Origin of the sequence: Acinetobacter thutiue, from assembly GCF_030385805.1 — a bacterium.
Classification (GTDB): domain Bacteria; phylum Pseudomonadota; class Gammaproteobacteria; order Pseudomonadales; family Moraxellaceae; genus Acinetobacter; species Acinetobacter corruptisaponis.
Genome location: NZ_JAUDZE010000001.1, coordinates 982,891 through 1,040,561, shown reverse-complemented (window position 1 = coordinate 1,040,561; position 57,671 = coordinate 982,891). Strand labels below are relative to the sequence as shown.

Here is a 57,671-nt window from a genome sequence, read left to right as displayed (position 1 = left end):
GCATAACGATCCAACTGCTCCTGATTGGGATTGACATAATCCTGATTTTTAACCGTTAGGCGTTGTTCAGCGTAGGTATAGGGTTTTATATCAATCTGTATGGGATTGGCATTGGTGGTTAAGGTGAATGTGCCTAATGGTGCAGACAGTGGAATCCCAAATACAGCATAACGTTGTCCCTGTTCTTGCGTAATCAGTACGGGATTTTGTTCATAAAAAACCTGGGTAGTATTTGCTGTTAATGGAATAACGGCAATTCCACCCGCCCGTCGTGAATCTTGGGGGAGTTGGGCGAAACAGTGGATAGGAATGAGGCAAGATACCACAAGGCAGATTTTTTTTAGATACATGGTCGTCATATTGAATATTGATTGAAACAAAAAGCTAAGCTAAAGCGTTCTATACAAAAGTACAATAAGGGTTCTGTGCAAATTGGAAAAGACTGAAAATTTATACAAAACATACTTGAAATATATTATTTATAGACCCATATTATTACTGAGTTTTATCCATATTTTATTTTATAAGATTTTGAAAAATATATAAATTTTATTTGAAATTCTAAAAAGTGTTCCCATCTTAGTGATAAGTTAAAAATTTGTTGTGAGGAATAACAAGAATGCGCTTTGAAAAATTTACAAACCGCCTACAGCAAGCACTCTCAGATGCACAGTCATTGGCAATGGGCAAGGACCATACCGCAATTGCAGGGATTCATATCCTCATGACATTGCTGGAAGAACCTGCTAACCAGAGCCTGTTGCAGCAAGCAGGGGCAGTTTTACCCACCTTAATGCAAAAACTGAATCAGGCACTAAATGATGCCGCAACGATTAGTAATCCGACGGGTGATGTTAATTTAAATCCAGAAGCGGTACGCATTTTAAATTTAGCAGATAGTTATGCACAAAAAGCAGGGGATGAGTTTTTATCCACTGATTGGGTGCTATTGGCATTGGCTGAACAGGGCGAAACCAAAAAAATTATCGAAAGCTCAGGCGCAACTGCACAGAAATTACGTGCAGTCATTGAAAAAATTAGAGGAACAGAAAAAGTGACCACCAATAACCATGAAGATCAACGTGACTCACTCAATAAATATACCATCGATTTAACCGAGCGTGCCTTGGCAGGCAAGCTAGACCCTGTGATTGGGCGTGATGATGAAATCCGCCGTACCATTCAGGTGTTGTCACGCCGTACCAAAAACAATCCTGTGCTAATTGGTGAACCTGGGGTGGGTAAAACCGCGATTGTAGAGGGCTTGGCTCAGCGTATCGTCAATGGTGAGGTTCCTGAAAGCCTGAAAAATAAACGTGTGCTTTCACTGGACTTGGGTTCGTTGCTGGCAGGTGCAAAATATCGTGGTGAGTTTGAGGAGCGCTTAAAAGCAGTGCTGAAAGACCTTGCTAAACACGAGGGCGAAATCATCCTGTTTATTGATGAGTTGCACACATTGGTTGGTGCGGGTAAGGGCGACGGTGCAATGGATGCTGGCAATATGTTGAAACCTGCCTTGGCACGTGGTGAACTGCGCTGTGTTGGTGCAACCACTTTGGATGAGTACCGCCAGTATATTGAGAAAGATGCTGCGCTTGAGCGTCGTTTCCAGAAAGTGTTGGTGGATGAGCCAAGTGTGGAAGACACCATTGCGATCTTACGTGGTTTAAAAGAGAAATATGCGACCCATCACGGCGTACAGATTTTAGATTCTGCGATTATTGCAGCGGCCAAGATGTCGCATCGTTACATCACTGATCGTCAACTGCCAGATAAGGCCATTGACCTGATTGATGAGGCGGCTTCACGGATTAAAATGGAGATCGACTCTAAGCCAGAAGCACTGGATAAGCTTGATCGCCGTCTAATCCAGTTGAAAATGCAGTTGGAAGCGGTGAGAAAAGATGAAGATGCAGGCAGCAAGGCTGAAGTCAATCATCTTGAGCAGCAAATTGCTGAAAAGCAGAAAGAGTACAATGATCTGGAAGAAATCTGGAAAGCTGAAAAAACACTGGTTGAGGGTGATAAAAAAGCCCAGATCGAATTGGATCAGGCACGGGTTGCTTTGGAAAAAGCCAAACGTGAGGGAGATTTGGCGGAAGCGGCACGCCTGCAATATGGCGTGATTCCAGAGTTACAGAAACGTCTGGAACAGGCGGAAATTGCCGAGGAAAATGAGGAGCCCAAACTCATTCGTACCAAAGTGACTGAGAATGAGATTGCTGAGGTGGTCAGTGCGGCAACAGGTATTCCTGTAACGAAAATGTTGCAGGGCGAACGTGAAAAACTTCTCCAGATGGAAGAATTCTTGCACAACCGTGTGGTTGGTCAGGATGAAGCGGTGGTGGCGGTTTCCAATGCGGTGCGTCGTTCACGTGCAGGCTTGTCCGATCCAAACCGTCCAAGTGGGTCATTCCTGTTCCTTGGCCCGACAGGTGTGGGTAAAACCGAGCTGACCAAGGCATTGGCCAACTTCCTGTTTGACAGTGATGATGCCATGATTCGGATTGATATGTCTGAGTTTATGGAAAAACATTCGGTTAGCCGTTTGGTGGGCGCACCTCCAGGCTATGTGGGCTATGAAGAGGGTGGTGTTTTAACCGAAGCAGTACGCCGTAAACCATACAGTGTGGTGTTGTTTGACGAGGTGGAGAAAGCGCATCCAGATGTGTTCAATATCTTGCTACAGGTGTTGGATGATGGGCGCTTAACCGATTCACAAGGTCGCGTGGTGGACTTTAAAAATACGGTCATTGTGATGACATCCAACCTAGGTTCACAGGATGTACGTGAACTGGGTGAGGGTGCCACTGATGATGAGATGCGGACTGTGGTGATGAGTGCGGTTAGCCAGCATTTCCGTCCAGAGTTTATTAACCGTATTGATGAGTTGGTGATTTTCCATTCACTGCAAAAAGCCCAGATTCGTGGTATTGCGGATATTCAGCTAGATCGTTTACGTTCCCGTCTGAATGAGCGTGATATGGGCTTAACTGTAGATGATACGGCGTTTGATCTGTTGATTGAGGCTGGTTTTGATCCTGTGTATGGTGCACGTCCATTAAAACGCGCAATTCAGCAGCAGGTGGAAAACAGTCTGGCACAGAAGATTTTATCTGGTGAGTTTCAGCCAGGAGATAACATCCTGATTAAAGGTGAGGATGGTCATCTGGTGTTTGATAAACTTAAATTGAGTTAAGCAAAATTTTAGCAGATCGACAAAAAGATGGTGATGAGAATCACCATCTTTTTTTATATGGGTGCAACTGGTCAGATTTTTTAGGGAAAATTACCAATAACATTGCGACTTGATGAAAAACTTGATAGTTTCAGAGCAAATAAGAAAAAAATTCAGGATGAATTGCAATGGAAAATAAGCAACATCATTACACGGACCTCTGTGTAATTTTGTTTATGATCGCTTTATCTTCAATGGGGCATGCTGCACAACCATTGAGTGAGATAAATTTGGCATTACAAACAGGCGTGTTCAATAATGCATTGCCGAGCATCATTGTAAAAGCCCAGCAGGATGCATTAAAGCCAGAGGAAGAACGCTGGCGTGCTCAACGAATCCTGAGTGATTATTACCTGCGTGAAATCCGTATTAGCACGATCCTTGATGGCGTACTTTCTCCGCATGAAGAGCAGAAGAAAGTCATGGATGTGGATGCCAAGGAAAAGAAAGAGGCAACGATCAAGCCTCATGTACAGCCGCCAGATCGTTTAATGATTTATGATTTTGACTCGGATAATGTTCATGTGACTTATACGAGTGACGTAAAGGCAGAGCTCACTATTAAATAGCGAGATGCCTTATTTTCCAGGCACGATGAATTTTTTGATTACGTTTGAAATCCAGCCCAATGGTTTCAGAGGTAATTTCTTCAACATCATATAGGGCTTCAAGTTCCTCATCCAATTCGAAGCCTCTATAGTTATTTGAGAAATATAGAGTCCCTTCACTGTTTAGACGGTTCATTGCCCGTTTGAGCAGTGAAACATGATCACGCTGTACATCAAATGTTCCATAGAATTTCTTTGAGTTTGAGAATGTCGGTGGATCAATAAAGATCAGGTCATATTGCTCATGACCCTCTTTTAACCATTCAAAACAGTCACTGGCAAAGAACATATGCTGTTCATCAGCATGATCTACCGTTAAGCCATTCAGCACAAAGTTTTCTTTAGACCAACTTAGATAGGTGTTGGATAAGTCAACACTGGTGGTACTGGCTGCGCCACCCAATGCCGCATGTAAACTTGCTGTTGATGTATAGCTATACAGGTTCAGGAAGTGTTTACCACGCGCTTCCTTGGCGATTCGAAGGCGAATCTGGCGATGGTCTAAAAATAGGCCTGTATCTAGGTAATCCGTTAAATTGACCAAAATTTTGGCATTACCCTCTTGGACGATAAAACGTTTAGAGGCGGTGCTTTGTTTGGTGTATTGATTTGTACCTGTCTGTTTTGCACGGGTTTTAATAAATATGGCATCACGTTGTAAGCCAGTCACAGCACGGATTGCGGCAAGTGCAAGGTTAAAACGTTTTTTGGCTTTTTCAGGATCAATGGTTTTAGGTGGTGCATATTCCTGTACATGCAGTCTATCCCCATATAAATCAACAGCAACGTTGAAGTCAGGCAAGTCGGCATCATACAAACGTAGACAGTAGATATTTTCCTTGACTGCCCATTTCTTCAAGGCCTGCATGTTCTTTTGCAAACGGTTGGTAAAGTCCTCAGCACCCTCGATTTTTTCAAACTGTTGAGGTTGCCATGTTGCCAAAAAGGGTTGGGTGACAGTTGCAGGTTTTATGGTGCCAAAACGCACGTAGATTGGTAATTTACCATTCATTAAACGTAAGGTTTGCGGGTCGTTAAATGCCAGTACATCTGCCTGCTCAACCTGTGCGGCAATGATAGCGGCACGCTGGTTTGGAAAATTCTTTTGCAATAAGGCCGATAAACCCAGATATAAAGAACGGTTTGATGCTTTATCTCCCAAACGTTCCCCATAAGGAGGATTGGTCACAATAAAGGCTTTCTTGCCCTCGGCATGAAAGTCATCCCAGTCCGCTAAGGTACGTTCTTCAATTTGGATCTGGTCAAGCAGTTTTTCAAAACCTGCGGCAATGATATTTTGGCGGGTGGCCTTGACCGCTTCCCAATCCGCATCGTAAGCATAAAATTTAGGTAAAGCCTGTTCCAAAGCTTTTTCATGGCGTTCTGCTGCTTCAGCCTTAAGTGATAACCAAAGATCACGGTCATGCCCATGCCAGCCATTAAAACCAAAACGTCTGATTAAACCTGGCGCACGATCCGTTAAAATCATGAGGGCTTCAATAATGAAAGTTCCTGAACCACACATTGGGTCAAGAATAATATCGGGTTGATATTGTGCTAATTGGGCTTTTTGTAGAATTGCCGCTGCCAGATTTTCTTTAATTGGCGCATCGGTCATAAAACGGCGATAGCCACGCTTATGCAGAGAATCACCAGATAAATCCAGACAGTAGGTGTGTTCAGTTTTACCTGCCAACACATAAAGTGTAATTTCAGGCTGCTTGATATCAATACTTGGACGTTTGCCCACCGCCTCCATAAAGGAATCCACCACACCATCTTTGACACGTAAAGTCGCAAATTGGCTATTGACCTTAATTTCACGTTCAACGTGCAGGCGAACTGCAAAGGTACTTTGTGGTGCAAAAATTAAAGACCAATCAAAACTGATTGCACCCTCATAAAGTTCTTCTGCTACATCACGGGCATCATGCGTAAATTCAAGTTCATGGGTATGAATCGGTAAAACCACTCGTGAAGCAAGACGTGACCACATACAGACGCGATACGCCTGTTCCAGTGTGCCTTTAAAAATTAAACGCCCTGCAAAACGTTGAATGTCCTGAATACCAAAGCTTTCCAGTTCTTGTTGTAATAAGGTTTCCAGTCCATCCGCACAGGTCACCCAATATTCTGTTAGACGTGGTTTAGCGTTCATTCAATGTTCCAAAGCGGTTTTAGCAATCGGCTATTTTAACTGATTTTGGAGGAGAAAAGAGGGTTTTCTTTTGAGCTTACTTACCAAGTTCTATAGACCAAATTTAAATCATGTTTCAAAGCGTATAGTAGGGTTCTTTTTACAAGCAATACGGCAATTAAAGCATCTTCTCCACATTGATCAAAATCATATTCTTGGCAATCTTGGTATTTCTGTACATCTTGCATCGCATTTTTTGCCCATGTAGCGAGTGTATCACCATATTCCTCCATATTTTTCTCATCCCACAATGTAATATCTGTACTTGGAGAAATGAGGGTTGCCCACATCTGTTGTGTTTCTTGGCTTAAAGCTTGAAAGAAACGATTAATTTCATTAATTAAATGTTGCTGCTCCTTGGACGTTAATAGAGTATCAGGATAATTGAAGCTATATTCTCTTTCTAAATCAATATCTTGTAAAAAATATAAATCCTGAAAGTCATTGAAATATGTAAATAATCTTTCTAAATCAGCACCAATTTTATCTTTCCAAGAAATAATCCTAAAGATTGTTTGAGATGCTGTGGGTGAGTTTTTTTCTTGTATTTCAAAAGCATGATAACGAAGCCAAGACATTCAAATTTCCTATTTTTCTATGGTTTAACTGTTTTATAAATCACGTATAAATTTTCATTGTGTGCATTTTGGAAAAACTTAATCACCAACTGTAAAGCACATAACAGCCCAAAGAAATTCTCAATACTAGAAAGACTATCCATACCTAAATCTGATTCTATATGATGTTGTACATAATCATCTGCTTCTTCAACCCAGCTTGGTAAAAATTCATCTGCATTCATATATTCAAGTAGAATTCCATTTTTATAAAGATGTTTTACATCCATCATTTTAAGGTAATTAAAAAACCGTTGAATTTCATTAATAATATGCGGTTGCTGATCTGGACTAAATACATTGGCTGTTGCATTGCATTGTTCCCAACTTAAATCATCTCGCCATTGTAAAAAATGTAAATCTTCAAAGCCTTTAAATTCAGCAAATAGATTTTCTAGAGCATAACCAAACACATCTGAACGGGACTCAAACCATAATTTAGGATTGATATCATCTAAAGTAAAGTGAGTTGCTGGCTCTGTATGCAGCATAAAAAAATGATAACGTTCCCAAGACATCGAATTTCCTTATTTTTTTTAAATTTTGGATAAGTTTAACCATATATAGCAATAAAAAATAACTTTTACCAATTTTGAATTGTTGGTACAGCTTTTGCATTTCTTCAGATGAATTATCAGTAAATACTTCTCCCAACGATGTGAGGACGTTATGAAAGAAAGCATGAATAATGAAGTGGTGGTCAATGCCGAGGCTTTTGCAATCGCAACCCAAATGTATGTACGTTTAAGACGCGTATCCAGTCGCGTGATTGACGTGATGTATCTGGTGCATAACAAGGAATATGCACAACATATTGTGGATATTGCCTTGGCAACACAGGATGCCGAGCTGGCCCATTATGTTGAGCGCTTGCGTCTGTTAATTGACCTATATCCTGAGCCCGCTCTCGCTTTGGTTGAAACTAAGGTGGAGGCTGAGAAAGAAAAGCCTGTTGAGGAAAATGACTACTATTCAATAGAGGTGACTGACGAGGAGATTTATCAGGCACAGGTTCACCATCACTATATTGGTGCGCTCCGCTAGCCGAATCTGTTGCAACTCTCTCATTTAATGCAACATAACGGTGAAAAGTTGTTCTGCGAAAATACAAGAATTGGGCTACACTATGCAGGTTTTGGTGATTCGACCCATAGGAATCCATTATGCATATTGCAGCCCTGCATCAACCGAGTCAGGTTCAACTGAATCAGCAAGGAAATTTAAAACACTTTTTAACCATTGAGGGCCTTTCAAGGGAAAGCCTGACCAAGATTTTAGATACAGCACAAAGCTTTTTAGATGACAATAATAACCTGATCAACCGTCCCTTATTAGAGGGTTTGACGGTGATGAACCTTTTCTTTGAAAACTCGACCCGTACCCGAACCACCTTTGAGGCTGCGGCGAAACGTTTATCTGCCAATGTCCTGAATATTGATATTGCACGCTCAAGTACTTCAAAAGGTGAAACGCTGCGGGATACGCTCTGGAATCTGGAGGCGATGGCGGCCGATATTTTTGTGGTACGTCATTCATCTTCAGGTGCCGCACATTTTATTGCCAAAGATATCTGCCCTAAGGTTGCCATTATTAATGCGGGTGATGGTCGCCATGCACATCCGACCCAAGCAATGCTGGATATGCTAACCATTCGCCGTGAAACCAAGAAACCATTTGAACAACTCAGTGTGGCCATTATCGGTGATATTAAACATTCACGGGTGGCACGTTCAGACGTTGCGGCATTACAAACGCTGGGCTGTAAGGATATTCGTGTGATTGCGCCCAATACCTTGCTGCCTGTGGGTTTTGATGAGTATGGTGATCATGTGCGTTTATTTAACCAGATGGATGCAGGCGTGACAGACTGTGATGTGATTATCGCCTTGCGTATCCAGAACGAGCGGATTGATTCACCTGCGTTAGCGTCACAGTCTGAATTTTATAAAATGTACGGACTTAACAAAGAGCGTCTGGCATTGGCAAAACCTGATTGTATCGTGATGCACCCAGGGCCGATGAACCGTGGTGTTGAAATTGATTCCAGCATTGCCGATGGTGACCAGTCCGTGATTCTCAAGCAGGTCACCAACGGGATCGCGGTTCGTATGGCTGTATTGGCACTTGCAATGCAAGGACAATTACAGGAACAGGGTTTAATTGATGCGATTGCACTGTAAGGGATAGCTCACATGAGTATTGTAAAAATTGAAAATGTCCGTGTGCTCGATCCAATTCAAAAAACTGATCTGGTTAAAACAGTTTTTATTGAAAACGGAAAATTGGTTGAAGCCGTTGATCAGGTGGATGAAAGCATTGATGGGCAGGGTAAATGGTTAATGCCAACTATGGTGGACTTGTGTGCGCGTTTGCGTGAACCAGGTCAGCAGCAGCATGGCACCTTGAAGTCGGAAGGCAAGGCAGCCCGTGCCAATGGGATTCTGCATGTGATTACCCCACCAGATTCAAAGCCAATTGTGCAGGACAATGGAGCCTTGATTCATGGTCTCATTGAAAAGGCACAACTTGATGGCGGTATCTATTTGCAGATCATTGGCGCACAGACCCAGGGTTTAAATGGGAAACAGCCAGCCAATATGGCGGGGTTAAAGAAAGGTGGCTGTACAGCCGTTTCCAATGCCAATGCTGCCTTTGAAAATGATGACGTGGTGATTCGTACCCTTGAGTATGCCGCTGGTTTGGGGCTGACGGTGGTGTTCTATGCGGAAGAACCGCAAATTGCCAAAGATGGTTGTGCGCATGAGGGCTTTATTGCCTCACGTCAGGGCCTGCCAATGATTCCTGCGATTGCAGAAACAGTGGCGATTGCCAAGTATCTACTGATGATTGAAGCGACAGGTGTTAAGGCCCATTTTGGCCTGTTGTCCTGCGGTGCGTCTGTGGAGTTGATCCGAGCTGCCAAGGCCAAAGGATTGCCTGTGACTGCCGATGTCGCCATGCATCAGTTACATTTAACTGAACAGCTAACAGATGGTTTTAATGCACTGGCGCATGTGCGTCCACCACTTCGTTCCGAACAGGACAAGGCGTTATTGCGTCAGGGTGTGAAAGAGGGCGTGATTGATGCGATCTGTACCCATCATGAACCATTAAGCAGTTCTGCGAAAATGGCACCTTTTGCCGAAACACAGTCTGGAATCACCGCTTTTGATACTTATGTGGCACTGGGTGTGCAACTGGTAAACGAGGGTGTATTTGAGCCACTGGAATGGGTGGAAAAAGTCACTTCGATTCCTGCACAGGTGGCGAATATGTCACAGCGCTGGCAACAGGAGGCAGGCTGGGTGCTGGTTGATCCATCATTGAAATGGGTGGTTTCCAAAGCGTCAATTCTTTCCCAGGGGAAAAACACCCCATTGATTGGACAGCAACTGACAGGTAAGGTGATTGGCATATTTGCCTGATAATTATCATAAAAGGCAGAATAAGTTGACTACACCTTATTCTGCTTTGTAAAATGTGATGTAAGTATTGTATTGAAAGTTTATAGAACAGATTAAAACTAAGAAAAATTCATTAAAGTAATAACAAATAGCTAAGGCTCGGCTAATACGATAAAGCGGTTGAATGGAAATTGGAGTAAAGAATATGTCTATAAATCCAATGGAGTTACTTAAACAGAAAGTTTCATCGGTCATCGTCAATGACCAAACTTGTCTGGTCAATGAAAAAAATGCCATCTTATCAAGATTCTACCCAATTCTCTTAAGTCGTTTTTTAGCAAATCCAGAACTGATTGATCAACTTAAGGAAAAGCTAAGGCCTTGTCTGTCTGATTTACTGGAAAATAATGATCAGGTGATCAATTCATTGCTCATACATCTTGCTGCTGGAAAACTTTCAGTTACAGAAGTAGAGACCACCTTAAATCGGGCAATTCCTAAAAGCCTGGCTGTGCTTTCAGCTGAGGTTGGCAATGAGGCCATCTATATTATTCATTATCTTAGGGAGCATAATGTGTCGATTCAGGCACTGTTGCCTGTTTGGAGTGCCGAGGTGCTTTTACCATTGGATCAGCTTGAATTAAACGAGCCTGAACAGCCAGAAGAACCCTTGCCAGAAATGCCACCTGAGCCTCATAGACATCATCGAATTTTCCCATTTTTTACCCTATTTTTTGCCAGTTTTTCACTCATCTGGTTATACCAGTTAGGTAAATAAGTTATTTGAATGGTCTTTAAGTAAGTATATGTTTTATAGTTAAAATTTCATAATAAGAAAATGATTGATAAGATGCGCTATGTGTATTTTTTAACATTTTATTTGTAAATTGTGATGTAAGTCTTGTATTTAAATTATGTAAAAATGATCAAAAAAAATATAAATGCTTAGAATGAAAAGCATCAGTTTGTGTGTAATAGAACAATTTGCCTAAGCAATCTGAATATTATAAATTTAATTTGTTGGAGTAAATAACAATGTCAATAAATCCAATCGAACTGTTAAAGCAAAAAGTCACACCTGTATTCCTGAATGACCAAGACGGTTTGACCAGCCAAAAAAATGCACTTTTATCCAGGTTCTATCCAATTTTTCTTTCCATTTTGATGGCAAAACCTGAACTGATCCAGAAACTAAAAGACTCCATCTCACCCTCATTAGCGGTTTTATTTGGTCAGGATGAGCAGCTTAAAGATACATTTTTGTCCAAGCTTACGGATGGACAGCTTTCCAATATAGAGGCTGAGCAGACATTGACACAGGCGATTCCTAAAAGCATGGCTGCTTTGACCAGCGAGGCTGGCAATGATACGCAGAGTATCCTGCATTATTTACAGCACCATGCTGATTCAATCCGTTCACTGTTGCCAGTCTGGGCCGTGGGGTTGCTTGCACCTTTAGGACTTATCTCCAGTAGTTCTGCCACAACATCGAATTTGGCAAATTCCCCTGTGAATGGTGCAGGCAAATCACGGGTTTGGTTGCCGATTGTGGCACTGATTATTCTGGCTTTATTGGTTGCGTGGCTATGGAAATCCTGCCAACAGCAACAGGTGGCTGTGCCTATAGACAATCGTTCTGATTCTTCAGCATCTGAAGTGGCTGCAAATGTAACTCCTGCAACATTCTCATTGCGTACTGATGATAAGGGTGATGTTTCTCAATGCCATGCAGGAATTGGAGATCAAGGATTGTTTGCAGCCATGCAGGCAAAAGTGAAAGAGGTTTTCTCTTCGGCTCAAGACTGTACACTTGATACTGCTACAAACTATGCAGCGTCATTTACCGATCAGGCTGGGCTTGCTGGTGTGCTGGGTTTATTGAAAGGTGTACCCAATGTATCTCTCGATTGGGTTGGGGATAAACTGACATTAAAGGGTGGCGATTCCGCTAAACTCAATGAATTGGCTGGGCAGATAAAAGCTCTTGTACCCAATACCGAAGTTGTGGTGGAAACTGAGGATAATACCGCTCAAACCGTAACCAATAGCCTGAACGCAGCCCAGGACGCTTTGGCAAATATTGATAGCAATCAGGTTGATATCAACGCAGTCATTAAGGCTTTAAATCTACAGATTATTAACTTCGCAACAGCTTCCCATCAAATTCCAGAGGAAAATAAAGCCATCTTGGATAAGGCTGCCACATTAATGAAAAATGTCAAAGATGCCAAACTTACAGTGGCTGGTTATACTGATTCAACTGGTAATGCTACTAGCAACAAGGCTTTATCACTGAAACGTGCCCAGGCTGTGGTGGATTATCTGGTCAGTCAGGGGGTGGATGCTGCTCAACTTAGCGCCGTAGGTCATGGTGCTGATCATCCAGTGGCAGATAATGCAACAGAAGAGGGACGTTTTAAAAACCGCCGTATTGAATTTTCAGTAACCTCGTAAGCTGTTATTTAAGCAATGCTTGAAAGGAGTTATGGCGACATAACTCCTTTTATTTTGACCATTTGCTTTAGCTATTTAATTATAAATAGGACTGTTTAAAGCAAAATAAAGAAAAAACTCGAAAATAGGCTTTTAAATTGAGTAGAATACGCCCGAAAAAAACAAGACAAGAGGGTGATTCAAAATGAACAGGTTTTTTATATTTACAACTTTGACAACGACAATGTTATTGGTGGGTTGTAATAAATTAAAGCCAACTGAGAAAGCCGAAGATGCCGCAACGGCTGCTTCCGAGTGGAGCTGTACCAATCAGGAAAATCTCAACCATATTCAGGCGGCGTTGAAAAAAGAATATTTAAAACAGATTGACCGTAGTTTAAGACAAAGTGACTACCAGTCTGACTATGACATTCTTGATAAAATCAACAAGGGACTCAAGTTTGAAATTACCAATGTGCGTACTTTAGAGGCTGAGAGTGGGGAAGCATCAAAAACCAAATTAAACTGCGAAAGCCAGTTGGTGATTTCTTTCCCGAAAGGCTTACAGAAACGTGCAGAAAATGCCTATCTTGAAGAGCAAAAATATCAGGGTGATGGGGAGTGTGAAGAGAGTTGTAAGCCATATACCCTGAATGATCATTTTTCCGATAGCGAATATCCACTAAGTCTTGAAGATGACCAATTAAAAGGCGAGTTCTTGTATGACCTCACCAAAACAGATAAAGATGGATTGGTCTTTAATATCCCAAGTCAGAACTCTGTGATTGAGGGTGTGGTCTTTATGGCAACAAGGGCGGTGCAGTATGTTGCTTATTTAAAGGAAAATCAGCGGATTGAAAAAGAAGGGGCAGCATATCAACAAGAGTATGATGCCAATGAGTCTGCTCAAACTGACTTGGCACAAAAAGCCATGAATGTACGTCAAAAAGAGTTGGATGCTGAAAAAGCCAAACAGGTTGAGCGTTTAAATCAAGCCTGGGATCAATTTACGCCTGAGCAAAAAGCACAGTTGCAGCAGGACCAGTCCGACTGGTTTGAAAAACGTGATGTGGACTGTAAGGTGCTGTCACAAAAGAGTGTCTATGATATTGCTGAAAAAGACATGGAAACCTATCAAAAACAGTCACGATACTGGAATGATGCAATGCGTCAGCAGAATCAGGATATGCAATATACGCAATGTTTTACCAAGCGTACTGTTGAGCGTGTGGTTTACTTGAATAATGTGTTTAATTAACAGGCCATTTTTAACTTTTAAACAGGTTGATTGAGATTTCTGCATAAAATCGAGCTATCCATAGCTCGATTTTATTTTTTGTATTTCATTTTGCTATGCTTGAGCAAATTTCCTGATAGAGAACTGCTATGAAAATCACCCTGATTGGTTCTGGACGTGTGGCAACCCATTTGGCGTTAGTATTACAGAGCCAGCACCAGATTGTGCAGGTCTTTAGCCCTAAGCTGGCCCATGCGCAAAAGTTGGCGCAGCAGCTTGATGCACAGGCGATCAACTGTCCGAGCCAGCTTGATCCACAGGTTGATCTGGTCATTGTTGCAGTGAGTGATCAGGCGATTTCCCAAGTCATTCATTCAATTACTGGATATTTACCACAAAATTTGATTGTTCATACCTCTGGCAGTACCAGTCTGGCAGTCATTGAGCATACACATCCGCGGGCAGGTGTATTTTATCCACTGCAAACCTTTAGCTTTGAGCGTGAAGTGAACTGGCTGGAAACGCCATTGTTTGTGGAAGCAACTCAGCAGCAAGATTTGGAACGTTTAACACAATTGGCAAATAGCCTGAGTAACCGAGTTTATCAATACAGTTCCAAGCAGCGTCAGACCCTGCATTTGGCGGCAGTGTTTGCATGTAATTTCACTAATTATTGTTATGACATGGCCCAGCAGATTGTTGAGGATGAACAGGTTGATTTTAGCCTGCTTTATCCCCTGATTCTGGAAACTGCGGACAAGGCCACAAAGCATAACCCCAAAACCATGCAAACTGGGCCTGCCATGCGGGGTGACCAGAATATTCTACAGATGCATGGTCAGTTGCTGGCTGGGGCAGATCTTAAAGATTTACAGGACATCTATGTATTGCTGAGTGAGGGGATTTTTAAACGTCACCAAATCAATGGATGAGTTGAGCTTTATGAATAAGCCTGTCATCTAGGCTGAAGCGTTCGGATATTCCAGAATGAATTAATGCAATCGAACATATTCAGCATAGTAAATGTTGCCTTTTCATGTTAAACCTAAACCGAACTTTAGATAAAAATAGCTCAGATGAGGACGGCCGCATGGACAATTCAGAGCAAACAAAGCATAAACAAGAGAATAATGGCTACGCCAGAATTGAACCTTATACCCAGCCTGCTGGGGGATGGGGGGCACTGTTAAGTGTTGCACGCAATCTCAAACGACAGGATATTCTCAAGAAAGGTTCAATCACCTTACTGAATATTAACCAGCCTACAGGTTTTGACTGTCCAGGTTGTGCATGGCCCGAAAAGAAAGACGCACATGCCTTTAACTTTTGTGAGAATGGCGCAAAAGCAGTGGCTTTTGAGGCAACCAGTAAAACCGTTACACCTGAATTTTTTGCACAGCATACGGTCAGTTGGTTGTCTGAACAGAGCGACTTCTATCTTGAAGATTTGGGGCGTTTAACCGACCCGATGCGTTATGATCCAGTCTCGGATAAATATGTCCCGATTTCATGGGATGACGCATTTCAACTGATTGCCAAACATTTGCAGGCTTTGGATCATCCAGATAAAGCCGCATTTTATACCTCTGGTCGTGCCAGTAATGAAGCGGCGTTTTTGTACCAGCTCTTTGTCCGTAGTTTTGGCACCAATAATTTTCCAGACTGTTCCAATATGTGCCACGAAACCACCAGTGTCGGGCTAACCGATTCGATTGGTTTGGGTAAAGGCACCGTCACGCTGGATGATTTTGATCTGGCGGATGCGATTTTTAGTTTTGGACATAATCCAGGCACCAACCATCCGCGTATGTTGGCAACTTTACGGGAAGTGTCAAAACGTGGTGGCAATATTATTGCCATTAATCCGATTAAGGAGCGTGGACTGGAACGTTTTCAGGACCCACAAGCCCCTCTGGAAATGATGACCAACGGCAGTACCCCAATCAGCCGTTATTATTTCCAGCCTAAAATTGGCGGTGATTACGCCTTATTGTTTGGTGTGCTGAAACACTTGTCCGAATGGGATAAAAAGGCACTTGCCAAAGGCAAACCAAGCGTTTTTGACCGTAATTTTATAGCCATGAACACCATTGGCTTTGATGAAATGCTGGCTGAGGTGGATCGAACGCCGTGGGATCACATTCATAAACACACAGGGCTTGCTGCTGAACAGTTGGAATCCATTGCCAAAATGTTCCTTGATTCGAATAAAGCCATTTTCTGTTGGGGCATGGGGATTACCCAACACCGTCATGGAACAGCCAATATTCATATGCTGGCTAATTTAATGTTGGCAAGGGGACATATTGGTCGTCCAGGTGCAGGATTATGTCCAGTGCGTGGGCACAGTAATGTACAGGGTGACCGTACTATGGGTATCAATGAAAATCCAAGTAAAAAACTGCTGGATAACATTGATCGGGTGTTTGGCATTCAATCACCCCGTAAACATGGTTATGGGGTCGTGGACACCATCAAGGCAATGTATGAGGGTGATGTCAAAGTCTTTATTGGTCTGGGTGGTAATTTTGCGGTTGCCACGCCTGACACCTTATATACACAGGAGGCGTTACGCCGTTGTGACCTGACGGTGCATATCACCACCAAGCTGAATCGAAGTCATTTGGTCTGCGGGCAGGATGCCCTGATGCTGCCTTGTTTGGGGCGTACCGAAGTGGATATGCAACTACATGGTGCGCAAGCCATTTCAGTTGAAGACTCAGTGAGTAATGTGCATCTCTCCGCAGGACGCAATCCACCCATTTCAGACAATATTCTCTCTGAACCTGATATTGTCGCCCGAATGGCAGAAGCGACCTTGCCTGACAGTCAAATTAAATGGCGCTGGTACATTGAAAGCTATGACCGTATCCGTGATTCGATCGCAGAAGTGTTTGATGAATTTCATGATTTTAATCAACGGGTTTATCAGCCAGGTGGTTTTCATCTGGAGCATCCTGCCAATCAGCATGTCTGGAATACACCAAGTGGCAAAGCTCAATTTTTGATTACGCCATTGGCGGAGGTTTATGAGGACAAGGAAAATCAATACGCGGCGGCTTATAGTGAACAGCAAGTCTACACCTTGATGACCACACGCTCACATGATCAGTACAACACCACGCTGTATGGTTTGGATGATCGTTATCGGGGGGTATTTGGACAGCGTCGAGTCTTGTTTATGAATCAGGCTGATATTGATGAAGCGGGTTTTGAGGCGGATCAATGGGTTGATATTGAGAGTGTATTCTCGGATGGAGTCAAGCGGATTGTGCATAGTTTCCGTATTGTGCCTTATAACATTCCACGCGGTAGTCTGGCGGCATATTATCCTGAAACCAATCCACTGGTGGCATTAAGTAGCCATGATAAATATGCCAAAATTCCAGCATCCAAAAGTGTTCCTGTCATCTTGCATGCGGGACAGGCACCTGAGCATTTTAATCTAGCGATTGCGGTTGATCCAGAACATGCCAATGACATTGTTCATCATACAAATTGATATTCAGGTAGAGGGCATACATGGCAGCAGTGCAGGGTGTGGGATATGAAACGATGCAGGTGCATCGTTTTCGTCGCAATGTATCGGAAAATGAGCTGGACTATATCGTTCAGGAATATCCAGTTGCACTGATCTATAACGGAATTTCCCATGCAGTGATGATGGCAACTCCCGCAGATATTGAAGTGTTTGCCAAGGGCTTTAGCCTTTCTGAGGGTATTCTGCATAGTTTAACTGAGCTTTATTCACTGGAAGTTCATCAGGATGAGTTGGGTGTTCAGGTTGAGATGACCATTTCATCACGGGCATTTATGACGTTAAAAGAACATCGTCGGATGATGGTGGGGCGAACGGGCTGTGGTCTATGTGGTATCGAAAGTCTTAAACAGCTTTATACGAACTTGCCTACCGTCAGTAGTGTTGTTTCCTCAACATGGCTGAACCAGATTCCCCATGCCATTGCCCAGTTAAAAGTCAGGCAAAAAATTACCGAATTGACGGGTGGCGCGCATGCCGCAGCCTGGGTGGTGAAAGGGCAGATCATTGCCCTGTTTGAAGATGTGGGACGGCATAATGCCCTGGATAAATTGCTGGGTTATCTGGCTGAGCAGAAACTCAATGTCGCGGACGGATTTGTGGTGATGACCAGCCGCGCCAGTTATGAACTGATCCGAAAATGTGCGCAATGCAATATTGCATTATTGGCAACGATTTCTGCACCAACCAGTATGGCAATTGAGATGGCAAAAAAGGTCAATCTCACTTTGGCAAGTTTCTGCCGTGGCGATGGTTTTGTTTTATATACTGAATAAATCTTAAACATTTGTTGTTGAGCTGATACCTAAAACAACATGATATGTGTAGGATAAGGTAACTGAACTCATCCATTCCGAAAAATTATGAATATATCTTTAAGACCACAACCTGTGATCAATAATCTTTCAGGTGAGAATGCCCTGTTTATTGTGTTGGGCATCAATACCAATCCTGATCATTCAGAAATTATTGACTTTCTTGCCAATTTCTCCGCTTTGGTGCGTAGCCTGACCAACCGTTTTTCGCAGGGGAACTTCAGTGCTTCTGTGGGGATTGGTTCGCACGCCTGGGACCTTTTATTTCCAGAAATGAATAAGCCTAAGGAGCTTGTGCCGTTTCAGGAACTCAAGGGACCTCGACATACAGCGGTTGCAACCGCAGGGGACCTGTTTTTTCATATCCGCGCCAACCAAATGGCGATTTGCTATGAACTGGCTTCCATTCTGCATGAGCAGTTAAAGGAACATACCTATCCAATCAGCGAGACCAAGGGCTTTAGATACTTTGATGGTCGTGCCATTCTTGGTTTTGTGGATGGTACGGAAAACCCTGAACATGAAATTGCCAAGGACATTGCCTATGTCGGACAGGAAGATGCCGAGTTTCTTGGTGGTAGCTATGTCTTTATCCAGAAATACCTGCATAACATGGAGATGTGGAAAAGCCTGACCACTGAAGAGCAGGAAAAAGTGATTGGTCGAAAGAAATATGATGATGTTGAACTGGGTGATGATGTGAAGCCCCAAAATGCGCATAATGTAGTGAGTAAGGCGCATGATGCAGAGGGCAACGAGTTAAAAATTCTAAGGGCCAATATGCCATTCTCCAATCCAACCGAGGGGGAATATGGCACGTTCTTTATTGGTTATTCGCGCTCATTCAACATTACCAAAACCATGCTGGAAAATATGTTTCTCGGCAAGGAAAATGGTCACATTGATCGTTTACTCGATTTTAGTACCGCCGTTTCAGGTAGCCTGTTCTTTGTACCTACCTTTGATTTTCTAGATGATTTGGCTGATTGAGTTCAGCCATTTTTACAATGCCAAGAGAATAAAAATATATCAATCATTTCATCCTATTATGGTGAAAAGATTCTTGCTAACGAAGCGTGTTCACTTCTTAATTCGCTTCAGTTTTTCTGGTTAAATCAAAATACACAGGTGCTTAATTCTATTAAGCACTCTATTGTTTTCTAAAATTCAAAAAATTCATTTTTTAACCCAATTTATTAGATTGGCATATTCATTGCTTCATTTATGTTATCTGGTCAGACCAGTCAGACAATGCAATAAATTGGAGCATGCATGGATATAGAGCAATTTAATCAATTGAACCTAGGTGAGGCAAATCTGGTTTTGCAGCCCTGTGTCCATATTCCCAGTTGGATTGCAAAACTTGTACAACATCGGCCTTATGCTGCAACCGATGAACTGTATCAAGCAGCTAACGCGCAGGCACAAACGTGGCAGTGGCATGAAATTGCAGAGGCTTTGGCGCAGCATCCCCGTATTGGTGAGAAAAAGGCGGCAGCGAATTTATCTCAAAAGGAACAGCAGTTTTCAAAACAGGAACAAGGACAAGTTGAGCCAGACACTGTGCTGCAACAGGCGCTATATCAGGGCAATCTGGAGTATGAGCACAAATTTGGACATATTTTCCTGATTCGTGCAGCAGGGCGCACAGGTATGGAAATTTTGGCTGAATTGCAACGCCGTTTAAAAAATACCATCGAACAAGAGCAACAGGAAGTGAAACAGCAACTGGCTGAAATTGCCCTGATTCGCTTAAAACAGGAGATTCAATAATGGCGGGTATCAGCACTCATATTTTAAATGCCTCACTGGGTCAACCAGCCCCAAATGTCTTGGTAAAACTATTTCAAAATACAGCTCACGAATCTGTTTTGCTGGATCAGCAATTGACTGATGCTGATGGGCGTATTCAGGCATTTAAAATTAACTCATTTATAGAGGGTAAATATCAGTTGGTTTTTGAGGTTGCTGATTATTTTCAGGCTTTAAATATCGAAAGCTTTTATCCAAGTGTGTGCATTGATTTTAAGGTGGCGGATGTTCAACAGCATTATCACGTCCCTTTATTAATCAGTCCTTTTTCCTACTCAACTTATCGTGGCAGTTAAACAGAAATTAACCGATGTGGAAATGATGAATTTAATTTGAGGAATATACCGATGCATCAAGACAACATACACAGTGAAAGCGATACAAGTGTATCAGCAGAACATCAATATTTAGGTATGCGTAAAAATGTGGTTTATGGTTTACAGCATGTATTGACCATGTATGGTGGAATTATCGCACCGCCCTTGATCATTGGGGCTGCGGCAGGTCTGGAAGCATCAGAAATTGGTTTGCTGGTTGCTGCGGCATTATTTATAGGGGGAATTGCAACGGTATTGCAAACTATAGGCTTTAAGCATTTTGGTGCAAAACTGCCTATTGTTCAGGGCGTATCATTTGCTGGTGTTGCCACAATCTTGGCGATTGTCAGTACAGGCGGTGGACTGGCTTCTGCATTTGGTGCAGTGATGGTGGCTTCTTTAATCGGTTTATTGCTTACCCCTTTCTTTGCCAAGATTATCCGATTTTTCCCGCCAGTGGTAACAGGCTGTGTGATTACCATGATTGGCATTTCACTGACACCTGTGGCTATTCGCTGGATTATGGGGGGGAATCCCAAAGCTGAAAACTGGGGTGATCCTGCCAATGTTGGACTGGCTGTGATGACTTTGGCAATTGTCATCATCTTTAGCATGTTGCGTAGTCAGGTGCTACGCCGTCTTGCGATTCTGATTGCGATTGTACTGGGAACCATACTTGCTTATTTTGCAGGTTTTGCCGATTTTTCCAAAGTTGCCACAGGGCCTGTTTTTGCCATGCCAAGCTTTTTTTACTTTGGTGCTCCTGTATTTGAGTTTTCTGCCATTCTTTCAATGGTCATTGTAACTTTGGTGATCATGACTGAAACCACGGCAGACATTATTGCGATTGGTGAAATTGTGGGAACGAAAGTGGATTCAAAACGGATTGGCGATGGTCTGCGTGCTGATATGTTATCCAGTGCTGTTGCACCAGTTTTTGGATCATTTATGCAAACCGCTTTTGCCCAAAATGTAGGCTTGGTGGCGATTACAGGTATTAAAAGCCGCTTTGTAGTAGCAACCGCAGGGGGAATTCTGGTTGTTTTAGGTTTATTGCCAGTTGTTGGGCGTTTGGTGGCTTCCATTCCAATGCCAGTTCTGGGTGGGGCAGGCATCGTGTTGTTTGGCACAGTCGCGGCGAGTGGGATTCGTACCTTGGCCAAAGTGGATTATAACGACCATAAAAATCTGATTATTGTGGCGACTTCACTTGCAATTGGCATGATTCCAATCGTCAATCAGGAGTTTTATGCACAGTTTCCAACCTGGGTAAAAACCTTATTGCATTCAGGGATCAGCTCTGCCTGTATCACAGCAATTTTACTGAATATCATCTTTAACCATTTACCGTTTAGTAAAAGGTCAACAGAGGTTGGCTCGCTTCCGTTAAATTCAGGGCATTAATCTCACAGGTTTATTGCTTCATTTTCTAACCGATTTACATTTTTTAAACATCACAATTAAAAGTCGCTTATTCATTTTTTGCATAGGCCTAGGAGAGTTTTTTGCCCTAAAAAAGCGAGAACAGGATTTCAAGGTCGTCAGCATTTGTTTCGCAATTGCCTAAGCTGATTTTTAAATGTCATCCAAGGGGAAATTTATGAAAAACTTTACACTGAAATCTGCAACCTTAATCATGGCGATGACCGCTGCAATGCAGGGGCAGGCAGCAGATACCAGTTTAAATGGGCTATTTAATCTACATCAGGATTGCCAAATTAAGGATAATTCTGTGCAGTTATTGGGGCAGGCTTTGAGCTGTGGCAGTGTGCATGGGGTGGTAAAGGCAACCTATTATTCCTTAAATAATGGTTATTTTGTTAATAACCTAAATCAGGATACGTTCACAGCAGGAGGTTATGTTAAATATGAGACAGCGCCTTTTTATGGGGTGCAGGCTGGAGTAGGGTATGACTTACAGCGTCGTCTGGATGATAAAGACCAAAAACCAGAAGTTCCTGAATTACAGAATGATCGTGATGGTTTAGCGGAAGCTTATGTGGCATGGAAAAATGATCTGGCGAGAGTAACGATTGGTAATCAGCGCCTGAATTTACCGTTTATGGGGGATTATGCTGATCGCCGTGTACTGATGTATTTGTACCAGGCAGCAGATGTCCAGATTGGAAATAATACCGATTTCCTGCGTCTGACCAAAGTGAATAAATATAAAAGCTATGGTGAAGACGAATTTACTAAAACCTCGCGTCAGAATGAGAAACTTGAAACAGATGGCGTGTGGTCTTTTGGAGCTGGGAAGAGTATAGCGCTGGCAGGTGACAAAAAATTAAAGGCGCAGCTTTGGTATCAGAATTATGATGACTATACGCGTCTCATTTACACTCAGGCTGATTTGGCATTTGCAAAACTCAATTATGCGCCTGAGCTTTCACTGCAATATATTTCGGGTAAAGATCAGGGCAAGGCGCTTGCTGGTGAGGTCAATAGCCAGATTTTTGGGGCTCAGGCTGCATTAAAAGTGTTACCGACTGCAACGATTAAAGTGGCATATAACTATATTAAACCTGATCATGGCAGTTATTTAAATGGTGCGCTTTTAACACCTTATGCCACTAAAACCTCATCAGGTGAAATCTTTGCTCAGCCATTTTTTACCAGTACCCAAGACCTTGGAGCTGGCAACGCCTTTATGGCTTCGTTAGAGGGTAAAGTATCTGATCAGGTGATTGCAGGCGCTCGATATTCATTTATGGATTTAAAGGAAGCGGAACATTTGGATAGTCGTAATCAGTCAGAATACATGATCTTTGGTATTTATAATTTTACAGGTGCATTCAAGGGGTTTAGCGTTAGTAATTTCTTTGGTATTCAAACATCTCCACGTTATGAAAAGGACTTCTTGCAGAACCGTCTTACATTAAGCTATAAGTTTTAATTCGCTTTTTAATGATGCATATTTTCAGGTGGAAATATGCATTTTTTAATTAATTTTAAAGATAAAATAATCAATATATTAACTTGCTTATTTAAAAAATCTACTTGAATAAATAGAGATAAAAAATCCCTCAAAATAAGAGGGAAAATGTTAAAAATCCAGAAAATTAATCCAGTGGATTGCCCACAATATTACTGATAATCCCTTGCATAATATGATTGCCTTGTTCCTGATAAAGAGATTGATACCATTCTTCAGTCACTTGTGGGTCTTTCATATGGGTAATATCACAACGTTTACGAGCACGTAAAACCATTTCTTTGGTGCGGTCATTGCGTTTATTTTGATAACGTTCCAGTGCATCTTCCAAACCAAAAGTATTGATCTGTAAGGCACGGGCAAGGTAAATCGCATCTTCCATTGCCTGACAGCCACCTTGTCCAATATCAGGCGTGGTGCTATGTGCTGCATCGCCTAATAGCACCACTCGACCTTTATAGAAATTCATAAACGGTTCAATGTCATGAATTTCAACACGATTGGTTCTTTGTTCATCGAGTACATCAATCAATTTTTGTACAGGCTCACACCAACCCTGAAAATACTGTTTTAATTTTGCTTTGTAATCATCACGTTGATTGGCTAGTCCTGCTTCTAATGGTACATCAAAGAAGAAATAAAAGCGGTTTTGTGCGACAGGCATCAGGGAAACCCGTTTTCCCTCACCGATATAAGTTGTCCATTGCTGTGCACGGGCAATGTCTTCATCAATTTCAACCAGACCATTCCAGTTGACATAGCCTGCATAGCGACGCTCCACCTGATAACCGAGTACAAATTTACGGGTAATGGAGTGTGTACCATCAGCACCAATCAGCACATCGGCTGTGACCTGAGTACCATCTTCAAAATGTAGAGTAACTTCCTCTTCTGTAGATTCGATTTCAACCATTTTCATGCCGAGTTTGATATTTTCCAAACCAAATTGCTGCATGAGTAGTTGTTGTAGATCAGCTCTGGCGACAGGGTAGGCACGTTGTCCCACTTCTTTATATAAAGGTGTCAGACTAAATTGGGTCATGGTTTGCTGATTGAGTCCATCAACATAGGCAAGGGATTCCATCTGTCCACCCAATGCCTGAATTTGATCAGTTAAGCCCAAATAGTTTAGGCATTTGACCCCATTTGACCACAACGAAATGGCAGCGCCCACAGGCAGGATTTCAGCCGCCTGTTCATAGATCGTAACTTGATGACCAAATTTTTTTAAAGCGATACCAGCAGTTAACCCGCCCATACCTGCACCTACAATCGCAATATTCATCATTTAGACCCTAAATATTTTTCAACAAATAAAAATTTCTATAGAGTATTAAGCGAGAATTGTGCCAATTTTTAGAAACTGGTTTTACTGGTCATACCAGTTATTTTGCTTTATTAAAAAGCAGAATGGGAAAGAGTGCTTTGATGTGGTTCATAGCGTGAGGTAAATTGGTGCATGATTTATTTCTGTTCATGCCGAGAAAAATACACACCTGCACGCTGCGCAGCTCCAATGATATGTGCCTGCATGGCTTTTTCCGCAGCAGCCCCATCTTGTTTAAATAAGGCATTTAAAATGGATTCATGTTCCTGAACAGTTTTAAAGGCGAGGTTAGGTTGCATAAAAGGAAGTATCTGGCTTTTTTTAATCCATTCAGTATGCATTCTAAGTGTTTGAATAATAGATTGATTATGGCTAAGGTCAATAATGCGTTGATGAAAGGCATAATCCGCTTCAGAGGCTACTTGCCAATTCTGTTCTTTAATCGCTGTGGAAAGGGTATCGTAATACTGTTGGAGCATGGTTTTATCATTTTCAGTCAAATACTCACAGGCTAATAGTGCACAAAAACTTTCCAGTACATAACGCAGTTGATAAAAATCCTTTAAAGAAACCCGATGTTCTCCCTCCCATTGTTCGGCTGCCTGACTATGCTGTGAAATCACATAGACGCCTTTACCTGCCTTAATTTCCAGTAAACCTAAAGCTGCAAGGCGAGTCAGTGCTTCACGTAAAGAAGCTCGGCTGATGCCGAGCTGAATCGCCAGATCACGTTGTGAGGGCAAGGCTGAACCCACTGCATAACTGCCTTGTTGAATACGTTGATGAATCACTTCCACAGCTTGCTCAGTCACCTGAGATGATTTTCCATTGAGCATTGCCTGTGGGTTCATGAGCCACATATCCTGAATTAAATGAAGCTTGATTTTACACAAAATTGCTCTTTTGGGAGTGATTGAAATTAAAAATGAGCAGATTTTTTATAACAGGTCAGACCAGTTGGACTGGATTTTGCATAAACTATAGAAATGAAATATTCAGGATTGACCAATGACAGTGCATATTGCCAAAACCATCCCTTTACCGAGTCATTTACAGGCATTGACCAATCTGGCAGATACCCGAATTGGTGCAGCGATTGTGTCATGTTCAGATGAGTTTTTTGCCAAAGCGGAAAGAATGCTGCAAAGCGAGCCAGCAAAATTTATCGAGGGCAAATATGATGATCATGGCAAATGGATGGATGGCTGGGAAAGTCGCCGCAAACGTGAAGCTGGCTATGACTGGTGTATCGTGCGTTTAGGTGTGACAGGCAATGTGACTGGTTTTGATATTGATACCTCATTTTTTACAGGCAATTATCCTGCTTCGGCATCCATTGAGGGCTGTTATGCCGCTGATGAAAATTTGGAAAATGCAGAATGGATTCAATTATTAGAAAATTCAGTGCTTTCTCCAGACAATCATCATTTTTTTGATTGTATGCCCCAGAAAATTACCCATATTCGCCTGAATATTTTTCCTGATGGCGGCATTGCTCGTTTAAGAGTCTATGGCAATGTGGTGTTGGAGCATGTCGATACCACGAAGCAGCTTGACCTGATTGGTCTAAAAAATGGTGGTCGTATCGTGGCATTTAGTGATGCACATTTTGGACATCCCAATAACTTGCTCAATCCTGATCGTGGTTTAAATATGGGCGATGGTTGGGAAACTAAACGTCGTCGTGCACCTGGCTTTGACTGGTGCATTATTGCCTTAGGACAAACAGGTCAGGTGGAAAAAATAGAAGTGGATACTGCTTATTTTAAGGGCAATTATCCTGCGTTTTGTTCGATTCAGGCGGCTTATGTGGAAAATGCTACCGATGCACAATTGATTCCGCAAAGTATGTTTTGGTCGTTTTTATTGGAACAGCAACCTTTGAGTATGGATAACGTGCATGAATATATCGCTGAAATTCTTAAGCATCAAAAAGTCAATTATATTCGGGTCAATATGATTCCTGATGGGGGAATTAGTCGGATTCGGTTATGGGGAAAAATTGCTGAATAGTCATTTTATAATTAAGCACAGCCTCAAAAGCTATCGAGATAAATATATGATTTGTGTATAGGCTTTTGCCTTACTTTTCAGGGATGAAAAGTAACAAAAATCCTTTGTTTGGCTGATGGTACATCCTGAGCAATTTCGAAGCAACGCTTTGAAAGCAGCGCAAGGCAGCCAAACGGGCGGCATCCATGCCGCCTTTCACGATAGTAAAAGGTTGTTTAGATTTAGATAGGTGAATGTTCGAAATCATTATTTATAATTTAAAATGTGAAAATAGATTATGTATGAAAAAAATATCCAGATTCAGCCATTAACGCAGGAAAGTTTTGCGCCTTTTGGTGATATCATCGAAAAAGAAAATCGGGATTTTTTTCCGATTAATAATGGATTGACTGAGCGTTATCATGCGCTGTCTTTGGCACAGGTGTCAGGGGAAGATGTGGCAGTGGGGATGAGTATTTTTCATAATCTTGCTGCAACTGAGCTGCCATTTCACATTGAAATGCTGGAGCGGCATCCATACGGTTCACAGTCATTTATTCCTTTGCAACAACAGAAATTTGTGATTGTGGTGGCATTGCCATTGGATCATACACAGCCTGATGAACAACAGATTTTTGCTTTTTTATCCAATGGTCAGCAAGGCGTCAATTATCATCAAGGGGTATGGCATCATTCATTAATTACTTTAGAACACAATAGTGATTTTTTGGTGGTTGATCGGATTGGTGGTGGAAATAATTGTGATGTATATCAGATGACTAAGGATTATGTAATTGTAGGTTAAATTTAATTTGCCATGTCGTAGGGTGCGATGGTAATCGCACCGTTATAAGTTTGTCTGAGGATGTTTTAATTGAATAAAAAGATTGTCTTTTAAGGGAGGGACGATTGTCATCCTCCCCTACAAGCAAATCAATATTTTCCTTCAAAATTTGCACTAATCCGTTGTTTTAAATATTCCTTTGCAGTAATGGCAGGATATTTTTTATTCGGGCTTTCAATCAGCACATCTTCATTGGCTTGACAGAAAAATGCCAGACTATAACGTGCGCCTTGATATTCATGTGCCTCAGGATTTTTTACCCGATGGAAATTGGATGGCAATTGATCATCACTCCAGCGCATCAGCATATCACCAATATTACAGGTAATGACATCATCACGAGGTTCAATACTGGTCCATTGCTGCTGTTCCATATCCTTGCCTGGGCAAACCTGTAAACCACCTTGACCGTTACGCTGGAATAGTAAAGTTAAGCAATCAAAATCAGTATGTGCACCTGCACGCCATAAACCAAGTTGATCTTTCAATGCTGGATCAATGGCATAGTAGTGCAACATACGTAAAGTGCTTTGATAGGTTTCCTGATCTGGATCATGCGCAAGTGTGAAGAAATTATCAGCAAAACCGAGTTTATAGGCAAAACAGGAAAGAATTTTCATGCCGACTTGCCAGCAGGCACGTTCAAAATTCAGCATGGTATTTTTAAAATCAGGAAGTTCCTGTTCAGTTGGATAGAGTCCAGTCATACGTGGACGGGTAATCTGATAGGATTCTTTTTGGTCAGGGGTGCTGGTTGATGGGCGAATCTGTGCCTTGCTTTCCCAGCCTGCATTCCGATTTAAAGGATATTGTGCTTTAACCTGTTCAGGTAGCTTAAAAAATTGTTGTGTCATATCAAAGGCATTCTGGATTTGACCTAAATCAATGCCATGATTTGAAACCTGAAAAAAACCAATATCGGTTGCAGCAGACCAGAGTTGATCGGCAATTTCATATTTACGTTGTTCAAAATCAGACAGATCAATCACCCGAACTTCACGTTCAAAAGTTTCCTGACCGAAAGCACCCATACAGGATTCTTTTTGCAGTTCTTCCAAGCTGTAGTTATTTTCAGCGAGTTTGGTCATGTTTGCGCTATTCATATTTCAACCTCTATTTCTGGATAAACCATGACCCAATCAAATAGATTGAAAGAGACTGGGTCATTTTTTCAAAAAAGAGCCATACTCTCTAAATAAATAAAAAGTAAGCTGATTCCTGAGCAATGACCCACATCAAATAATAACGATTTAAACTCGGTATGATTACCATCATACCCTACAAAATTATCATAAAAATTTGCAAATTTATGGCTTGTAGGGGCAGCTGGCAATCTGCCTGATATTAATCTAAATTGTTTTGATGCTGAACGCTTCTACTCTGACAAAATAATATTAAGCATTTTTGATGCCAATTCCTGCAATATAAAGAATTGCTATTTAAATCATAGGGTTTTGGTCAATTAACCTATTATTATCTCAACATAAAAGTCATTTGTAATCAGAATGAATCATTTTAGTCCCATTGCTGATTTAAAATGGTGCAATATTAAGATGAGTAAATTTTTATTATGTTCAAAATAAGAAAAATACTGTTTTTTATTGGCCTAATTATTTTTAAGATAAATCTATATTTTTTAACTTAATGAAAAATATCATTAAATAAATGTTGGCACGTTGTTTGCTAAATCATAACTGAGTATAAGCGGTTAGTGTGTATAACACATGGGACATTGCTCTACAGCGTTCGCTGTTCCTCTTTTGGGGACAAGGTCAATTTATTTGGCCTTGAGAGAAAATGTGTATGTGAAAACCTGTAGATATACATTTGCTTTATTGCCCCTAAAAGAATAGCGATATGAGTTCATACATATTTAGGGGTCTTATTTATGAAAATTCAACACTATGTAGGTAAAGCACGATTAACCGCTATTGCAGGTGCATTATTATTCAGTTCCTTTACCCATGCTGCCGATAAATTGGTATTACAAACCACATGGTATGCACAAGCCGAGCAGGGTGGATATTATCAGGCTTTGGCACAAGGCATCTATAAAAAATATGGTCTGGATGTTGATATTAAAATCGGTGGGCCACAAGTGAATAATATGAGTTTATTACTCTCTAAACGTGCTGACATTATTATCAATTATGATTTACAAGTATTAAAGGGCATCGAAAGTAATTTTCCAATCAAAGCTGTGGCAGCACCGTTCCAGTTCGATCCGCAAGGCATCCTGACGCATAGTGATGTCAAATCACTGGCTGATTTAAAAGGCAAAACCATTCTAGTCTCTACCAGTGGACAGGCAAGCTGGTGGCCGTGGTTAAAAGGTAAATATAAGCTGGATGTATCACAAGCTCGTCCGTATACCTTTAATATGCAGCCATTTCTGGCAGGTAAAAACGTAGCACAACAAGCCTACGCCACCTCAGAAGTATTTCAGGCTAAAAAAGCTGAACCATCAAGCAATTTCTTCCTCTTTGCCGATGCTGGCTATCCTGCCTACGGTGGCATTTTAGTGACTCGTAATGATGTGCTGCAAAATAAACCTGATGTGGTGAAACGTTTTGTACAGGCTTCAATGGAGGGGTGGAAAAATTATCTGGCTGATCCACGTTTAGGTAATGCCATCATTAAAAAAGAAAATCCAAATATGAATGATGAGCTACTGGCATTTGCGGTCAGTCAAATGAAAAAGTTACAACTGATTGATGGTGGCGATGCCAAAACCAAAGGCATTGGTGTGATGACTGATGCACGTTGGAAAGCCACACGAGACTTTATGGTGAACTCAGGTTTGCTCGATGCAAAAACCAACTGGAAATCGGCTTATACCACACAGTTTAATCCTGTGAAGAAATAAGTCATTGCATCTTCTGGTTAGAAAATAGGGCGTCTGTCTAAAGGGGAAACCGCATGAATTCAGCTTTATCAATCGAGACTCCAATTAAGGAATCCTCAAACTTCATTACACCGATGCTGATGGTCAGAGGTGTAGAAAAAACCTATCCCAATGGCACCAATGCCTTACAGCGACTGGATTTAAATATTGCTCGTGGTGAGATTGTGTCATTACTTGGACCATCAGGTTGTGGCAAAAGTACCTTATTGAAAATGTTTGCCGATCTGGAACAGCCATCTGCGGGTCAGGTGCGTTGGAATGGTAAGGGCGACATTCAGTCACAATGCAAAATGGCAATGGTGTTTCAGGAAGCAACCTTAATGCCGTGGGCAAATATCGAGGACAATGTGCGCCTGCCTTTGGATTTACAGGGAATTCCCAAATCGGTGAGTACCCCAAAAGTATTGGATGTCTTAAAAGCCGTCGGTTTGGATAAATTTAATAAAGCCTATCCACGTGAGTTGTCAGGTGGAATGCAAATGCGTGCCTCTTTGGCACGGGCATTGGTCACAGAACCAGATCTATTGTTGATGGATGAACCTTTTGGCGCACTGGATGAATTTACCCGCCATAAACTGGATAGTGATATTCGCAAGCTCTGGTCTGAACGTGATTTAACTGTGGTTTTTGTGACGCATAGTATTTATGAAGCAGTGTATCTATCGTCTCGTGTGATTGTGATGGGCGCACGTCCTGGTCGTGTGGTGGCTGATATGGAAATTGATGGACCTTATCAACGGGATGAAGCATTCCGCACCTCAGAAGTTTTTATTCAACAATGTTCACATCTTTCTCATGTATTGGCTGAAGCAAGCGGAGGGCATGCTCATGATTAAACCTTTAATTCAAAATCCTGCCGTACAACGTATTGCTGCGCCTGTCACGCTTGGTCTGTTATTTTTATTGATCTGGCAACTCAGTTTTCAGCAACTTAATGTCCCGATTTATGTGATTCCAAAACCCAGTGATATTGTCATGGCAATGGTGAATCAGTCGGGTCTATTACTTGGAAGTTTGTGGGTAACTTTAAAAATTACGTTATTGGCATTTGCCTGTGCGGTGGTGATCGGAACTTTGGTGGCATTTTTATTTGTACAAAGTCGACTCATCGAAGCTTGTTTTATGCCCTATGCGATTTTATTTCAGGTCACGCCCATTGTAGCAATTGCGCCGTTGGTGATTATCTGGATTCAAAATACCACTTTGGCATTGGTGATTTGTGCCATGTTGGTTGCTGTTTTCCCAATTTTGACCAATACCACTTTGGGGCTGCGCAGTGTCAATAAAGGCTTGCTGAATTTATTTCAAATTAATAAAGCCAGTCGCTGGCAAATCCTGATGCGTTTACGTGTACCGAATGCCTTGCCGTATTTCTTTGGTGGTTTAAGAATTTCCTGTGGTTTGGCATTGATTGGTGCAGTGGTGTCTGAATTTGTGGCAGGTGCGGGCGGAACAAGTGCAGGCTTGGCGTATCAAATTTTACAGGCAGGTTTTCAACTGGATTTACCCTTAATGTTTGCGGCATTATTTCTGATTACCTGTACAGGCTTGGCATTGTTTGTATTGATGTCATTATTAAGCCGTGTATTTCTAAGCCAATGGCATGAGAGTGAACAAGTATGATCAATCACCATTCTTATTTAATTAAAAATGCCGATGCTGTTTTGACAGGCTTATCAGGTGATGCGGCACGTAGTTCAGCGACTGATATTCGTATTCAAAATGGCAAAATTACTGAGTTGGGACAACTTACTGCACACGCCAATGAACAAATTGTAGATGCTAAAGATTGTGTCATTTATCCAGCTTGGGTCAATACCCATCACCACTTGTTCCAGTCTTTACTCAAAGGTGAGCCACAAGGTCTAAACCAAAGCTTGACTGCATGGCTGGCCAGTACACCATATCGTTTTCGTGGTGCATTTGATGAGCAGACTTTTCGGATTGCGGTACGGATTGGTCTAATTGAATTGTTGCGTTCAGGCTGTGCCACCGTCGCAGATCACCATTATTTATATTGGCCACAGATGCCCTTTGATGGTTCGGCGATATTATTTGATGAAGCTGAAAAACTGGGCATGCGTTTTGTGCTGTGTCGGGGTGGCGCAACTTTGACTCGTGGATTGGAAAATGAATTGCCACAAGCCTTGCGTCCTGAAAAGTTTGAAGACTATATGGCGGATATTGAGCGTCTGGTGAGCAAATACCATCAGGCAGACTCAGCCGCATTGCATAAAATCGTGATGGCACCGACTTCAAGTCTGCATTCGACGACACCGCAACAATTTCGGGAAACTGCCAAAATTGCTCGACAGCTTGGGATTGGGATGCACAGTCATTTATCTGAAACGGTGGACTATCTGGATGCAGCCAAAGCTAAATTTAATATGACGCCTGTGCAGTTTTGTGCTGAACATGACTGGGTAGGCAGTGATGTCTGGTTTGCCCATTTAGTGAAGTTATTGCCCGAAGAAATCCAGATTTTGGGACAAACCCGAACAGGGATTGCGCATTGCCCACAAAGTAATGCACGTCTAGGCAGTGGCATTGCCGATCTGGTTAGTTTGGAACAAGCAGGCATGACCATTTCGATTGGTGTTGATGGCGCAGCATCCAATGAAGCAGCCGATATGTTGTCCGAAACCCATGCGGCATGGTTACTACAACGTGCCAGAAAAGGGATGTTGGCAAAACCGCAATATGAGGGCGGGTTATTTGAGGGTGGCGGAGATGCTACCACCATTGAAGATATTATCCGTTGGGGAACGGCTGGCGGTGCAAAAATTTTAGGCTTGGATCAAGTTGGTACGCTAGAGGTAGGACAACAGGCGGATCTGGTGATTTATCAATTGGATGATCCACGTTATTTTGGTTTACATGATGTTGCGATTGCGCCAATTGCCAGTGCTGGACGAGCAAAAATCAAGGCGATGTTTATTGCAGGTAAAATGGTGATGGAAAATGACCAGATTCCTGATGTCGATATGATGGAGCTGGCGTGGCAAGCCAAACAATCCGTCAAAGTGTTGCAACAGCGCAGTATGGAAATGGCTAAAATAGCCTAAGTAGGATTCGATGGCAATTGAACCGTGAATTTTTAATGGTCATTAAGCTTAATTTTTAAAAATTTCAATGGGATGGTTGCCATCAGACTCTAATAAAAATTTAATATGATTTTTAACCGAGTCTGTATTTTCTTTCACTTATAAATCTTTTTAAAGTTATGCTACTATCTTGTGATTCCTATAAGAATTTGAGGTGTATTCATGACATCTTTAACTATTGATTTACCTGATGAGTTAGTACAAAAAGCTGAACAAGTGGGTGTATTAGATAAACAACGTTTGTCTGAAATCTTGAGTCATTATTTACAAGAACAAATTCGACACGAAAAGCTGCCTGTACGTGGATTTGGTTTTTTACAGCAACAGACTTTTAATATCCCAGATGATTTTGATCGTATGAATCAAACAGAGATTGAACAACTTTTTGGTGATATAGGAGATATTTATTAGATACTCATATTATATTGTGGTTAGCATATCAGTCCGATCAATTATTACCAGAAGTCTTAGATTTAATTTCTACATCAAAAGATGACATTTATTTTAGTGCTGTAAATTTATGGGAAATCACAATTAAGAAAAGTTTAGGCCGTTCGGATTTTATTGTAAATCCAACGCTTATATATGAGGGATTACTTGAAAATGGTTATCTTGAATTGCCTATTTGTAGTAAACATGGCTTAGAAGTTTCACAGTTGCCCGATATTCATAAAGATCCTTTTGATCGTATGTTGATTGCGCAGGCAAGATGTGAAGACTTAATCTTAATGACAGCAGATCATCTTATTTTTCAATATCCTGTAAAATTGTATAAAATATAATGGATCTACATGATTAACACATAAACTTTTTAGTATATTATCCCTGATCAGGATGATATTTCATCCAATGTTCAGCTATTTGCTGACGAGTACAAATCCAGACTTGATCATGATTTTGCACATAATCCAGAAATTTTTGTAAGGCTTTAAAACGAGCAGGGCGACCCAAAATTCGACAGTGCATGCCAATCGAAAGCATTTTGGGTGAAGTTGCACCTTCGGCATACAGCACATCAAAAGCATCTTTTAGATACTCAAAAAAATCCTCGCTACGGTTAAAGCCTGTCGGTGAAGCAAACTTCATATCATTGGTATCTAAAGTATAAGGAATAATTAGATGTGGACGAGTTTCACCATTTTCCTTGCTTAAAGTCGTCCAGAACGGTAAATCATCACCATAATAGTCACTGTCATATTGCACATGATCATAATCAGCTAATAGTTGGCGAGTATTCGGACTATCTCGCCCTGTATACCAACCTGTAGGATATTGTCCAAACAAATCCTTTAAAATTTGCATGGCTTCTGCCATATGTGCTTTTTCAGTTTCAATATCGACATTTTGATAATGAATCCAGCGCAAACCATGCGATACCACATCATAATTGTGTTGCTTAATGGCTTCGACCACCAAAGCATTACGCTGTAATGCCATCGCTACCGCAAAAATCGTCATCGGTAAATTACGTTTAGCAAACTCTTGTTGAATGCGCCAAAAGCCTGCTCGTGAACCATATTCATATAGCGAATCCATAGATAGATGGCGGGCTGCATAACTGTCCGCACCGCTAATTTCAGATAGGAATTGCTCTGAGCCTTCATCTCCATGCAGGATATGCTTTTCGCCACCTTCCTCATAATTCAGCACGAATTGCACCGCAATTTTGGCTTGATTGGGCCATTGTGCATGGGGTGGATGATTGGCATAACCGACCATATCTCGAGGATAATCTGTGGTTAAATCGATCTCTTTATCTGAGCAACTCATAGCAGTATCTGAATCATTAAAATGTGAAACTTCACATCAAAATACTTGATTGCACTGTTGGGTGTCAATTTATAAATACAATAAAATCAAATATTTAATTGTTTTGTTTTGGTGCATAAATTAGGTTTTTTAACCAATTTTTTGTAGCATGCGCAATTTTAGTGCTTCCATTTCTTCAACGATTTGATTCATCATGATTTGAGAAATTCGGGAAAGTTGTCGTTTTGGTGCAACACATAACGCCAGCGTAATTGGATGCAGCCCTTGTTCATTGATTGCTCGAAACTCAAATTCACCACTTTCAATAAGAGGATAGACATCCAAATAACTCATAATACCAATCCCAAGATTTTGTCTGAGCAATGAAATCATCATCCGAATATCATTACATTCGATTTTATGCAGTGGATTAAAATCATGCTTCTTATATAAAGCGGTGACATGATCATGAATAATTAAGGGGGCGGCTGGAATAATATGATTAAATTCAAGCGTATCTGAAAAATAAATTTTATCCTTGTGAGCCAAAGGATTTTGTTTTGGAATCACGAAACCAAGCGGCATTTCGATAAAGGCACTGATATGCAGTTGATGCTGATGTTTAGGATTTAGAATCAAACCAAAGTCCAGTTCAGCTTTGATGACCAGATCAGCAACGCTTTCACTGTCCAATACTCGAATATTAAAATTAATCCATGAATATTGTTGATGAATCGACTGAATCACAGCACTGACAAAACTTTCGCTCAGTGCTGAAATCATACCAAAATCAATCGAACCCCGTTGCAAGCCCTGAATTTCATTTAAACGTTTTTGGGTGAGTTGAAACTCTTTCTGCCAACCCAACAAATCTGCATACAGTAATTCGCCTGCCAAGGTAAGTTTTAGACCACTCGGCAAACGTTCAAACAAGGCTACGCCGAGTTGTTCTTCTGCCAGCACAATCTGACGATGCACCGCTGACACGGAGATATACAATTGATCAGCCGCCTTTCTTAAACTTCCTGTTTTGGCAACGGCAATAAAATATTCAGCAAAACGGGAAAAGGGAAGATTCATAGAAAACTCTTTAAAAATCCATGTAGGGGGCAGAGGGTAATCTGCCCGATGGCACATCCTTTCTGATTCTAACAAAAAAAATTTTAAGTGTTCTAATTTTTAGAATGATTCATATAAATCATTCTAATAGACGAAAAAAAAGATGTGCTCCACACTGCATATAGAAAAAGATCAATGATCTAGCGTATAAAATTGTGAGCCAAACATGAATGCAATCCCATTAATTAACGTTCCAAATAAGCCATGTCATAGCCAATTTGATGATCAGGATTGGGAAATATTAGCGCAACATTGGTATCCAGTCGCCCGTATTGAAGATGTCAGCAGCAAGCCACACCAAGCCACTTTGCTTGATCTCAACATGGCGATTTATCAAACCGAAAGCGGTGACATTCATTTAGTTCGTGATATTTGTCCGCATCGAGGTGTACCACTGAGTAAAGGTTGGGTTGAGGGTGAAACCATTATTTGTCCCTATCATGGTTTACATTTCAATGCAGAGGGGAAATGCACCAAAATTCCTGCACAACCTGATTTGACCAAAATTTCAGATCGTTTTTCCCTGACCAAATTTCCTGTGATTTTAAAATATGGTTTGGTCTGGACAAGTATTTTGGGACGAGATGAAAGTCTTGCCAATCTTCCTGTGTTGGACACATGGGAAAGTAATGAGCATCAGGCGATTTTACCGCCGTATGTAGATATTGCAGGTTCCAGTGGTCGTCAACTTGAGGGTTTTATTGATGTGGCGCATTTTGCCTGGGTACATCATCAGGCTTTTGCAGATCGTGACAATCCTATAGTTCCCAAATATAAAACTGAAAGAACAACTTATGGTTTAAATACTGAATATGTTAGCAATGTAAGTAACTATCCGCATGGGATGCAGCATTTAGCACCAGAGGGTTTTTTATGGAAACGGGTATTTGATATTTATCCACCATTTTCAGCCATTCTTACTGTGTATTTCCCCAATGAGGGCATATTGAAAATCCTAAATGCCTGTTGTCCTGTATCGCATAACAAAACCCGTTTGTTCGTGCCGTTGACCCGTAATTTTGATACCACAGGAGACTTACAGGCGGTCTATGACTTTAATGCGCAAATTTTTGCCGAAGATCAGGAGATGGTGGAAGCGCAGAAACCAGAAGAATTGCCACTCGATATCAGTTTTGAAGCCCATTTTGAGGCAGATCGTTCCTCAACCCTGTATCGTCGTATTCTAGCAGAATGGGGATTAAGCAAACGTTATACTGTGTGATAGGATCTTTACAATCAACCCCTACAAATCAATTTGATAAATGGGTAGGGGTATCTTATATGCCCAATCATTTATGAGAACAGAGATAAGATTTTAAGGGCGTTATTTAATGAATTTTCTTAAACAGGAAATCATTAATTTTATGACCAGATTCAATACCACGGCGCTCGAACTTGGTGACTGGTCGCCAGTCAGGGCGAGGGTAGCTTTGACCTTTCCCAGCCACATTTTCCAGATTCGGGCGATTATCCAGAACATCCAGCATCCATTCTGCATATGGTTCCCAATCGGTTGCCGCGTGGAATGTACCACCCAGTTCCAGCTTTTGTTCAACCAACTGCATGCGCTCATGAATCACAAAACGGCGTTTAAAGTGACGTTTTTTCTGCCACGGATCAGGGAAATAAAGTTGTACACAGTTAATGCTATTGTCAGGCATTTCACGAAGTACCTGAATTGCATCTGCATCCAGTACCCGTAAATTCTTTAACCCAGCCATACCTGCTTCATAAACACATTGTGCGATACCAGGAACGTGCACCTCAATACCGACAAAATTACGTTCAGGATTGGCCTTTGCCATAAGCACCAGTGAGCGACCCATTCCAAAACCAATTTCCACAGTGAGCGGACGCTCTGGCTGTTCAAAATGCTGACGCAGGTCGCCAACAGGATATTCCAGAATTAAGTCACGATAATCTTCGAGCGCAGTGCGTTGTGAGGTATTGAGTGGGGCTGAACGACGCATAAACGTCACAATTTCACGGTGCTCAGGTAAATTGTCGAGTTCCGTAATTTGCGTTTCTAACTGATCGTTTGACATGATTCTGGGAATATAAATTATAGAAATGCCGTATTGTAAGTGTTCAGTTGATCAAGTCAAATTTTTAGTGAGATTTTGACATGGTATCGTCATGTTTAGCGCTTAACATTGGGATAGAATTTTTATAAACAGGACATCAATGGCAACTTAAAATGCTTGAAAAGTGCAAAAACATACTTTTTTGCAAATCAGTAACAAACAAAGCTTGAAAGTTTGGATGAAGCATTTTAAAACATTAATGTTAGATAACAAGGATCAAACATGAAGTTGTATTATTCACCAGGTGCCTGCTCATTGGCAGCCCATATTATTTTAAATGAAATAAATGTAGATTTTGATTTAGAACGGGTAGATTTAAAAACACATAAAACTTCAAAAGGTGCAGACTATTACGAAATCAATCCAAAAGGTTATGTTCCTGCATTGGAAATCAACCCAGGTTTGATCTTAACTGAAAATGTGGCCATTTTACCGTTTCTGGCACAGCACGATCCAAAACAGGACTTGATCCCTCCATCAGGCATGGGGCGTGCAAAGGTACTTGAATGGCTGGGTTACCTTAACTCAGAACTCCATGATGCCTATGCGGTGTTTTTCACTGGCAAATTGACCGATGATGAAAAAAACAAGGCGTATGCGGAAGTTGATCGTTTATTAAAATACATTGACAACTATTTGGCTGAATCAGAGTGTGATTATCTGGTGGATGATAATTTTGGTCCAGCAGATGCCTATTTGTTTGTCATTACAAACTGGTCAAATCATATCGAACATGACTTAACCCCATATCCAAATATTGTTGCCTTGCGCAACAAGGTCGCTGAGCGTCAGTCTGTACAAATTGCCATGCGTGATGAGGGCTTATTGGCTTAATTCCACTATACGCATAAAAAAGCCTCTGTGACCAGAGGCTTTTTTACATCAACAAATCTTATTGTTGAGCTTTTTCTTTCACATCAGCAGCGCCTGACTCTACCGCACCAGCAACTTTTGCGGTTGCATCACGGGCAGCAGCCTCAGTTTTTGCAGCAGCTTCAGCAGTTGCACTCGCAGTATGATCAGCAGCAGCATCAATTTGATCACCCGCATTATCAACTGCGGTTGCAACATTGTCAGTCGCTGTTGCTGTTGCGTCTTTGATGTCAGCACCAGCCTGTTCAGCTGCATGCTCTAAATGTTCACCCGTAGTCGCACCTGTTTCAGGCGCTTTATCTTTATTACAGCCTACAAGTGCAACAGTAGCAGCGAGACCTAATGCAACAAGTAATTTATTCATTGTTCGTTCCTTTTCGTTGTGGCATCCAATACGATATGGATAGCGAAAATATAAACATAAAAACGTTGACGAATAAAGTTGAAAATTTGTTGATAACTTGTAAAAACACGCACTTACATATGAAAAATGTAAATGCGTGCACAAGTTTTTCAATTGGGCTTACACGCCAGAACGAATCATGTAGTCAAAGGCGGACAGTGACGCCTTGGCTCCCTCACCCGTGGCAATGATGATCTGCTTGTAAGGCACAGTGGTACAGTCACCCGCAGCAAACACACCTTTTACATTGGTTTCGTTACGGTCATTGATCATGACCTCACCACGGTTGCTCAACTCAACAGCACTGTTCTTCAGGAAGTCCGTGTTTGGCAACAGGCCAATCTGCACGAAGATCCCTGCAAGTTCTACTGTATGCTCTACATCAGTGGCACGGTCTTTATATTTCAAACCTGTCACCTGTGAACCATCACCAACAACCTCTGTGCTTAGTGCATTCAGGATCACAGTGGTATTTGGCAGGCTGTTTAGCTTGTCCTGCAACACCTGGTCGGCACGAAGCTTGGTATCAAATTCGACCAAAGTCACATGCTCGACAATCCCCGCAAGGTCAATCGCAGCCTCAACACCTGAGTTACCACCACCAATCACCGCAACACGCTTGCCCTTGAACAGTGGACCATCACAGTGCGGACAGTACGCAACACCACGGGTACGGTATTCAGCCTCACCTGGCACATTCATCTCTCTCCAGCGCGCACCTGTTGAAAGGATGATGGTTTTTGATTCAAGCTTGGCACCATTTTCCAGCTCAACCTCAACCAGGCCATTTGCAGTTTGATCTGCGCCTGTGATCTTGCTGACACGTTGCAGGTTCATGATGTCCACGCCATATTCACGTACATGCGCTTCCATATCCTGGGCAAACTTTGGACCTACAGTTTTTTGTACCGTGGTAAAGTTCTCAATATCCATGGTATCCATGACCTGACCACCGAAGCGTTCAGCCACGATCCCTGTCTTGATGCCCTTACGTGCCGCATAGATTGCCGCTGTACCACCCGCAGGGCCACCGCCAATCACCAGAACGTCAAACGCGTCTTTGGCATTGATGGCTGCCGCATCTTTCTCGGCTGAGTTGATGTCCAGCTTGGCAACAATCTCTTCCAGCGTCATACGGCCCTGACCGATATGCTCATTGTCCTGAAACACCATTGGTACCGCCAGGATTTTGCGCTCTTCCACCTCATCCTGAAAGAAAGAACCATCAATCATGGTGGCGGTGGTGTTTGGATTGTTGATCGCAATCAGGTTCAAGGCTTGCACCACCTCTGGACAGTTATGGCAGCTTAAAGATACAAACACATCAAAGTTGGCGGTCAGGTTTAAACCCTTGATCTGATTTAGCACTTCATCCGAAACTTTCGGTGCATAGCCTGATACTTGTAACAATGCCAAGATCAGGGAAGTAAACTCATGTCCCATCGGCAGGCCAGCAAAGAACACACGCGGCTGTTCACCTGCCCTGGCCACACCGAAGCTGGGACGGCGAGCGTTTGAACCGTCAAAACGCGCCGTAACCTGGTCAGAAAGTTCAGCAATCTCAGTCACAAGCTCTTTGATTTTTGCGGCTTTGTCAGATTCATCTAAAGCAGCAACCAACTCGATTGGACTTTCCAGACGTTCTAGGTAAGCTTTTAACTGGGTTTTAATATTTTGGTCTAACATGCAAATCTCCAAATTCTCAGCAGTTCAAGTCAGCTAAATTCATTTCATGGGGCTATAGTACGCAAAACCATTGAATAGGTAAAACAGTATGTTTTTATGAGTTCGATCGGATTTTTGAATTTAAAATGGCATATAAGTATTTTGAAGATTTTTCTACGTAAAAATTTGAATATATTCAAAATTGTTATATAACTGCAATCATTTCATAGCATAACCTAAAGGAAAATAGCGTGACATTACAGCGTGGTATTTATCAACACTACAAAGGACAGCTTTATCAGGTGTTTCATGTGGCCCGACATAGTGAAACTGAAGAAGAATTGGTGGTGTATCAATGTTTATATGAAGATTATTCCATGTGGGTACGCCCACTCAGCATGTTTACTGAAACAGTTGAGCTTGAGGATGGACAGGTGATTGCACGTTTTAAACTAATCCAAGAGATTTAATCTGTCTGCTGGGTTTTAGATCGGGACAGACGATAGTGTTGTGGACTACATCCCATCGCCCTATTAAATGCACGAGTGAAGTTTGCAGGATTGGAATAACCCAACTCATACGCGATATGGGTGATGGTAAAACTTGAATTTTCTAACAGGTCGATAGCGCGTTCAGTGCTGATTTTCTGTTTCAATGCCTGAAACTCGACGCCCTGTTGCTGTAAATAGCGTTGCAGGGTTTTGGTTGAAATATTTAGAACTTTGGCGCATTCAGTTAAGGTCGGCACTTGATTGGCCTGTCGCAGCATCATGCTGACCCATTCAACAATTTCGCCCTGATGGTAAATTTTCTGGATTTGTTCCTGACAGCGTTGCTCAACCACCTTTAAGCTGTGTGCATCTGCCAAGGGCAAGGGCAGTGCCAATTGCTGCTGATCAATCACGACACGGATACCAGACATCCACGTATAGTTAAAATGAAAGTTGGCTTTGACTAAATGTAGATAACGTTCCTGATACACAGGTTCAGGAATGCTTAAATAAACCTGATAGCGTTGCAGTTGCTGTCCAGCCAGTTCCAGTAGGCTGTAGTAAAAGGCCACTGCGATGGCTTCAACATGAAAGGCAAGGCACTGTTTATTCATCTGCAAGATCGGTTCAAATAACAGTTCAACCTTTTGTGAATTGGCTGGAAACTGAATGGTGAGCTTAAAGCTAGGCATGATCAGCCTAAAATACTGTGCAATCAGTCTTAAGGCATGGTCCAGATTTGGGCTGGTCATTAAGGCATATCCCACCAGACTGTGTGAACTCAGCTTTAAATTTTTACCTAGTTCAAAGGCAAGGTCCTGCGTATTGGGAAGACTTAAACCAACTGCGATGAATTGTTCAATTTGCTGGATGGATAAAAGTTCCGTTTTTGCGAGCTCATCCCTTAAGCTTGTCAGCAAATGAGGGTCGTACTGATGTGTACCGATTAAAATTTCAATCAGCCGTAAATAATAACGTGATGGAATGACAGGAATTTGCTGCTTCTGCACAATAAAAACCCAGTAAAGTCTTAAAATGATAATAGCAGGTCTTAAAATGATAATATAGAGTTGAATCAAAAGAACACAATCAGTTCAAGCAAGGCATTTTGTGTTTGATTGAGGAACTTCTAATGAATATGCATACTCAACTCGATGTAGAACAGGCAGCAACATTCACGGATAAAAAACGTCATTTGTGGTTACTAGGCTTGGCTGTACCCGCAATTGCAATGAGTGGGCTGGCGGGCTATCAATTTGGCCCAAAGAAAACCAAGAAATTTTTTGCTGGACTGGGTCCATTATTTTTACATGGTGTGATTCCGACACTGGACAAATTCATTGGTGAAGATACGGAAAATCCACCGATTGATGCGATTGCCGATTTAGAAGCTGATCCATACTATGCGCGTATTGTGAAACTGTATATCCCATTACAGTATGCAGCAAATATTTATGGAACCTATTTGGCAAGCCGTAAAAATACCTCTGTTGCCGATCAGGTTCTACTTGGAACGACTGTGGGGATGGTCAATGGTATTGGCATTAATACAGCACATGAGTTGAGCCATAAAACAGGAAAGCTTGAACAGTATCTGTCACATTTGGCATTGGCACCTTCAGGTTATAATCATTTCCGTATTGAACATCCCTATGGTCATCACCGTCGTGTTGCGACTCCAGAAGATCCAGCATCATCTCGATTAGGTGAAACATTCTGGAAATTCCTGCCACGTACCGTAATTGGCAGCTTCAAGTCCGCCATTGAAATTGAAAAGAGCCGTTTGGAGCGTAAAAAGCGACCATTCTTTTGTAAGGAAAATGAGCTGATTCATGGCTGGGCAATGTCGGCCGTTTACCATGCAGCCATGTTGGCAAAATTTGGCATGCGTTCAGTGCCATTCCAGATGACCCAGGCCGCTTATGCAATCACCTTGTTTGAATCGGTAAACTATATTGAACATTATGGATTGAAACGTGAAAAGAAAGCCAATGGTCAATATGAGCGTACCTTGCCAGAACATAGCTGGAACAATAACAATGTGGTGACCAACTTGTTCCTGTATCAGTTACAACGCCATTCTGATCATCATGCCAACCCAACGCGTAGCTTCCAGACACTGCGCCATTTTGAAAATGCACCACAGTTGCCCGCAGGTTATGGTGCCTTGATTTTGCCAGCATTTATTCCATCTTGGTGGTCAAAAATCATGGATGATCGAGTGGTGGAACATTATAAAGGTGACTTAAATAAGATGAATATTCATCCAGAGGCGAAAGAAAAAATGTTTGAGAAATATGCTGGGCAGGTTGAAGCCGCTTAAAATGACAAAAAATCAGCCCAATCGGGCTGATTTTTATTGGGAGGCGGTAATACAGAGTCGTTTAAAATGAAGATCAAACTCAAGATATTTATGTACAAAGGCGGTTTTATCGGTACACCGAAGTAAATTATCGTAGATAAATTCGGGAACGGGATGATAAAGCTCGCCTGAGCCGTTATTGTAAAATATTTTTAAATAACGTGAAGAAACATCGTATTTCCAAGAGGTTACAACAACAGTTTTTTCCATAGATTTGCCCTCATTGTTGGTTTGATCTTTGGGGCTGTTGACATTTCATCCATGTTTGCGACAGAGGAAATTTTTTAGACGATACAAGGTATGTTTTGCGAAACTTAGTCACTCTAAGTAAGCAAGACATAACGCAGTAACGGCAAAAAATGTCCCTGTCCCGCAGGGTTATGGCTAAAACCGCCCCAAACTTCGTTATGAAACTTGACAAGGGGATTTACCCTTCCCTGCGTTTCATGCCTCGTTTGCATTGTTTTAGCCTATAACGCAATGCATAGATGGAACGTCAACAGCCCCATGTCCATATAAGAAACTCTTTTGCCTCATGATTTGACAGTACTCCAACTTGGGCATGCTGACAATTCATAAATGATTTTAGCTATAAATTTATAAGTATAAGAATTGTAAAAATTTTGCTATCAAGCTGGGGGAGAGTGGATAAGAAATTTATATAAAGGCAGATAAAAAGAAACCACCCTAAAAAGAGTGGCTTCTGACGAAGTTGTTCAATCTAGAGAGTTAGATTTTACCCACTAGGTCGATAGATGGAGCAAGTGTCGCTTCACCTTCTTTCCATTTCGCTGGGCAAACTTCACCTGGGTGGCTTGCTACGAATTGAGCAGCTTTAAGTTTACGTAAAGTTTCTGATACATCACGAGCAATGGCATTGTCATGAATTTCAGCAGTTTTGATTACGCCTTCAGGGTTAATGATGAACGTACCACGTAAAGCTAAACCAGCTTCTTCAATATGCACATCAAAAGCACGTGTTAATTGGTGAGTAGGATCGCCAATTAATGGGAATTGAGCTTTGCCTACAGCAGGAGAAGTCTCGTGCCATACTTTATGAGAGAAGTGAGTGTCAGTTGTTACGATATAAACTTCTGCACCAGCTTTTTGGAATTCTGCATAGTTTTCAGCAGCATCTTCAACTTCTGTTGGACAGTTGAATGTAAATGCGGCAGGCATGAAAATAAGAACAGACCATTTTCCTTTAAGATCAGCGTCAGTGACTTGAATGAATTCACCGTTACGGAATGCATCAGCTTTAAATGGTTTAACTTCAGTATTAATTAAGCTCATCATTGTCTCCATGATTGAGGTTTTATTGAGAGGCTAATGCCTTACTTGTTTACGAGGTCTAGAATAAATAATTTTTAGTTATTGGGGAAATAGTATTTTTACATGACTAAAATCGGAAAATTGAATAACTCAATAAAGTTCGACTTTCACCCAAAGATATTTCTCTATTTGACTTCATTGAGATGAAGCAAAAATGACAAATATCCTCAAACTAACGTGCTTAACAACATGCAGTCTATGCTGTTAAAATTCAAGGGTAAAATTGAAAAAATCTAAAAATATATAAAAAACGAAGATATACATTTAACTTTTTACCTATATTGTACTCAGTTTAAAGATAAGAAAATGCAAAAGTATCCCTGTGTATCAATTGAATAGTGCATGTTTTTGAAAAGAACCAAATGTGGTCACTTTGCATAGCAAGGCTTTAAGGCGTAAAATAGCCGATTAGTTTATTTTCTAGGAAAGCTGTTCAGTGCAGAGTCATTTAAATGTAGATCAATGGGTTATGGCACGTGACCGCCACCGTTTAAATCGACTGCGCAAAGATAAAAAAACACAACCAGCAGAAATCGAAAAACTGTTTGAACAGTCTAACCACAAAGTCAAGCAACGTCTTGCACGTCTCCCCAAGATTAAACTCAATCAGGATTTACCTGTCACCCAGTATGCAGATCGCTTGATTGACGCGATTCAAAAGCATCAGGTCATTATTGTGGCGGGTGAAACAGGTTCGGGTAAAACGACTCAGCTACCACAGATTGCCATGCTTGCAGGTCGTGGTCTTACGGGCATGATTGGGCATACTCAGCCACGTCGTCTGGCTGCGCGTAGTGTTTCACAGCGTATTGCCGAAGAGGTTGGCGAGAAACTGGGTGAATCCATCGGCTTTAAAATCCGTTTTAATGAACAAGGTTCGCAGGATTCGATTGTTCGTTTAATGACTGATGGTATCTTGTTGGCTGAGCTGACCAATGACCGATTTCTTTCAAAATATGACACCATCATTATTGATGAGGCACATGAACGCTCGCTCAATATTGACTTTATCATGGGCTATCTTAAGCAGCTTTTACCCAAGCGCCCTGACTTGAAAGTCATCGTCACCTCAGCAACGCTAGATGTAAACCGCTTTAGCCAATACTTTAATGACGCACCGATTTTTGAGGTGGAGGGACGTAGTTTTCCTGTAGAAGTCCGTTATCGTCCTATTTCTGAGCTAAGTATTGTTGGCAGTGATGATGATGAGTTTGATGATTTTGAAGAAAATCTACCGCGTGCAGTTGTTCAGGCTGTAGAAGAGTGCTTTGCTGATGCCGAAGAAAAGGGTCATCCTGAACATGCGGATATTTTGATTTTTGCCAGTACTGAGCAAGAAATCCGTGAGTTACAGGAAACCTTGCAGAAGTATGGTCCTCGTCATACTGAAGTGCTGCCTTTATATGCACGTTTGGCATTAGCTGAACAGCAAAAGATTTTTAGTCCGAGTGGCAAAGGACGACGGATTATTATTGCTACTAACGTGGCGGAAACAGCATTGACGGTTCCGAATATTCGCTATGTGATTGATAGCGGTTTTGCCCGTATCTCCCGTTATAACTACCGTTCACGTGTTCAGCGTTTACCGATTGAAGCCATTTCACAGGCAGCCGCCAACCAGCGTAAAGGTCGTTGTGGTCGTATTGCGGCAGGTGTATGTATTCGTTTATACAGCGAAGAGGACTTTTTAAGCCGTCCTGAGTTTACCGAACCAGAAATTAAACGAACCAACTTGGCATCAGTTATTTTGCAAATGCAAAGCCTTGGCCTAGGCAATCTGGAAGATTTTGATTTTATCGAACCACCAGATTTTCGTTTGGTTAATGATGGCCGTAAACTGCTGATTGAATTAGGTGCACTCAGCGAGCGCAAGAATGAACTGACCAAAGTCGGTCAGATGATGGCCCGTATGCCGATTGATCCGCGTTTGGCACGTATGATTATTGGCGGGGCACATTTTGGCGTGCTCAAAGAAACCCTGATTATTGTCAGTGCCTTGGCGATTCAAGACCCACGTGAACGTCCTGCCGATAAACAAATGCAGGCTGATCAAAAGCATGCCTTATTTAAGGAAGCAGACTCAGACTTTCTATTCTATTTAAAGCTTTGGAATACACTGCAAACCAGTCCAGATACGCAGTCGGAGAACAAGCGCCGTCAATTTGCACGGCAGCATTTCTTAAGCTGGTTGCGTTTGCGTGAGTGGAAGCAGACCCATCAGCAATTGGTGGAGTTGGCAGAGGGTTTAAAACTTAGTTTTAATGAGAAAGGTGCCAATTATGAAAACTTGCATCGCGCATTATTAACAGGTTTACTTTCATTCATTGCCAATAAAACCGATGAACGTAACACCTTTATGGCAGTACGCCAGCAGAAAGCCAAAGTGTTCCCAGCCAGTACGTTGCATAAGATCAATACCGCCTGGGTGATGGCTTTTGAGATGGTGGAAACCTCACAAGTGTATTTGAGAACCTTAGCCAAAATTGATCCAGAGTGGATTTTGCTGGCGGCACGTGATTTATTGAAGTATCACTATTTTGAACCGCATTGGTCGAAAAAAGCGGGTATTGTGAATGCTTATGCACAGATTTCATTATTCGGTTTAATCATTGAGCCAAAGCGTTTAATCAACTTTGAAAAGGTGGATCAACCAGCGGCGCATGAAATCTTCTTACGTGATGCACTGACTACAGGCAATTTAGGTGTTACGCCACCATTTTTAAAGCATAACTTACTGAAACTTGAAGAAGTTGAACGGGTTGAAGATAAGCTGCGACGTCGTGACTTGGTGGTCGATGAAGAAACCATTTACCAGTTTTATTCAGAGAAAGTGCCTGAGGAAATTGCCAGCCGCCGTAGTTTTGAGGATTGGCGAGCAACGGTAGAAACAGAAAATCCGCGTTATCTGTTTGTTGAGGATGATGCACTGTGGATGAATGATCGTCCCACCACTCAACAATTTCCCGATTATTTGCATAATGGGCAATTGCGTTTGGCTGCAAGTTATCGTTTTGATCCCAGCCATGATGAAGATGGAGCAACAGTTAAAATCCCAGTGCAGGCTTTACCACAGGTCGATGAGAAGCAGTGGTCATGGGGTATTCCAGGTTGGCATCAGGACTTGATCGAAGCATTACTGAAAGCTTTGCCAAAAGATAAACGCCGTAATCTGGTGCCGATTCCTGATACTGCGAGAAAGCTGATGCAAGGCGTGGATGCAACGCATTTACGTGAACATTTGTTTAGTTATCTGGCTTTTGCTTTACGTGGTGAGCAGATTAGGGAAAAAGATTTTTCTTTTGAGCGAATTGATCAATATTTAGTGCCTTTTATTAAGGTACTGGATGAAAAAGGCAAGTTGATTGCGCAGGGGCGTGATCTAGATGAGTTAAAAGCACGTTGTCGGGTTGAAACCCATCGCCCTGTGAAACAGCAAAAGGGTGAATTCCAGACTTTTCCAGAAAGTTTTGTATTTGAGGCATCGCAGAAAGTCACGGGTGTTATTGTCAAGCAATATCAGGCGCTCGTTCCCACAAAAGTCTTTGCTGAGTTGGATGCCAAAGATGAGTCGGGTGTGGTGATTCAAACCTTTAATGATCAGGATGAGGCCATCAAGCAACATCGAGAAGGGATTATTCGCCTTGTGCATATGCAATTGGGCGATTTAATCCGCCAGTTGAAAAAACAGATTTCCAAATCACTGGCTTTGGCCTATTCACCTTTAGGCGAGCGCGCGAAACTAGAGCAAATGCTGGTTTATGCAACCTTGCAGGTTTCGATTCAGGAATTGCCTAAAAATGTGGATGAATTCCAAAAATTATTAATGGACACCAAAAAGCATTTCCTGGGCAATGGCCAGCAGGTCTTAACTGATATCACGGAAATCTTTACCCAATGGCAGAAAATTCGCCGTGAGTTACTGGTATTGGACCAGAATATCTTTGGTCGAAGTGTGGATGACATTGAAGACCAACTTGATTTAATGTCATTGGCAGACTTCGTTTATAGCCGACCTACCGAGATTTGGCAGGAATACCCGCGTTATTTGAAGGCGTTGCTATTGCGTTTAGACCGATTGCCCAATAATCTACAACGTGACCTTGCTGCAATTGATGATGTCGATCCATGGATGGACAAAGTATTTAAATTTAAAAATGATCCTAGAATCAAAGAATTGTATTTGATGTTGGAAGAACTCAGAATTTCCTTGTTTTCTCAGCCGATGAAAACAAAGCTGCCTATTTCACCAACTAGATTACAAAAACTATGGGATCGTTTAGCAATCGGTTAAACTGAGCGATGATGAAAGCTAGAACCATTCTTTACAGGAGTTTTACATGGGCATCCGTATAACAGGTACAGGTTTATTCCACCCGACCGAATCTATTTCCAATGAAGAGTTGGTTGAAAGTTTAAATGCTTATGTAGAACAATATAATCAAGATCATGCTGTTCAGATTGAAGCAGGCGAAATTGAAGCCTTACGTGGCTCAAGCCCTGAATTTATTGAAAAAGCATCGGGTATTCAACGCCGTTATGTGGTCGAAAAATCAGGGATACTTGATCCAGCACGTTTACGTCCACGCTTGCAAGAACGCAGCAATGATGAACTTTCGCTTCAAGCGGAGTGGGGCGTAATTGCTGCAAAACAGGCAATGGAAAATGCAGGCGTGACCGCAGAAGATATTGATGTGGTAATTTTAGCCTGTTCAAACATGCAACGCGCTTATCCAGCGGTTGCGATTGAAATCCAGTCAGCTTTGGGTATTAACGGTTATGCTTATGACATGAATGTGGCATGTTCAGCTGCAACTTTTGGTTTAAAGCAAGCCTATGACGCAGTGAAATGTGGTGCACGTCGTGTACTATTACTGAATGTGGAAATCACGTCAGGTCATTTAGACTATCGTACCCGTGATGCACACTTTATTTTTGGTGATGTGGCAACAGCTTCGATCATTGAAGAAACTGAAACCAAATCTGGTTATGAAATCCTGGATATTCATTTGTTTACGCAATTTTCAAATAATATCCGTAACAACTTTGGTTTCCTGAACCGTAGTGAAGATGCTGTGGTTGATGACAAATTGTTCCGCCAGGATGGGCGTAAGGTGTTTAAAGAAGTCTGTCCACTGGTTGCGAAAATGATCACAGCGCAATTGGAAAAACTTGAATTAACACCAGAACAAATTAAGCGTTTCTGGTTGCATCAAGCCAATGCCAATATGAACGAGCTGATTTTAAAACTGGTTGTAGGCAAAGATGCTGATTTAGACCGTGCACCAATCATTCTGGACGAGTTTGCCAATACGTCTTCCGCAGGGGTCATTATTGCCATGCACCGTACAGGTGAGCAGGTCAATGATGGTGAATATGCAGTGATTTCTTCATTCGGTGCTGGCTATTCAGTCGGGTCAATTGTGGTGCAAAAGCATATTGTTTAAGCCTCTGGCTTAATCATAAAAAACACCACAGATTGTGGTGTTTTTTATTGCCTACTGCAATTTAAGCCTCAATTGCCTGAATCGCAATTTTCTTGGCAGGGTCAACTTTACGGCGTACTGCTGGAACAGGTTCACCATAATACTGGCGATCGGCGAAGTAACTTGACCGAACCATTGGTGCAGACCAGATATTTCTAAAACCAAGTTTGCGGCCATGCTCAGCATAACGCTCAAATTCTTCGGGTGTTACAAATCGGTCAATCGGCGCATGTTGTTTGGATGGCTGTAGATATTGACCAATAGTCACATAATCTACATCGTGTGCTCGTAAATCATCCAGTAAGGCAATCACTTCCTCCTCAGTCTCACCAATCCCCACCATCAAACCACATTTGGTTGGGATATCAGGACAATATTCCTTAAACATTTTTAACAGGTTTAAAGAGTGCTGATAGTCAGAACCTGGGCGCATAGCTTTATATAAGCGTGGCACAGTTTCAATATTATGGTTGAACACATCGGGTGGACATTCGGTCATGATACGCAAGGCGATATCCATGCGTCCACGGAAGTCAGGAACCAGAATTTCCAATAAGGTTTTTGGACTCAAAGCGCGTGCTTCCTTAATGCAGTCAACAAAGTGTTGAGCGCCGCCATCCAACAAATCATCACGGTCAACTGAAGTGATCACGGCATATTTCAAGCCGAGATTGGAAATTGTCTCAGCCATGTGGCGTGGTTCATCAGGGTCAAGTGCGTTTGGACGACCATGTGCAACGTCACAGAATGGACAACGGCGTGTACAAATGTCACCCATGATCATAAAGGTTGCTGTACCGCCACCAAAACATTCAGGCAGGTTAGGGCAGGCTGCCTCTTCACAAACCGTATGCAGTTTTTGTGCGCGCAAGGTGGTTTTAATACGCTGAACCTCTTCTGGTGCGGCCATTTTGACACGAATCCAGTCTGGCTTACGAGGTACTTCAACCGTAGGAATCACTTTTACAGGAATTCTTGCGACTTTTTCTGCGCCACGAAGTTTTATACCCTGTTCAGGTTTACGGTGTTCAGACATATTTCACTTTTCCCTTAATTATTGAACCGATCAAGACTGCATTATTATAGTCAAGTTTGTAGTGGAAACAGGTATTCATTTTGAAAATGTCAATATTTAAAATATATGGTTGAGAAATACATTAATTCGCCGCATATTAGGGTCTGTTGACATTTCAGCCATGCATTGCGTTATAGGCTAAAACGACATAAATAAGGCATGAAACGCAGGCAATGGCGATCCCCTTGTCAAGTTTCATAACGCAGTTTAGGGAAGTTTTAGCCATAACCCTACGGGACAGGGACATTTTTTGCAGCTACTGCGTTATGCCTTACTCATTTAGAATCACTAAATTTCGTAAGTCATGCCTTGTACCATCTAAAAAATGTCCTCTGTCGCAAGCATCTGTGAAATGTCAACAGACCCTAGATCATATATTTAGAAGTAACAGCAAGAATGAAAGGAGCTTTGAATGCCACGTAAGAAAGAGGTCATTGGTGGGAATATTGTGAAGTTTGATGCAGTTGTTCTCGGTTCTGGCCCTGCGGGTGAAGGCGCGGCAATGAAGCTTGCAAAAGCAGGTAAACGTGTTGCAATTGTTGATGTTCGTGATCAACTCGGTGGTAACTGTGCACACGTGGGAACAATTCCAAGTAAAGCATTACGTCAAACGGTTTCCAGTATTATCCGTTATCAGCGTGATCCGATGTTTCAAAAAGTGGGTGAATGGAAACAGTTCACCATGAAACAGGTGCTGCGTAATGCGCATAAAGTGATTCAGCAGCAAGTCGATACACATACCCGTTTTTATGACCGCAACAAAATTGAGGTCTTTCATGGCCGTGCCTATATTCAGGATAAAAACACCGTCCTGATTTTTGGTCAGGATGGCATTAAGGATAGCATTATCTGTAAACAGATCGTGATCGCAACAGGCAGCCGTCCATATCAACCGAAAGAATTAGACTTTAACCATCCCCGTGTGTTTGATTCAGATAAGATCCTTGATCTGGATTACGCGATCCATAAAATCATTATCTATGGTGCAGGGGTGATTGGCTGTGAATATGCCTCCATTTTCATTGGGCTGGACCATAAGGTTGACTTGATCAATACCCAGCATAAACTTTTAAGCTATCTGGATGATGAAATCGCCGATGCATTGTCTTACCACTTGCGTGAGCAAGGTGTCCTAATTCGCCATAATGAGCAAATTGATCGTTTAGAAACCTTTGATGACCACGTGGTAATGCATTTGCTCAGTGGCAAAAAAATCAAGGCGGATGCAATCCTGTGGTGTAACGGTCGTTCAGGAAATACTGATGGCCTTGGCTTGGAAAATGTAGGTCTTGTTCCAAATAGTCGCGGTCAACTTATGGTCAATGACCAATATCAAACCGAAGTTGATAACATCTATGCTGCGGGTGATGTCATTGGCTGGCCATCGCTGGCATCGGCTGCATACGACCAGGGACGCTGTGCGGGTGCAAATATGGTCGGTGAGAAGAACGTCAAACCGATCAAGGATGTTCCGACAGGAATTTATACCATTCCAGAAATTTCATCGATTGGTAAGACTGAACAACAGCTTACCGATGAGAAAGTCCCTTATGAAGTAGGGCAGGCATCTTTCCGTCACTTGGCCCGTGCACAGATTACGGGTGATACGGTAGGTGAATTAAAGATTCTGTTCCACCGCGATACTTTGGAAGTCTTGGGTATTCACTGCTTTGGTAACAATGCAGCAGAGATTATCCACATTGGGCAGGTGGTCATGCATAGCCCAGACAATACCCTGAAGTATTTTGTTGAAACAACATTTAATTATCCAACCATGGCGGAAGCCTATCGTGTGGCTGCGTTAAATGGTATGAATCGTCTATTCTAAGCGACATAGACATTGTATGATCAAAATGCCAATCAATATGATTGGCATTTTGCTATGGTGTGTTTGATAAAAAGGTGGATATGAAAACTCAAAAAAATAATTTAATTATCATCGTGATCGTTTTTCTTATTGCTGCTTATTTGGGATTGGATTTCAAGCAAAAACAAAATACAACCAATGGCTCAGCTCTGCCACGTTCCACCAATTTAGTCATAGATGATCAACAGAAGATCATGCAGGCGTATCAACAGCAACGAAGCAATATTCAGGTTCAGGCCCAGGGAACAATAAAAGCAATTTTGCCTGATGACAATCAGGGTTCAAGACATCAAAAAATGATTTTACAACTTGAGAACGGATTGACTGTGTTGATTGCCCACAACATTGATTTGGCGCCAAAAATTGAGCGGCTTAAAAAAGGCGATAAGCTTGAGTTTTATGGTGAATATGAGTACAACCAAAAAGGTGGGGTGATTCACTGGACCCACCATGATCCACAAGGAAAACATATTGATGGATGGCTAAAATATCAAGGAAGAATGTATCAATGACATCTTCCTTGAATCCTGATGAACCTAATATACCCTAAATCAGCTTGTAAGCGCCAATTTTTGACGAGATTTCCATTTAGGTAGGACTTTAGCCAGATAAGCATCCATGCACCATACTGGGCCAATCAGGAGGAATTGCAGATCCTTGAAGAATGATGGCTTTTTGCCCTCAACTTTATGCCCATAAAACTGTCCAATCCAGGCAACCACAAAAACGCCAATATAAAAACCTACCCCTACAGGCAGAATCACAATCAGCCATGCCATGACTGCCAATAGCGCGGCCATTGCCACTGCCAGCACAATATCCAGACGTGCATAAAAGACCAGGGTCAGTACAAGCAGCAGGGCGGTGAGTAGCGTGCTAAAGTGAGCAAGAATCCCAATGATTGAAAAAAGAATGGCTGGAACGCAGACCCAGTGAATTTTTTTATTGGTTTGGTCTTGATGGCTGTCACTATATTCATCAAACCATTCGGTAATGGATTTCACAGCGCTCTCCTTGCTATGGGACTATGTTTTTTTGAATATACCGAAGAAAAGCGAGAGGGTCAAAATGATTCTTGGGAATGGTAAGGAAATGATGTCTCTAATTAAAGAAAATAAAAGTTTTGGAAACCTAAAACATAAAAAGCCACACAAGGTGGCTTTTTATCGAATTGATGAACCTGAATTAAGAATTAGGCCCATCAACACGTTCAATATTTACATTGGCAGTACCCGCATTGGCAAGACCAATCTGTTTCGCTGCACCGTAAGATAAATCGAGTACACGGTTACCATGGAAAGGACCGCGGTCATTTACCTTAACAACCACGCTCTTGCCATTGTCCTTATTCGTTACACGGATGTAACAGTTCAAAGGCAGGCTACGGTGTGCAGCAGTCAAACCATTCATATCGAATGTTTCACCGCTTGCAGTCTTGCGACCATGAAATTGACGACCATACCATGATGCCACACCTGACTGGCTGAATTTACGCACAGTGTTTGAAGCAACAGTATTCAGTTTCTCAATCACTGAAGGCTCTTCTTCAGGGATATCAATTTTTGCAGCAATTGTTTGGCGACGGATCTGGTCACCTGAACGCTCAGTGATTGAAAGACTATTAACGTTGGAAAAACGAGAATTAAAATTTTGAGAATCTTTGCTGAGTACGCGGGCAGCCAAATTAGAACCCTCAACATCATTGGTTAATGATGAAGACTGTACCATTTCAGCATGTAACGGGCTTAAACTTAAGCCTGCCGTCAGCGCTAGAATATATTTTAGCGAAAACTGCATTGTATAAACTCCTAGAGAACATGCTTTTTTATTTCGTCAAAAACCCAAAATATAGTGCACATGTCTAATTATTCACTTTCTTGCATTGGGTGGATAATATTCATCCATTACAAAGAGTGTCTAGTCTTTAACGATAAATAGTTACAAAAAGGGCAAAAACTTACAGTTTTAGATTAAAAAATAATCAATTTTGTAACAAAATATTTATTTTGTCTATTCTGTGTACTTTTTTAATAATTTTTTTATTGACTTTTCATAATGTTGTGAAAAAGCTAGCCTATCGGCTAGCCACTTCAGTGCCTAATAACCATACCGCCGTCGCATACATTCGGCTTTTATTGTAGGTGGTGATGACCTGAAAATTAGGATAGGTAATATAGTAAATTGGTCCAAACTGGTCTTGTAATTGAATGACATTCACAAGGTCAAGATCATCAATTTTTACCAAAGGGTCAATAGGTGCAATACCCAGTCTTTTCAGCTCTCCGTAAGGAGTTGGCTGGGTTAAGTCCTTGGCAATAATGCTGTCTGGATTGTTGCCAAGATAGCGGGCGGGGAAGCCAATTGGACGATCCCGTTGCCAGCCATGTTGTGCCAAATAGTTCGCAATTGAACCGATTGCATCAACGGCTGAATTCCTTAGATCAATATGGCCATTTCCATCATAGTCAACGCCTAACTTTTGAATGTTGCTTGGCATGAATTGTGGATAGCCGATTGCACCCGCATACGAACCGACAATGCTATTGGTTGGGTAGCTTTCCTTATATGTCCATGCAATCAGTGCCGCCAGTTCATCACCAAAATAGTCTGCCCGACGTGGGTATCCAAATGCCAGTGTTGCAAGCGCATCCCGTGTGATGAAAGAGCCTTTATTAGCACCATAACCCGTTTCTACGCCTAAGATCCCCAGAATGACCGACTTAGGCACACCAAACTGCTGTTCTGCGCGATTCAGGGCATCTTCATACTGGCTTTTAAAGCGAGCGCCACGTTGAATGGTGCCCTCAACCAGAAACATGGAGCGATATTCATACCAGGGCTTGCTTTCACCTGGACGGGTCATGATATTCAGGATATTGGGTAGGTTGCGTGCCCCACTCATGGCAGTATCAACTTGCTCACTGCTTAGGCCATAAGTGGTCATGGTCTTTTGTTTAAACGCAAAATAATTGGGATGAGTGTAAAATTCATTTGCCTGCGCCCAGTTACTACTCAAAAACAGGCTGGCACTCAAGGTAACAAGTTTAAAAGTTTTATTTAAAGTTTGATGAAACATAATGTTTATATCGTTCCTCATTATCGATGTGTATGAATAGACATCACCAGTCCAAATGTTGACATAAGGGTAATAATTGCAGTGCCACCATAGCTCATAAACGGCAAAGGCACACCCACTACAGGTAAAATACCACTGACCATGCCAGCGTTTACAAATACATAAACAAAAAAGGACAAACCAAATGCGCCCGCGACCAGACGACCATAGTTATGGAAGCTTTGCAGGCCAATCTGGAACGTCCTGAAAATAATGGCGCAATAGAGCAGAATCAGTAGGCTGACCCCAATCAGGCCAAACTCTTCGGAATAGGCCGCAATAATAAAGTCGGTATGTCCTTCTGGCAGAAAGTGCAGATGGGATTGTGTTCCCTCCAGAAAGCCCTTGCCTGAGAAACCGCCTGATCCAATGGCTGTCTTGGACTGGATGATGTTCCAGCCTGTCCCTAAAGCGTCCGCTTCAGGGTCTAGCAGGGTAAGTACCCGCTGACGCTGATAGTCATGCAGTAAAAACTCCCATGCGATTGGGATAATTACGGCCACAGCACCTGCCGCCGCTGCAATCAGTCGCCATGACAGGCCACTTAGAAACAGGACGAAAATCCCGCTGGCAAGAACCAGTAATGAAGTCCCCAGGTCGGGCTGCTCAGCAATCAGCAAAAATGGAATGACAATCAAGACCAGGGAAAGAATCACCTGGGAAAAGCTGGGTGGCAATGCCTTGCGCGACAGAAACCATGCAATCATCATCGGCATGCCAATTTTCATAA

General features: G+C 41.9%; 53 protein-coding genes (2 of these 53 only partly in view). 32 read left to right on the top strand and 21 right to left on the bottom strand.

Annotation, left to right across the window (positions count from 1 at the left end):
• Positions 1 to 350 carry the 5' end (the start) of a M23 family metallopeptidase gene (locus tag QTA56_RS05180; RefSeq protein WP_267979854.1) on the bottom strand. The gene continues 448 nt to the left of window position 1, outside the view, so only the first 350 of its 798 coding nucleotides appear in the window; it begins with the start codon at positions 348 to 350; its stop codon lies off the left edge, out of view.
• Between the two features lie 269 nt (positions 351 to 619).
• Between QTA56_RS05180 and clpB the strand changes: the two genes are divergently transcribed.
• Both clpB and QTA56_RS05170 read left to right on the top strand, forming a co-directional pair.
• A complete protein-coding gene (clpB, locus tag QTA56_RS05175) occupies positions 620 to 3,199 on the top strand; it encodes an ATP-dependent chaperone ClpB (RefSeq protein WP_267979853.1) in 2,580 nt (859 codons plus the stop codon).
• A gap of 167 nt (positions 3,200 to 3,366) precedes the next feature.
• Positions 3,367 to 3,807, top strand: coding sequence for a hypothetical protein (locus tag QTA56_RS05170; protein WP_267979852.1), 441 nt, complete (start codon positions 3,367 to 3,369; stop codon positions 3,805 to 3,807).
• Here the strand turns inward: QTA56_RS05170 and rlmKL are convergent.
• The 3 genes from rlmKL to QTA56_RS05155 form a co-directional block, all read right to left on the bottom strand.
• Positions 3,800 to 6,004 (bottom strand): bifunctional 23S rRNA (guanine(2069)-N(7))-methyltransferase RlmK/23S rRNA (guanine(2445)-N(2))-methyltransferase RlmL, encoded by a 2,205-nt coding sequence (rlmKL, locus tag QTA56_RS05165; protein ID WP_267979851.1) that lies wholly within the window; start codon positions 6,002 to 6,004, stop codon positions 3,800 to 3,802. The two genes, QTA56_RS05170 and rlmKL, sit on opposite strands and share 8 nt — an antisense overlap.
• A gap of 80 nt (positions 6,005 to 6,084) precedes the next feature.
• Entirely contained in the window at positions 6,085 to 6,621 is a 537-nt protein-coding gene (locus QTA56_RS05160; RefSeq protein WP_267979850.1) for a hypothetical protein, read from the bottom strand.
• 17 nt (positions 6,622 to 6,638) lie between these two features.
• Positions 6,639 to 7,178, bottom strand: a complete 540-nt coding sequence (locus QTA56_RS05155) for a hypothetical protein (RefSeq protein ID WP_267979849.1) — start codon at positions 7,176 to 7,178, stop codon at positions 6,639 to 6,641.
• A gap of 151 nt (positions 7,179 to 7,329) precedes the next feature.
• Between QTA56_RS05155 and QTA56_RS05150 the strand changes: the two genes are divergently transcribed.
• From QTA56_RS05150 to QTA56_RS05085, 14 genes are all read left to right on the top strand, one after another.
• On the top strand, positions 7,330 to 7,704 hold the full coding sequence (locus QTA56_RS05150) for a hypothetical protein (protein WP_267979848.1): 375 nt from the start codon (positions 7,330 to 7,332) through the stop codon (positions 7,702 to 7,704).
• Positions 7,705 to 7,823: 119 nt separating this feature from the next.
• On the top strand, positions 7,824 to 8,840 hold the full coding sequence (locus tag QTA56_RS05145) for an aspartate carbamoyltransferase catalytic subunit (protein ID WP_004759718.1): 1,017 nt from the start codon (positions 7,824 to 7,826) through the stop codon (positions 8,838 to 8,840).
• 12 nt (positions 8,841 to 8,852) lie between these two features.
• On the top strand, positions 8,853 to 10,085 hold the full coding sequence (locus QTA56_RS05140; RefSeq protein ID WP_267979847.1) for a dihydroorotase: 1,233 nt from the start codon (positions 8,853 to 8,855) through the stop codon (positions 10,083 to 10,085).
• 184 nt (positions 10,086 to 10,269) lie between these two features.
• A complete protein-coding gene (locus tag QTA56_RS05135; protein WP_267979846.1) occupies positions 10,270 to 10,842 on the top strand; it encodes a hypothetical protein in 573 nt (190 codons plus the stop codon).
• A gap of 257 nt (positions 10,843 to 11,099) precedes the next feature.
• Complete coding sequence (locus QTA56_RS05130; RefSeq protein WP_267979845.1) at positions 11,100 to 12,518, top strand: OmpA family protein; 1,419 nt, start codon at positions 11,100 to 11,102, stop codon at positions 12,516 to 12,518.
• Positions 12,519 to 12,702: 184 nt separating this feature from the next.
• Positions 12,703 to 13,755: a DUF1311 domain-containing protein gene (locus tag QTA56_RS05125; protein ID WP_267979844.1), complete on the top strand. Its 1,053-nt coding sequence runs from the start codon at positions 12,703 to 12,705 to the stop codon at positions 13,753 to 13,755.
• A 128-nt stretch (positions 13,756 to 13,883) separates the two neighbouring features.
• The gene (locus QTA56_RS05120; protein WP_267979843.1) at positions 13,884 to 14,666 is read left to right on the top strand and encodes a Rossmann-like and DUF2520 domain-containing protein; all 783 of its coding nucleotides are present in this window, start codon (positions 13,884 to 13,886) and stop codon (positions 14,664 to 14,666) included.
• A 158-nt stretch (positions 14,667 to 14,824) separates the two neighbouring features.
• The gene (locus QTA56_RS05115) at positions 14,825 to 17,236 is read left to right on the top strand and encodes an FdhF/YdeP family oxidoreductase (RefSeq protein ID WP_267979842.1); all 2,412 of its coding nucleotides are present in this window, start codon (positions 14,825 to 14,827) and stop codon (positions 17,234 to 17,236) included.
• A 20-nt stretch (positions 17,237 to 17,256) separates the two neighbouring features.
• Positions 17,257 to 18,048, top strand: coding sequence for a formate dehydrogenase accessory sulfurtransferase FdhD (fdhD, locus tag QTA56_RS05110; RefSeq protein ID WP_267979841.1), 792 nt, complete (start codon positions 17,257 to 17,259; stop codon positions 18,046 to 18,048).
• A gap of 87 nt (positions 18,049 to 18,135) precedes the next feature.
• On the top strand, positions 18,136 to 19,077 hold the full coding sequence (locus tag QTA56_RS05105; RefSeq protein ID WP_267979840.1) for a Dyp-type peroxidase: 942 nt from the start codon (positions 18,136 to 18,138) through the stop codon (positions 19,075 to 19,077).
• A gap of 282 nt (positions 19,078 to 19,359) precedes the next feature.
• Positions 19,360 to 19,860 (top strand): 2-oxo-4-hydroxy-4-carboxy-5-ureidoimidazoline decarboxylase, encoded by a 501-nt coding sequence (gene uraD, locus QTA56_RS05100; RefSeq protein WP_267979839.1) that lies wholly within the window; start codon positions 19,360 to 19,362, stop codon positions 19,858 to 19,860.
• Positions 19,860 to 20,195 (top strand): hydroxyisourate hydrolase, encoded by a 336-nt coding sequence (gene uraH / locus QTA56_RS05095; RefSeq protein ID WP_267979838.1) that lies wholly within the window; start codon positions 19,860 to 19,862, stop codon positions 20,193 to 20,195. Before uraD ends, uraH begins: the two co-directional genes overlap by 1 nt.
• Positions 20,196 to 20,246: 51 nt before the next feature.
• Positions 20,247 to 21,620, top strand: coding sequence for a nucleobase:cation symporter-2 family protein (locus QTA56_RS05090; protein ID WP_267979837.1), 1,374 nt, complete (start codon positions 20,247 to 20,249; stop codon positions 21,618 to 21,620).
• A 196-nt stretch (positions 21,621 to 21,816) separates the two neighbouring features.
• A complete protein-coding gene (locus tag QTA56_RS05085) occupies positions 21,817 to 23,112 on the top strand; it encodes an OprD family outer membrane porin (RefSeq protein WP_267979836.1) in 1,296 nt (431 codons plus the stop codon).
• Positions 23,113 to 23,278: 166 nt separating this feature from the next.
• On the opposite strand, the gene hpxO is transcribed toward QTA56_RS05085, so the two are convergent.
• On the bottom strand, positions 23,279 to 24,436 hold the full coding sequence (hpxO, locus tag QTA56_RS05080; RefSeq protein WP_267979835.1) for an FAD-dependent urate hydroxylase HpxO: 1,158 nt from the start codon (positions 24,434 to 24,436) through the stop codon (positions 23,279 to 23,281).
• A 179-nt stretch (positions 24,437 to 24,615) separates the two neighbouring features.
• Positions 24,616 to 25,329, bottom strand: a complete 714-nt coding sequence (locus QTA56_RS05075) for a FadR/GntR family transcriptional regulator (protein WP_267979834.1) — start codon at positions 25,327 to 25,329, stop codon at positions 24,616 to 24,618.
• A 157-nt stretch (positions 25,330 to 25,486) separates the two neighbouring features.
• On the opposite strand from QTA56_RS05075, the gene alc reads away from it, so the two are divergent.
• Positions 25,487 to 26,491, top strand: coding sequence for an allantoicase (gene alc, locus QTA56_RS05070; protein WP_267979833.1), 1,005 nt, complete (start codon positions 25,487 to 25,489; stop codon positions 26,489 to 26,491).
• Between the two features lie 277 nt (positions 26,492 to 26,768).
• Positions 26,769 to 27,275 (top strand): ureidoglycolate lyase, encoded by a 507-nt coding sequence (locus QTA56_RS05065; protein ID WP_267979832.1) that lies wholly within the window; start codon positions 26,769 to 26,771, stop codon positions 27,273 to 27,275.
• 128 nt (positions 27,276 to 27,403) lie between these two features.
• Here QTA56_RS05065 and QTA56_RS05060 read toward each other — a convergent pair whose 3' ends face one another.
• On the bottom strand, positions 27,404 to 28,417 hold the full coding sequence (locus QTA56_RS05060; protein WP_267979831.1) for an isopenicillin N synthase family dioxygenase: 1,014 nt from the start codon (positions 28,415 to 28,417) through the stop codon (positions 27,404 to 27,406).
• Between the two features lie 785 nt (positions 28,418 to 29,202).
• Here QTA56_RS05060 and QTA56_RS05055 point away from each other — a divergent pair.
• The 6 genes from QTA56_RS05055 (at position 29,203) to QTA56_RS05030 (ending at position 34,105) form a co-directional block, all read left to right on the top strand.
• A complete protein-coding gene (locus QTA56_RS05055) occupies positions 29,203 to 30,180 on the top strand; it encodes an ABC transporter substrate-binding protein (RefSeq protein ID WP_267979830.1) in 978 nt (325 codons plus the stop codon).
• 53 nt (positions 30,181 to 30,233) lie between these two features.
• Positions 30,234 to 31,055, top strand: a complete 822-nt coding sequence (locus QTA56_RS05050; protein WP_267979829.1) for an ABC transporter ATP-binding protein — start codon at positions 30,234 to 30,236, stop codon at positions 31,053 to 31,055.
• Entirely contained in the window at positions 31,048 to 31,842 is a 795-nt protein-coding gene (locus QTA56_RS05045; protein WP_267979828.1) for an ABC transporter permease, read from the top strand. The genes QTA56_RS05050 and QTA56_RS05045 overlap by 8 nt, the downstream gene beginning before the upstream one ends.
• Positions 31,839 to 33,284, top strand: coding sequence for an amidohydrolase family protein (locus QTA56_RS05040; RefSeq protein WP_267979827.1), 1,446 nt, complete (start codon positions 31,839 to 31,841; stop codon positions 33,282 to 33,284). Before QTA56_RS05045 ends, QTA56_RS05040 begins: the two co-directional genes overlap by 4 nt.
• Before the next feature lie 201 nt (positions 33,285 to 33,485).
• Entirely contained in the window at positions 33,486 to 33,734 is a 249-nt protein-coding gene (locus QTA56_RS05035) for a hypothetical protein (protein ID WP_267979826.1), read from the top strand.
• Positions 33,735 to 33,748: 14 nt separating this feature from the next.
• Positions 33,749 to 34,105: a type II toxin-antitoxin system VapC family toxin gene (locus QTA56_RS05030; RefSeq protein ID WP_267979825.1), complete on the top strand. Its 357-nt coding sequence runs from the start codon at positions 33,749 to 33,751 to the stop codon at positions 34,103 to 34,105.
• A 37-nt stretch (positions 34,106 to 34,142) separates the two neighbouring features.
• On the opposite strand, the gene puuE is transcribed toward QTA56_RS05030, so the two are convergent.
• Both puuE and QTA56_RS05020 read right to left on the bottom strand, forming a co-directional pair.
• Positions 34,143 to 35,093 (bottom strand): allantoinase PuuE, encoded by a 951-nt coding sequence (puuE, locus tag QTA56_RS05025; RefSeq protein WP_267979824.1) that lies wholly within the window; start codon positions 35,091 to 35,093, stop codon positions 34,143 to 34,145.
• 129 nt (positions 35,094 to 35,222) lie between these two features.
• Positions 35,223 to 36,152 carry a LysR family transcriptional regulator gene (locus QTA56_RS05020; RefSeq protein WP_267979823.1) on the bottom strand — a complete coding sequence of 310 codons (930 nt, stop codon included), beginning with the start codon at positions 36,150 to 36,152 and terminating at the stop codon, positions 35,223 to 35,225.
• A 205-nt stretch (positions 36,153 to 36,357) separates the two neighbouring features.
• On the opposite strand from QTA56_RS05020, the gene QTA56_RS05015 reads away from it, so the two are divergent.
• Positions 36,358 to 37,413 (top strand): Rieske 2Fe-2S domain-containing protein, encoded by a 1,056-nt coding sequence (locus QTA56_RS05015; RefSeq protein WP_267979822.1) that lies wholly within the window; start codon positions 36,358 to 36,360, stop codon positions 37,411 to 37,413.
• A gap of 106 nt (positions 37,414 to 37,519) precedes the next feature.
• Here the strand turns inward: QTA56_RS05015 and trmB are convergent, their stop codons facing one another.
• Positions 37,520 to 38,236 (bottom strand): tRNA (guanosine(46)-N7)-methyltransferase TrmB, encoded by a 717-nt coding sequence (gene trmB / locus QTA56_RS05010; RefSeq protein ID WP_267979821.1) that lies wholly within the window; start codon positions 38,234 to 38,236, stop codon positions 37,520 to 37,522.
• A gap of 261 nt (positions 38,237 to 38,497) precedes the next feature.
• Here trmB and QTA56_RS05005 point away from each other — a divergent pair, with 261 nt between their 5' ends.
• Entirely contained in the window at positions 38,498 to 39,109 is a 612-nt protein-coding gene (locus QTA56_RS05005; RefSeq protein WP_267979820.1) for a glutathione binding-like protein, read from the top strand.
• Between the two features lie 58 nt (positions 39,110 to 39,167).
• On the opposite strand, the gene QTA56_RS05000 is transcribed toward QTA56_RS05005, so the two are convergent.
• Positions 39,168 to 39,512, bottom strand: a complete 345-nt coding sequence (locus QTA56_RS05000; RefSeq protein ID WP_267979819.1) for a hypothetical protein — start codon at positions 39,510 to 39,512, stop codon at positions 39,168 to 39,170.
• A 159-nt stretch (positions 39,513 to 39,671) separates the two neighbouring features.
• Positions 39,672 to 41,237, bottom strand: a complete 1,566-nt coding sequence (ahpF, locus tag QTA56_RS04995; RefSeq protein WP_267979818.1) for an alkyl hydroperoxide reductase subunit F — start codon at positions 41,235 to 41,237, stop codon at positions 39,672 to 39,674.
• Positions 41,238 to 41,467: 230 nt separating this feature from the next.
• Here ahpF and QTA56_RS04990 point away from each other — a divergent pair, with 230 nt between their 5' ends.
• A complete protein-coding gene (locus QTA56_RS04990) occupies positions 41,468 to 41,686 on the top strand; it encodes a DUF1653 domain-containing protein (protein ID WP_267979817.1) in 219 nt (72 codons plus the stop codon).
• Here QTA56_RS04990 and QTA56_RS04985 read toward each other — a convergent pair.
• Positions 41,683 to 42,717 carry an AraC family transcriptional regulator gene (locus QTA56_RS04985; RefSeq protein WP_267979816.1) on the bottom strand — a complete coding sequence of 345 codons (1,035 nt, stop codon included), beginning with the start codon at positions 42,715 to 42,717 and terminating at the stop codon, positions 41,683 to 41,685. The genes QTA56_RS04990 and QTA56_RS04985 overlap by 4 nt on opposite strands.
• 122 nt (positions 42,718 to 42,839) lie before the next feature.
• Here QTA56_RS04985 and QTA56_RS04980 point away from each other — a divergent pair, with 122 nt between their 5' ends.
• Positions 42,840 to 44,030: an alkane 1-monooxygenase gene (locus QTA56_RS04980; protein WP_267979815.1), complete on the top strand. Its 1,191-nt coding sequence runs from the start codon at positions 42,840 to 42,842 to the stop codon at positions 44,028 to 44,030.
• A gap of 33 nt (positions 44,031 to 44,063) precedes the next feature.
• Here the strand turns inward: QTA56_RS04980 and QTA56_RS04975 are convergent, their stop codons facing one another.
• The 3 genes from QTA56_RS04975 to ahpC form a co-directional block, all read right to left on the bottom strand.
• Positions 44,064 to 44,279, bottom strand: a complete 216-nt coding sequence (locus QTA56_RS04975) for a KTSC domain-containing protein (protein WP_267979814.1) — start codon at positions 44,277 to 44,279, stop codon at positions 44,064 to 44,066.
• Between the two features lie 113 nt (positions 44,280 to 44,392).
• The gene (locus tag QTA56_RS04970) at positions 44,393 to 44,530 is read right to left on the bottom strand and encodes a hypothetical protein (protein ID WP_267979813.1); all 138 of its coding nucleotides are present in this window, start codon (positions 44,528 to 44,530) and stop codon (positions 44,393 to 44,395) included.
• Positions 44,531 to 44,798: 268 nt separating this feature from the next.
• Positions 44,799 to 45,362, bottom strand: a complete 564-nt coding sequence (gene ahpC, locus QTA56_RS04965; protein ID WP_267979812.1) for an alkyl hydroperoxide reductase subunit C — start codon at positions 45,360 to 45,362, stop codon at positions 44,799 to 44,801.
• Positions 45,363 to 45,837: 475 nt separating this feature from the next.
• Between ahpC and hrpA the strand changes: the two genes are divergently transcribed.
• Both hrpA and QTA56_RS04955 read left to right on the top strand, forming a co-directional pair.
• On the top strand, positions 45,838 to 49,692 hold the full coding sequence (hrpA, locus tag QTA56_RS04960) for an ATP-dependent RNA helicase HrpA (RefSeq protein ID WP_267979811.1): 3,855 nt from the start codon (positions 45,838 to 45,840) through the stop codon (positions 49,690 to 49,692).
• 46 nt (positions 49,693 to 49,738) lie between these two features.
• Positions 49,739 to 50,845 carry a beta-ketoacyl-ACP synthase III gene (locus QTA56_RS04955; RefSeq protein WP_267979810.1) on the top strand — a complete coding sequence of 369 codons (1,107 nt, stop codon included), beginning with the start codon at positions 49,739 to 49,741 and terminating at the stop codon, positions 50,843 to 50,845.
• 61 nt (positions 50,846 to 50,906) lie between these two features.
• Here the strand turns inward: QTA56_RS04955 and lipA are convergent, their stop codons facing one another.
• A complete protein-coding gene (gene lipA / locus QTA56_RS04950) occupies positions 50,907 to 51,920 on the bottom strand; it encodes a lipoyl synthase (RefSeq protein ID WP_267979809.1) in 1,014 nt (337 codons plus the stop codon).
• Between the two features lie 451 nt (positions 51,921 to 52,371).
• Between lipA and sthA the strand changes: the two genes are divergently transcribed.
• Positions 52,372 to 53,787: a Si-specific NAD(P)(+) transhydrogenase gene (sthA, locus tag QTA56_RS04945; RefSeq protein ID WP_004679686.1), complete on the top strand. Its 1,416-nt coding sequence runs from the start codon at positions 52,372 to 52,374 to the stop codon at positions 53,785 to 53,787.
• A gap of 80 nt (positions 53,788 to 53,867) precedes the next feature.
• Positions 53,868 to 54,338, top strand: a complete 471-nt coding sequence (locus QTA56_RS04940; RefSeq protein WP_267979808.1) for a DUF3465 domain-containing protein — start codon at positions 53,868 to 53,870, stop codon at positions 54,336 to 54,338.
• Between the two features lie 39 nt (positions 54,339 to 54,377).
• On the opposite strand, the gene QTA56_RS04935 is transcribed toward QTA56_RS04940, so the two are convergent.
• From QTA56_RS04935 to rodA, 4 genes are all read right to left on the bottom strand, one after another.
• Entirely contained in the window at positions 54,378 to 54,830 is a 453-nt protein-coding gene (locus tag QTA56_RS04935; RefSeq protein ID WP_004682320.1) for an Mpo1 family 2-hydroxy fatty acid dioxygenase, read from the bottom strand.
• A gap of 181 nt (positions 54,831 to 55,011) precedes the next feature.
• Positions 55,012 to 55,623 carry a septal ring lytic transglycosylase RlpA family protein gene (locus QTA56_RS04930; protein WP_267979807.1) on the bottom strand — a complete coding sequence of 204 codons (612 nt, stop codon included), beginning with the start codon at positions 55,621 to 55,623 and terminating at the stop codon, positions 55,012 to 55,014.
• Between the two features lie 277 nt (positions 55,624 to 55,900).
• Complete coding sequence (mltB, locus tag QTA56_RS04925) at positions 55,901 to 56,902, bottom strand: lytic murein transglycosylase B (protein ID WP_267979806.1); 1,002 nt, start codon at positions 56,900 to 56,902, stop codon at positions 55,901 to 55,903.
• Between the two features lie 20 nt (positions 56,903 to 56,922).
• Positions 56,923 to 57,671 carry the 3' portion of a rod shape-determining protein RodA gene (gene rodA, locus QTA56_RS04920; RefSeq protein ID WP_267979805.1) on the bottom strand. It continues 394 nt past the right edge of the window, so only the last 749 of its 1,143 coding nucleotides appear in the window; its start codon lies off the right edge, out of view — the gene reads right to left on this strand; its stop codon occupies positions 56,923 to 56,925.

Bases quoted from the DNA above. Each gene is read 5' to 3' on its own strand.
- QTA56_RS04980 (WP_267979815.1), top strand. From the start codon at position 42,840: ATGAATATGCATACTCAACTCGATGTAGAACAGGCAGCAACATTCACG.
- trmB (WP_267979821.1), bottom strand. From the start codon at position 38,236: ATGTCAAACGATCAGTTAGAAACGCAAATTACGGAACTCGACAATTTA.
- QTA56_RS04930 (WP_267979807.1), bottom strand. From the start codon at position 55,623: ATGCAGTTTTCGCTAAAATATATTCTAGCGCTGACGGCAGGCTTAAGT.
- QTA56_RS04970 (WP_267979813.1), bottom strand. From the start codon at position 44,530: ATGCAAACGAGGCATGAAACGCAGGGAAGGGTAAATCCCCTTGTCAAG.
- QTA56_RS05040 (WP_267979827.1), top strand. From the start codon at position 31,839: ATGATCAATCACCATTCTTATTTAATTAAAAATGCCGATGCTGTTTTG.
- alc (WP_267979833.1), top strand. From the start codon at position 25,487: ATGACAGTGCATATTGCCAAAACCATCCCTTTACCGAGTCATTTACAG.
- QTA56_RS05145 (WP_004759718.1), top strand. From the start codon at position 7,824: ATGCATATTGCAGCCCTGCATCAACCGAGTCAGGTTCAACTGAATCAG.
- QTA56_RS05090 (WP_267979837.1), top strand. From the start codon at position 20,247: ATGCATCAAGACAACATACACAGTGAAAGCGATACAAGTGTATCAGCA.
- hpxO (WP_267979835.1), bottom strand. From the start codon at position 24,436: ATGAATATTGCGATTGTAGGTGCAGGTATGGGCGGGTTAACTGCTGGT.
- QTA56_RS05140 (WP_267979847.1), top strand. From the start codon at position 8,853: ATGAGTATTGTAAAAATTGAAAATGTCCGTGTGCTCGATCCAATTCAA.
- QTA56_RS05005 (WP_267979820.1), top strand. From the start codon at position 38,498: ATGAAGTTGTATTATTCACCAGGTGCCTGCTCATTGGCAGCCCATATT.
- QTA56_RS05170 (WP_267979852.1), top strand. From the start codon at position 3,367: ATGGAAAATAAGCAACATCATTACACGGACCTCTGTGTAATTTTGTTT.
- fdhD (WP_267979841.1), top strand. From the start codon at position 17,257: ATGGCAGCAGTGCAGGGTGTGGGATATGAAACGATGCAGGTGCATCGT.
- QTA56_RS05160 (WP_267979850.1), bottom strand. From the start codon at position 6,621: ATGTCTTGGCTTCGTTATCATGCTTTTGAAATACAAGAAAAAAACTCA.
- QTA56_RS05060 (WP_267979831.1), bottom strand. From the start codon at position 28,417: ATGAATAGCGCAAACATGACCAAACTCGCTGAAAATAACTACAGCTTG.
- QTA56_RS05015 (WP_267979822.1), top strand. From the start codon at position 36,358: ATGAATGCAATCCCATTAATTAACGTTCCAAATAAGCCATGTCATAGC.
- QTA56_RS05150 (WP_267979848.1), top strand. From the start codon at position 7,330: ATGAAAGAAAGCATGAATAATGAAGTGGTGGTCAATGCCGAGGCTTTT.
- clpB (WP_267979853.1), top strand. From the start codon at position 620: ATGCGCTTTGAAAAATTTACAAACCGCCTACAGCAAGCACTCTCAGAT.
- QTA56_RS05045 (WP_267979828.1), top strand. From the start codon at position 31,048: ATGATTAAACCTTTAATTCAAAATCCTGCCGTACAACGTATTGCTGCG.
- QTA56_RS04955 (WP_267979810.1), top strand. From the start codon at position 49,739: ATGGGCATCCGTATAACAGGTACAGGTTTATTCCACCCGACCGAATCT.
- uraH (WP_267979838.1), top strand. From the start codon at position 19,860: ATGGCGGGTATCAGCACTCATATTTTAAATGCCTCACTGGGTCAACCA.
- QTA56_RS05065 (WP_267979832.1), top strand. From the start codon at position 26,769: ATGTATGAAAAAAATATCCAGATTCAGCCATTAACGCAGGAAAGTTTT.
- QTA56_RS05115 (WP_267979842.1), top strand. From the start codon at position 14,825: ATGGACAATTCAGAGCAAACAAAGCATAAACAAGAGAATAATGGCTAC.
- QTA56_RS04940 (WP_267979808.1), top strand. From the start codon at position 53,868: ATGAAAACTCAAAAAAATAATTTAATTATCATCGTGATCGTTTTTCTT.
- QTA56_RS05035 (WP_267979826.1), top strand. From the start codon at position 33,486: ATGACATCTTTAACTATTGATTTACCTGATGAGTTAGTACAAAAAGCT.
- QTA56_RS04975 (WP_267979814.1), bottom strand. From the start codon at position 44,279: ATGGAAAAAACTGTTGTTGTAACCTCTTGGAAATACGATGTTTCTTCA.
- QTA56_RS05155 (WP_267979849.1), bottom strand. From the start codon at position 7,178: ATGTCTTGGGAACGTTATCATTTTTTTATGCTGCATACAGAGCCAGCA.
- QTA56_RS05085 (WP_267979836.1), top strand. From the start codon at position 21,817: ATGAAAAACTTTACACTGAAATCTGCAACCTTAATCATGGCGATGACC.
- QTA56_RS05105 (WP_267979840.1), top strand. From the start codon at position 18,136: ATGAATATATCTTTAAGACCACAACCTGTGATCAATAATCTTTCAGGT.
- QTA56_RS05135 (WP_267979846.1), top strand. From the start codon at position 10,270: ATGTCTATAAATCCAATGGAGTTACTTAAACAGAAAGTTTCATCGGTC.
- QTA56_RS05020 (WP_267979823.1), bottom strand. From the start codon at position 36,152: ATGAATCTTCCCTTTTCCCGTTTTGCTGAATATTTTATTGCCGTTGCC.
- mltB (WP_267979806.1), bottom strand. From the start codon at position 56,902: ATGTTTCATCAAACTTTAAATAAAACTTTTAAACTTGTTACCTTGAGT.
- rlmKL (WP_267979851.1), bottom strand. From the start codon at position 6,004: ATGAACGCTAAACCACGTCTAACAGAATATTGGGTGACCTGTGCGGAT.
- QTA56_RS05075 (WP_267979834.1), bottom strand. From the start codon at position 25,329: ATGAACCCACAGGCAATGCTCAATGGAAAATCATCTCAGGTGACTGAG.
- QTA56_RS05125 (WP_267979844.1), top strand. From the start codon at position 12,703: ATGAACAGGTTTTTTATATTTACAACTTTGACAACGACAATGTTATTG.
- QTA56_RS05120 (WP_267979843.1), top strand. From the start codon at position 13,884: ATGAAAATCACCCTGATTGGTTCTGGACGTGTGGCAACCCATTTGGCG.
- QTA56_RS05000 (WP_267979819.1), bottom strand. From the start codon at position 39,512: ATGAATAAATTACTTGTTGCATTAGGTCTCGCTGCTACTGTTGCACTT.
- QTA56_RS05050 (WP_267979829.1), top strand. From the start codon at position 30,234: ATGAATTCAGCTTTATCAATCGAGACTCCAATTAAGGAATCCTCAAAC.
- uraD (WP_267979839.1), top strand. From the start codon at position 19,360: ATGGATATAGAGCAATTTAATCAATTGAACCTAGGTGAGGCAAATCTG.
- QTA56_RS05055 (WP_267979830.1), top strand. From the start codon at position 29,203: ATGAAAATTCAACACTATGTAGGTAAAGCACGATTAACCGCTATTGCA.
- puuE (WP_267979824.1), bottom strand. From the start codon at position 35,093: ATGAGTTGCTCAGATAAAGAGATCGATTTAACCACAGATTATCCTCGA.
- sthA (WP_004679686.1), top strand. From the start codon at position 52,372: ATGCCACGTAAGAAAGAGGTCATTGGTGGGAATATTGTGAAGTTTGAT.
- QTA56_RS05130 (WP_267979845.1), top strand. From the start codon at position 11,100: ATGTCAATAAATCCAATCGAACTGTTAAAGCAAAAAGTCACACCTGTA.
- ahpC (WP_267979812.1), bottom strand. From the start codon at position 45,362: ATGAGCTTAATTAATACTGAAGTTAAACCATTTAAAGCTGATGCATTC.
- lipA (WP_267979809.1), bottom strand. From the start codon at position 51,920: ATGTCTGAACACCGTAAACCTGAACAGGGTATAAAACTTCGTGGCGCA.
- ahpF (WP_267979818.1), bottom strand. From the start codon at position 41,237: ATGTTAGACCAAAATATTAAAACCCAGTTAAAAGCTTACCTAGAACGT.